The 55605-nt window shown below is 67.8% G+C and carries 59 protein-coding genes and 1 pseudogene (1 of these 60 cut by a window edge); 15 read left to right on the plus strand and 45 right to left on the minus strand.

Annotated features, from left to right (window positions below; genetic code table 11):
* Both nusA and rimP read right to left on the minus strand, forming a co-directional pair.
* Positions 1-595, minus strand: the 5' portion of a protein-coding gene (nusA, locus tag BHE97_RS14800; RefSeq protein WP_087624803.1) for a transcription termination factor NusA. It extends 446 nt beyond the left edge of the window; 595 of the gene's 1041 nt are visible here — the first part of the coding sequence; it begins with the start codon at positions 593-595; its stop codon lies off the left edge, out of view.
* A complete protein-coding gene (rimP, locus tag BHE97_RS14805; RefSeq protein WP_087624804.1) occupies positions 595-1044 on the minus strand; it encodes a ribosome maturation factor RimP in 450 nt (149 codons plus the stop codon). The genes nusA and rimP overlap by 1 nt, the downstream gene beginning before the upstream one ends.
* Positions 1045-1287: 243 nt before the next feature.
* On the opposite strand from rimP, the gene BHE97_RS14810 reads away from it, so the two are divergent.
* Positions 1288-1710, plus strand: coding sequence for a hypothetical protein (locus BHE97_RS14810; protein WP_140400179.1), 423 nt, complete (start codon positions 1288-1290; stop codon positions 1708-1710).
* Positions 1710-2117: a DUF4439 domain-containing protein gene (locus tag BHE97_RS14815; RefSeq protein ID WP_087624806.1), complete on the plus strand. Its 408-nt coding sequence runs from the start codon at positions 1710-1712 to the stop codon at positions 2115-2117. The genes BHE97_RS14810 and BHE97_RS14815 overlap by 1 nt, the downstream gene beginning before the upstream one ends.
* Before the next feature lie 88 nt (positions 2118-2205).
* Here BHE97_RS14815 and BHE97_RS14820 read toward each other — a convergent pair whose 3' ends face one another.
* From BHE97_RS14820 to BHE97_RS14855, 8 genes are all read right to left on the minus strand, one after another.
* Positions 2206-3939, minus strand: a complete 1734-nt coding sequence (locus tag BHE97_RS14820; protein ID WP_201791469.1) for a proline--tRNA ligase — start codon at positions 3937-3939, stop codon at positions 2206-2208.
* 69 nt (positions 3940-4008) lie between these two features.
* A complete protein-coding gene (locus BHE97_RS14825; RefSeq protein WP_087624808.1) occupies positions 4009-4368 on the minus strand; it encodes a MauE/DoxX family redox-associated membrane protein in 360 nt (119 codons plus the stop codon).
* Positions 4369-4393: 25 nt separating this feature from the next.
* Positions 4394-5245 (minus strand): DUF4081 domain-containing GNAT family N-acetyltransferase, encoded by an 852-nt coding sequence (locus tag BHE97_RS14830; RefSeq protein ID WP_087624809.1) that lies wholly within the window; start codon positions 5243-5245, stop codon positions 4394-4396.
* A 30-nt stretch (positions 5246-5275) separates the two neighbouring features.
* Positions 5276-6433 (minus strand): flavodoxin-dependent (E)-4-hydroxy-3-methylbut-2-enyl-diphosphate synthase, encoded by a 1158-nt coding sequence (gene ispG / locus BHE97_RS14835; RefSeq protein ID WP_087624810.1) that lies wholly within the window; start codon positions 6431-6433, stop codon positions 5276-5278.
* A complete protein-coding gene (locus BHE97_RS14840; protein ID WP_087624811.1) occupies positions 6430-7725 on the minus strand; it encodes a site-2 protease family protein in 1296 nt (431 codons plus the stop codon). Before BHE97_RS14840 ends, ispG begins: the two co-directional genes overlap by 4 nt.
* Positions 7722-8930 carry a 1-deoxy-D-xylulose-5-phosphate reductoisomerase gene (gene dxr, locus BHE97_RS14845; protein ID WP_087624870.1) on the minus strand — a complete coding sequence of 403 codons (1209 nt, stop codon included), beginning with the start codon at positions 8928-8930 and terminating at the stop codon, positions 7722-7724. Before dxr ends, BHE97_RS14840 begins: the two co-directional genes overlap by 4 nt.
* A 39-nt stretch (positions 8931-8969) precedes the next feature.
* Entirely contained in the window at positions 8970-9761 is a 792-nt protein-coding gene (locus BHE97_RS14850) for a hypothetical protein (protein ID WP_087624812.1), read from the minus strand.
* A complete protein-coding gene (locus BHE97_RS14855) occupies positions 9758-10672 on the minus strand; it encodes an ATP-binding cassette domain-containing protein (protein WP_087624813.1) in 915 nt (304 codons plus the stop codon). Before BHE97_RS14855 ends, BHE97_RS14850 begins: the two co-directional genes overlap by 4 nt.
* Positions 10673-10779: 107 nt before the next feature.
* Here BHE97_RS14855 and BHE97_RS14860 point away from each other — a divergent pair, with 107 nt between their 5' ends.
* Positions 10780-11946, plus strand: a complete 1167-nt coding sequence (locus BHE97_RS14860; protein ID WP_236757715.1) for a histidine kinase — start codon at positions 10780-10782, stop codon at positions 11944-11946.
* Positions 11946-12608: a response regulator transcription factor gene (locus BHE97_RS14865; RefSeq protein ID WP_087624871.1), complete on the plus strand. Its 663-nt coding sequence runs from the start codon at positions 11946-11948 to the stop codon at positions 12606-12608. Before BHE97_RS14860 ends, BHE97_RS14865 begins: the two co-directional genes overlap by 1 nt.
* 139 nt (positions 12609-12747) lie before the next feature.
* Here the strand turns inward: BHE97_RS14865 and BHE97_RS14870 are convergent, their stop codons facing one another.
* The 12 genes and pseudogenes from BHE97_RS14870 to rpsB all read right to left on the minus strand — a co-directional run bounded on the left by BHE97_RS14870 (position 12748) and on the right by rpsB (position 25450).
* Complete coding sequence (locus tag BHE97_RS14870) at positions 12748-13197, minus strand: AMP-binding protein (RefSeq protein ID WP_087624815.1); 450 nt, start codon at positions 13195-13197, stop codon at positions 12748-12750.
* A complete protein-coding gene (locus tag BHE97_RS14875; protein WP_236757716.1) occupies positions 13197-13922 on the minus strand; it encodes an enoyl-CoA hydratase in 726 nt (241 codons plus the stop codon). Before BHE97_RS14875 ends, BHE97_RS14870 begins: the two co-directional genes overlap by 1 nt.
* 81 nt (positions 13923-14003) lie before the next feature.
* Positions 14004-15131 carry a 23S rRNA (adenine(2503)-C(2))-methyltransferase RlmN gene (gene rlmN, locus BHE97_RS14880; protein WP_087624816.1) on the minus strand — a complete coding sequence of 376 codons (1128 nt, stop codon included), beginning with the start codon at positions 15129-15131 and terminating at the stop codon, positions 14004-14006.
* 136 nt (positions 15132-15267) lie between these two features.
* A complete protein-coding gene (locus BHE97_RS14885) occupies positions 15268-16302 on the minus strand; it encodes a putative zinc-binding metallopeptidase (RefSeq protein WP_087624817.1) in 1035 nt (344 codons plus the stop codon).
* 48 nt (positions 16303-16350) lie between these two features.
* Positions 16351-17223, minus strand: coding sequence for a transglutaminase family protein (locus BHE97_RS14890; protein ID WP_170931443.1), 873 nt, complete (start codon positions 17221-17223; stop codon positions 16351-16353).
* Positions 17220-19676 carry a circularly permuted type 2 ATP-grasp protein gene (locus BHE97_RS14895; RefSeq protein WP_087624818.1) on the minus strand — a complete coding sequence of 819 codons (2457 nt, stop codon included), beginning with the start codon at positions 19674-19676 and terminating at the stop codon, positions 17220-17222. The genes BHE97_RS14890 and BHE97_RS14895 overlap by 4 nt, the downstream gene beginning before the upstream one ends.
* Before the next feature lie 63 nt (positions 19677-19739).
* Complete coding sequence (locus tag BHE97_RS14900; protein WP_201791462.1) at positions 19740-20579, minus strand: phosphatidate cytidylyltransferase; 840 nt, start codon at positions 20577-20579, stop codon at positions 19740-19742.
* Entirely contained in the window at positions 20569-21123 is a 555-nt protein-coding gene (gene frr, locus BHE97_RS14905) for a ribosome recycling factor (RefSeq protein ID WP_170931446.1), read from the minus strand. Before frr ends, BHE97_RS14900 begins: the two co-directional genes overlap by 11 nt.
* A gap of 33 nt (positions 21124-21156) precedes the next feature.
* Positions 21157-21864, minus strand: coding sequence for a UMP kinase (pyrH, locus tag BHE97_RS14910; RefSeq protein ID WP_087624821.1), 708 nt, complete (start codon positions 21862-21864; stop codon positions 21157-21159).
* A gap of 53 nt (positions 21865-21917) precedes the next feature.
* Positions 21918-23468: pseudogene (locus tag BHE97_RS20770) on the minus strand (DASS family sodium-coupled anion symporter).
* Positions 23469-23727: 259 nt separating this feature from the next.
* Positions 23728-24543, minus strand: coding sequence for a translation elongation factor Ts (tsf, locus tag BHE97_RS14920; protein WP_087624822.1), 816 nt, complete (start codon positions 24541-24543; stop codon positions 23728-23730).
* 37 nt (positions 24544-24580) lie between these two features.
* Positions 24581-25450, minus strand: a complete 870-nt coding sequence (rpsB, locus tag BHE97_RS14925; RefSeq protein WP_087624823.1) for a 30S ribosomal protein S2 — start codon at positions 25448-25450, stop codon at positions 24581-24583.
* A gap of 288 nt (positions 25451-25738) precedes the next feature.
* Here rpsB and BHE97_RS14930 point away from each other — a divergent pair, with 288 nt between their 5' ends.
* The gene (locus BHE97_RS14930) at positions 25739-26608 is read left to right on the plus strand and encodes a peptidoglycan DD-metalloendopeptidase family protein (RefSeq protein ID WP_087624824.1); all 870 of its coding nucleotides are present in this window, start codon (positions 25739-25741) and stop codon (positions 26606-26608) included.
* Positions 26609-26726: 118 nt separating this feature from the next.
* On the opposite strand, the gene BHE97_RS14935 is transcribed toward BHE97_RS14930, so the two are convergent.
* From BHE97_RS14935 to modA, 7 genes are all read right to left on the minus strand, one after another.
* Positions 26727-27638, minus strand: coding sequence for a tyrosine recombinase XerC (locus BHE97_RS14935; RefSeq protein WP_087624825.1), 912 nt, complete (start codon positions 27636-27638; stop codon positions 26727-26729).
* Positions 27639-27646: 8 nt separating this feature from the next.
* On the minus strand, positions 27647-27898 hold the full coding sequence (locus tag BHE97_RS14940; RefSeq protein WP_087624826.1) for a MoaD/ThiS family protein: 252 nt from the start codon (positions 27896-27898) through the stop codon (positions 27647-27649).
* 1 nt (position 27899) lies between these two features.
* Complete coding sequence (gene moaA / locus BHE97_RS14945; protein ID WP_087624827.1) at positions 27900-28934, minus strand: GTP 3',8-cyclase MoaA; 1035 nt, start codon at positions 28932-28934, stop codon at positions 27900-27902.
* 43 nt (positions 28935-28977) lie between these two features.
* The gene (locus BHE97_RS14950) at positions 28978-29376 is read right to left on the minus strand and encodes a TOBE domain-containing protein (protein WP_087624828.1); all 399 of its coding nucleotides are present in this window, start codon (positions 29374-29376) and stop codon (positions 28978-28980) included.
* A gap of 104 nt (positions 29377-29480) precedes the next feature.
* Positions 29481-30560 (minus strand): ATP-binding cassette domain-containing protein, encoded by a 1080-nt coding sequence (locus BHE97_RS14955; protein ID WP_236757717.1) that lies wholly within the window; start codon positions 30558-30560, stop codon positions 29481-29483.
* The gene (locus tag BHE97_RS14960) at positions 30557-31345 is read right to left on the minus strand and encodes an ABC transporter permease (protein WP_236757718.1); all 789 of its coding nucleotides are present in this window, start codon (positions 31343-31345) and stop codon (positions 30557-30559) included. Before BHE97_RS14960 ends, BHE97_RS14955 begins: the two co-directional genes overlap by 4 nt.
* Position 31346: 1 nt before the next feature.
* Positions 31347-32129 carry a molybdate ABC transporter substrate-binding protein gene (modA, locus tag BHE97_RS14965; protein WP_087624829.1) on the minus strand — a complete coding sequence of 261 codons (783 nt, stop codon included), beginning with the start codon at positions 32127-32129 and terminating at the stop codon, positions 31347-31349.
* 269 nt (positions 32130-32398) lie between these two features.
* Between modA and glp the strand changes: the two genes are divergently transcribed.
* Genes glp through BHE97_RS14985 form a run of 4 tightly spaced genes read left to right on the plus strand, consistent with a single transcriptional unit; the run spans position 32399 to position 34971 of the window.
* A complete protein-coding gene (glp, locus tag BHE97_RS20460) occupies positions 32399-33598 on the plus strand; it encodes a gephyrin-like molybdotransferase Glp (RefSeq protein ID WP_087624830.1) in 1200 nt (399 codons plus the stop codon).
* The gene (gene moaC / locus BHE97_RS14975) at positions 33577-34059 is read left to right on the plus strand and encodes a cyclic pyranopterin monophosphate synthase MoaC (RefSeq protein ID WP_201791472.1); all 483 of its coding nucleotides are present in this window, start codon (positions 33577-33579) and stop codon (positions 34057-34059) included. Before glp ends, moaC begins: the two co-directional genes overlap by 22 nt.
* Complete coding sequence (locus BHE97_RS14980; RefSeq protein WP_087624831.1) at positions 34052-34561, plus strand: MogA/MoaB family molybdenum cofactor biosynthesis protein; 510 nt, start codon at positions 34052-34054, stop codon at positions 34559-34561. The genes moaC and BHE97_RS14980 overlap by 8 nt, the downstream gene beginning before the upstream one ends.
* Positions 34558-34971 carry a molybdenum cofactor biosynthesis protein MoaE gene (locus BHE97_RS14985; protein WP_087624832.1) on the plus strand — a complete coding sequence of 138 codons (414 nt, stop codon included), beginning with the start codon at positions 34558-34560 and terminating at the stop codon, positions 34969-34971. Before BHE97_RS14980 ends, BHE97_RS14985 begins: the two co-directional genes overlap by 4 nt.
* On the opposite strand, the gene BHE97_RS14990 is transcribed toward BHE97_RS14985, so the two are convergent.
* Positions 34958-36373, minus strand: coding sequence for an amidohydrolase family protein (locus BHE97_RS14990; RefSeq protein WP_087624833.1), 1416 nt, complete (start codon positions 36371-36373; stop codon positions 34958-34960). The two genes, BHE97_RS14985 and BHE97_RS14990, sit on opposite strands and share 14 nt — an antisense overlap.
* A gap of 273 nt (positions 36374-36646) precedes the next feature.
* Here BHE97_RS14990 and BHE97_RS14995 point away from each other — a divergent pair, with 273 nt between their 5' ends.
* Genes BHE97_RS14995 through BHE97_RS15010 form a run of 4 tightly spaced genes read left to right on the plus strand, consistent with a single transcriptional unit; the run spans position 36647 to position 40191 of the window.
* On the plus strand, positions 36647-37717 hold the full coding sequence (locus BHE97_RS14995) for an ABC transporter substrate-binding protein (protein ID WP_087624834.1): 1071 nt from the start codon (positions 36647-36649) through the stop codon (positions 37715-37717).
* 6 nt (positions 37718-37723) lie between these two features.
* Positions 37724-38545: an ABC transporter ATP-binding protein gene (locus tag BHE97_RS15000; protein ID WP_087624835.1), complete on the plus strand. Its 822-nt coding sequence runs from the start codon at positions 37724-37726 to the stop codon at positions 38543-38545.
* Between the two features lie 3 nt (positions 38546-38548).
* Entirely contained in the window at positions 38549-39355 is an 807-nt protein-coding gene (locus tag BHE97_RS15005; protein ID WP_087624836.1) for an ABC transporter permease subunit, read from the plus strand.
* Entirely contained in the window at positions 39352-40191 is an 840-nt protein-coding gene (locus tag BHE97_RS15010; protein ID WP_087624837.1) for an ABC transporter permease subunit, read from the plus strand. The genes BHE97_RS15005 and BHE97_RS15010 overlap by 4 nt, the downstream gene beginning before the upstream one ends.
* 13 nt (positions 40192-40204) lie before the next feature.
* Here the strand turns inward: BHE97_RS15010 and BHE97_RS15015 are convergent, their stop codons facing one another.
* Positions 40205-40807, minus strand: a complete 603-nt coding sequence (locus tag BHE97_RS15015; protein WP_201791465.1) for a helix-turn-helix domain-containing protein — start codon at positions 40805-40807, stop codon at positions 40205-40207.
* A 33-nt stretch (positions 40808-40840) separates the two neighbouring features.
* On the opposite strand from BHE97_RS15015, the gene BHE97_RS15020 reads away from it, so the two are divergent.
* On the plus strand, positions 40841-41911 hold the full coding sequence (locus BHE97_RS15020) for an adenosine deaminase (protein ID WP_087624838.1): 1071 nt from the start codon (positions 40841-40843) through the stop codon (positions 41909-41911).
* Positions 41908-42951 carry a 2-oxoglutarate and iron-dependent oxygenase domain-containing protein gene (locus BHE97_RS15025; protein ID WP_087624839.1) on the plus strand — a complete coding sequence of 348 codons (1044 nt, stop codon included), beginning with the start codon at positions 41908-41910 and terminating at the stop codon, positions 42949-42951. Before BHE97_RS15020 ends, BHE97_RS15025 begins: the two co-directional genes overlap by 4 nt.
* A gap of 67 nt (positions 42952-43018) precedes the next feature.
* On the opposite strand, the gene BHE97_RS15030 is transcribed toward BHE97_RS15025, so the two are convergent.
* From BHE97_RS15030 to rpsP, 14 genes are all read right to left on the minus strand, one after another.
* Positions 43019-45724: a molybdopterin-dependent oxidoreductase gene (locus tag BHE97_RS15030; RefSeq protein ID WP_087624840.1), complete on the minus strand. Its 2706-nt coding sequence runs from the start codon at positions 45722-45724 to the stop codon at positions 43019-43021.
* The gene (locus BHE97_RS15035; protein ID WP_087624877.1) at positions 45721-46524 is read right to left on the minus strand and encodes an FAD binding domain-containing protein; all 804 of its coding nucleotides are present in this window, start codon (positions 46522-46524) and stop codon (positions 45721-45723) included. The genes BHE97_RS15030 and BHE97_RS15035 overlap by 4 nt, the downstream gene beginning before the upstream one ends.
* Before the next feature lie 50 nt (positions 46525-46574).
* Entirely contained in the window at positions 46575-47723 is a 1149-nt protein-coding gene (gene dprA / locus BHE97_RS15040) for a DNA-processing protein DprA (protein ID WP_170931444.1), read from the minus strand.
* 1 nt (position 47724) lies between these two features.
* Positions 47725-49305, minus strand: coding sequence for a YifB family Mg chelatase-like AAA ATPase (locus tag BHE97_RS15045; RefSeq protein WP_087624842.1), 1581 nt, complete (start codon positions 49303-49305; stop codon positions 47725-47727).
* Entirely contained in the window at positions 49305-49667 is a 363-nt protein-coding gene (locus BHE97_RS15050; protein ID WP_087624843.1) for a YraN family protein, read from the minus strand. The genes BHE97_RS15045 and BHE97_RS15050 overlap by 1 nt, the downstream gene beginning before the upstream one ends.
* Before the next feature lie 226 nt (positions 49668-49893).
* Positions 49894-50205, minus strand: coding sequence for a DUF2469 domain-containing protein (locus tag BHE97_RS15055; RefSeq protein WP_087624844.1), 312 nt, complete (start codon positions 50203-50205; stop codon positions 49894-49896).
* Positions 50206-50238: 33 nt separating this feature from the next.
* Positions 50239-50895 carry a ribonuclease HII gene (locus BHE97_RS15060; RefSeq protein WP_087624845.1) on the minus strand — a complete coding sequence of 219 codons (657 nt, stop codon included), beginning with the start codon at positions 50893-50895 and terminating at the stop codon, positions 50239-50241.
* Positions 50892-51548, minus strand: coding sequence for a signal peptidase I (lepB, locus tag BHE97_RS15065; RefSeq protein ID WP_236757719.1), 657 nt, complete (start codon positions 51546-51548; stop codon positions 50892-50894). Before lepB ends, BHE97_RS15060 begins: the two co-directional genes overlap by 4 nt.
* A gap of 102 nt (positions 51549-51650) precedes the next feature.
* Positions 51651-52001 carry a 50S ribosomal protein L19 gene (rplS, locus tag BHE97_RS15070; protein ID WP_087624846.1) on the minus strand — a complete coding sequence of 117 codons (351 nt, stop codon included), beginning with the start codon at positions 51999-52001 and terminating at the stop codon, positions 51651-51653.
* Between the two features lie 248 nt (positions 52002-52249).
* The gene (locus tag BHE97_RS15075; RefSeq protein WP_087624847.1) at positions 52250-53470 is read right to left on the minus strand and encodes an ammonium transporter; all 1221 of its coding nucleotides are present in this window, start codon (positions 53468-53470) and stop codon (positions 52250-52252) included.
* A gap of 170 nt (positions 53471-53640) precedes the next feature.
* Positions 53641-54321 (minus strand): tRNA (guanosine(37)-N1)-methyltransferase TrmD, encoded by a 681-nt coding sequence (gene trmD / locus BHE97_RS15080; RefSeq protein WP_087624848.1) that lies wholly within the window; start codon positions 54319-54321, stop codon positions 53641-53643.
* Positions 54322-54326: 5 nt separating this feature from the next.
* Positions 54327-54857 (minus strand): ribosome maturation factor RimM, encoded by a 531-nt coding sequence (gene rimM, locus BHE97_RS15085; protein ID WP_087624849.1) that lies wholly within the window; start codon positions 54855-54857, stop codon positions 54327-54329.
* Positions 54858-54864: 7 nt separating this feature from the next.
* Complete coding sequence (locus BHE97_RS15090; RefSeq protein ID WP_087624850.1) at positions 54865-55116, minus strand: RNA-binding protein; 252 nt, start codon at positions 55114-55116, stop codon at positions 54865-54867.
* Positions 55117-55118: 2 nt separating this feature from the next.
* Positions 55119-55544, minus strand: coding sequence for a 30S ribosomal protein S16 (gene rpsP, locus BHE97_RS15095; protein ID WP_087624851.1), 426 nt, complete (start codon positions 55542-55544; stop codon positions 55119-55121).
* Between the last annotated feature and the right edge of the window lie 61 nt (positions 55545-55605).

The raw sequence follows: 55605 nt of genomic DNA on the forward strand, positions 1-55605 counted from the left end.
GCGCGAACAGCAGCTTGACGAGATTGGGGTGGGTACGGGAGACCTTGACCCGAGGGCCGCGAGGCGAGCGTTCGACCTCGTACACATAGGCCTTGATCCGCTCACCGTGGGAGTAACGCTCCTCGGGGACGCGTTCGGTGGCGGGCATGACCGCCTCGACGGACCCGAGGTCGATCATCACGTCACCGGGACGGCGCCCCTGCTGGATGACACCGGACACGACATCGCCCACGCGGCCGGAGAACTCGCCGTAGGTCGCCTCGTCCTCCAGATCGCGGAGCCGCTGCATGATGAGCTGACGCGCGACGGTGGCGGCGAACCGACCGAAATCCTCGGGGGTGTGGTCGAACTCCTCGCTGAACCGCTGCACGGGAGCATCGCCCTCACCGTCCGAGGGCGCGTCGGCGAGCCGTTCCTTGGCCCACACCGTGACATGGCCGCTGGTGCGATCGAGTTCCACGCGGGCGTGATGGTGGGCATCGGCGGTCTTGTGGTAGGCCGAGAGGAGCGCGGTCTCGATGGCCTCGACCACGACGTCGAGCGAGATCCCCTTCTCACGCTCCAGCAGCCGCAGGGCGCTCATGTCGATGTCCATCAGACGTCCTTCCGATTGAGTTCGATCTCGATGACGGCGCGCTCGATGTCGCCGTAAGCGTAACGAGTGGGTACACCGCCGCGCAGCAGATCGACGCCGTCCTCATCGCTGTCGCCGATGCGGGCGGTGACCTTCGTGCCATCGGCCATGGTCACGTGGACGAGCCTGTCGTGGTTGCGTCGCCAGTGCCGGGGAGCGGTCAGCGGACGGTCGGCGCCGCGCGAGGTCACCTCGAGCGTGTAAGGGGTCTCCCCCATGGCATCGCTGGCATCCAGCACCGCCGAGACCGCCCGCGTGGCCTGGGTGATGGCATCGATACCGACGCCGCCGTCACGATCCACGGCGATCACCAGGCGCCGGTGCTTGGCCTGGCCGATGATCTCGACGGACTCCAGGTCCAGTCCGAGGTCAACGACCACGGGGGCGATGATGCTCTCGAGATCACTCATGCCGTCACCGCCTCAAGAAAACGCACGATAGGCCGGCGACAGCATGAGATGCCATCCATCGATCGCTCGCTCATACCGTCACCGCCAGGCGGTGGTTCCGGGCAGTGGGTCCGGAGGCGTCGCCTCGGTCGATCGACTCGCTTCGCTCGGTCATGACGGAGACGCCCCTATTCAGTTCGATGGCCACGACGGTCGTACGTGGCACCATCGTAGCGGTCCCGGACGGTCCACTAGGCTGCGACCGTGACCAGCCGACGTGTGCTCTTGGCAGGCGGAATCGCCGCCGGTGCCGTCGTGGCCCTCGGCGCCACCGGCCGCCTCGACGATGTCGTGCGCGGTGTGGGTGTGAAGCCCCGTCCGCGACCGGTCGACGCTGACATCAGCCTCGTTCGCGCCGTTCTCTCCGATCAGCAGCGGGTGCTCGCGATCGCCAGGGGAACCGCCGGCGCCGAGGACATCGCCGAGGTATTGGAACAGCACATCGCCCAGCTCGGAGGCACACCGACGACCACCGCCGAGAATGGCACGCTCTCCGCCGCGCTCAGCGAGGCGGCCGACCATCGCGCCGGCGACGCGCTCGCGGCCACCTCGCCCGATGTCGTGCGGGTGCTGGCCTCGATGGCCGCGGGTCTCGACCAGCTCTCCGCGACCTGGGAGGGCGCCTGATGAACGAGTCGGAGGCCCTGCGCTGGCGGATCTGGCTGGAGCTGGAACTGGAGGCGGTCTGGCTCTACCCGGTGATCGGCGCGCGATTCGATGCGCTCCACGCGGCCGCCACCGCAGCGCACGAGGAGCACAGCGATCTTCGCGATGCCCTCGTGTCGGTGCTGGCCGATGCCGATATCGAGCCCCCGGGTCCGCTCGTCAGCTACGAGGTCGGTGATCTCGACTCGGTCGAGGATGCCCAGGACGTCGCCGCGGGTCTCGAACAACGGCTGTGCGCATCGATCGCCGCTCTGACCGGTGAGGTCGACGGCGAGGAGCGTGAGCGCGTGGTGCGCGAGCTGCGCGCCACGGCCGTGCGGGCCGCCTCCTGGGGCGCGGCCCCCCAGCCCTTCCCTGGCCTCGGCTGAAGCTACCTCCCTCACCACTTTTGCCGGGTTGTGGCCCTCAACGCCCCGTTTCGAGGGCCACAACCCGGCGAAAATCGGACCCGGAGGGTCAGGTGAGGGTGGTGACGAGGTCGGCCAGCGGGACGTCTCGACGGTCGCCGGTCGCACGGTCCTTGACCTCGACGACACCGTCGGCCAGACCCTTGCCCACGACGACGATGGTGGGGATGCCGATCAGCTCGGCATCCTTGAACTTCACCCCCGGCGACACCTTGGGGCGATCGTCGTAGAGGACTTCGACGCCCGCGGCCTCCAACTGCGCCACCAGATCATCGGCCGCCTCGAACTGGGCAGGATCCTTGCCGGCGACGACCAGATGCACGTCGAAGGGCGCGATGGCCGCGGGCCAGACGATCCCCTTGTCGTCGTACGAGTTCTCTATCACGGCCGCCACTGCCCGCGAGACGCCGAAGCCGTATGACCCCATCGCCACCGTGACCAGCTTGCCGTTCTCGTCGAGCACCTTCAGGCCCAGCGCCTCGGCGTACTTGCGGCCGAGCTGGAAGACGTGGCCCATCTCGATGCCACGCGCGAGCTCCAGCGGCCCGCTGCCGTCGGGAGCGGGATCGCCGGCCCTGACCTCGGCCGCCTCGATCGTGCCGTCGGCGGTGAAGTCGCGACCGGCCACCAGATCGATGACGTGAGAGCCGGGGGTGTCCGCGCCCGTGACCCAGCGGGTCCCCTGGACGACCCGGGGGTCGACGAGGTACCGGATGCCCGTCGCGTTCTCGGAGCCGAGGACACCCGGCCCGATGTAGCCCTTGACGAGATCCGGGTAGCGCTCGAAGTCGGCCTCGCCGAAGGGCTCGACATCGGCCGGCGCGACCTGGGTCTCCAGTCGCTTCGTGTCGACCTCGCGATCGCCGGGGATGCCGATCGCGAGCGGCTCGGAGGTGCCGTCGGGATACCGCAGCATGACCAGCACGTTCTTGAGCGTGTCGGCGGCCGTCCAGGCGCGGTCATCGCGCGGGAAGCGCTCGTTCAGGTGATCGACGAGGGTCTCGATGGTCGGGGTGTCGGGCGTCTGCTCGGCATGGGCGGCCGGCACGCCGTCGTAGGGCTGCGGGTCGGGAGCGACCGTCGTGACCGCCTCGACATTGGCCGCATAGCCGCCCGGTGAGCGCACGAAGGTGTCCTCCCCTGTGTCCGCGACGACGAGGAACTCCTCGCTCGCCGAACCGCCCATCGCGCCGGAGTCGGCCTGCACGACGGCATAGTCGAAGCCGAGCCGGTCGAAGATCCGCACATAGGCCGCGCGATGCGCCTGGTAGGAGCGCTCCAGGCCCGCGTCATCGATGTCGAAGGAGTACGAGTCCTTCATGATGAACTCGCGCCCGCGCAGGATGCCAGCCCGCGGGCGCGCCTCATCACGGTACTTGGTCTGGATCTGATAGAGGCTCAGCGGCAGGTCCTTGTAGGAGGAGTACAGGTCCTTGACCAGGAGCGTGAACATCTCCTCGTGGGTCGGGCCGAGGAGCATGTCGGTGCCCCGGCGGTCCTGCAGACGGAACAGATTGGGTCCGTACTCGGTCCAGCGGTTGGACGCCTCATAGGGCTCGCGAGGCAGGAGCGCCGGGAAGCGGACCTCCTGGGCTCCGATCGCCTCCATCTCCTCGCGCACGATGGCCTCGACCTTCGCGAGCACGCGCAGGCCTAGCGGGAGCCAGGAGTAGATCCCCGGAGCGACACGGCGCACGTAGCCGGCGCGGACGAGCAGCTTGTGGCTCGGGACCTCGGCATCGGCGGGGTCGTCGCGGAGCGTGCGGACGAAGAGCCGTGACATTCGCATGGCACGAGGGTATCGACCACGCTGCCCGATCCCCCGACCGCATCGCGCCGTGGCGGTGAGGACTCAGCTCCGCGCGCGGAGTGCTGCGCGGATGAGCGGCCACTGCAAGGGGAGCCGTGCGACCGTCCCGATCTTGAACGCGGTGGAGGCCCGCGGGCTGCGGAGGACATCGACGACCATCTGCACGTTCGCGGGGAAGACCGCCGCCAGCAGGCCGGCCGCCGCGAGTCCGCCGAACCGGCGCGTCGGTGGCAGGGCCAGCAGCCCCGCGCACACCAGCTCCGCGACTCCCGATGCGTACACCAGCTCGGTCTTCGCGGGCAGCACCTCGGGCACGATCCGCGCGAAGGGCTCCGGCTTCACGAAGTGCAGGACCCCTGCCCCGGCCAACAGGGCGGCGAGACCCATTGTGTCCTTGCGCATGCTCGTTCCTCTCACATCAGGACGGTTACATCAGGACGGTGGCGAAGGTCGACACCTGGCGGAACCCGACCCGCTCGTAGAGCCGCCTGGCAGGCGTGTTGTAGCCGTTGACGTAGAGCGTGACCGCTGGAGCGAAGCCCCGCCGCACGCGGTAGACCACGCCCGCGAGCGCACGCTCGGACAGGCCCTCGCCGCGACGACGCGGCGTGACCCACACCCCCTGCAACTGGCATGCCGCATGGGTATGCGCGCCGACCTCGGTCTTGAAGATCACCTCATCGTCCTCGACGATCGCGTACGCGCATCCCTCCGCGATCAGCTGAGCGACCCGCGCCCGATAGCCTCCGCGATCGCCGATCGTCGGGTCTACTCCGACCTCTTCGGTGAACATCGCCACGCTGGCGGGGAAGAGCACGTCCAGTTCGTCAACCGCCACCGGTCTTACCCGATCGTCAGGTGCGATCGGGCTGTCACCATCGAGGACGAGGAAGGGCTGATCGAGGCGCTCGGAACGTGCCTCACCCCAGGTCGGCCGCAAACGCCGCCACAACGGCACGATGACCTCGGCCGGTCCCACGAGGGAACGCGAACGCGCGTCGCGCCGGACCAACCGCTCGGCGAAGGCCTCCACCGCCTCCTCCGTAGCCTCGACCGGCACGATATTGGCCCCTACATGACAGGCGGACACGAGACGCTCGCGCTCGAAATACCCCCAGATCTGCGCTCCCAGCCAGCGCTGGTCGATGCCGGCGGAGGCGACCCGGTGGCGGACGAAGACGTTGGCCCAGGGATCGCGGTCCAGCAGCCCGAGCAGGTCGGGAAGATCGTGACGCGCCAGAGAACGGACGTAGGACGCGCCCGCGGCCACCTCGGTCATGGCTCGGAGCCTAGCCCATGGCGCCCGGCGTCAGCTGACCGTGACGGAGGCCGCGGCGCCATCCTCGGGCTCCATGCCCTCTGCGATCCGCATGGCCTCTTCGATGAGGGTCTCCACGATCTTGCTCTCCGGCACGGTCTTGATGACCTCGCCCTTGACGAAGATCTGCCCCTTGCCGTTACCCGAGGCGACGCCGAGATCGGCCTCGCGCGCCTCCCCCGGCCCGTTGACGACACATCCCATGACGGCCACGCGAAGCGGCACCTCGAGCCCGTCGAGACCGGCCGTGACCTCGTCGGCGAGCTTGTACACATCCACCTGAGCGCGACCGCACGAGGGGCACGACACGATCTCGAGCCGGCGGGGACGCAGGTTGAGGGACTCCAGGATCTGCAGGCCGACCTTGACCTCCTCCACCGGAGGCGCGGACAGCGAGACGCGGATGGTGTCGCCAATGCCCTTGCTGAGCAGCGCTCCGAAGGCCGTCGCGCTCTTGATCGTGCCCTGGAAGGCCGGCCCGGCCTCGGTGACGCCGAGGTGCAGCGGCCAATCGCCCCGTTCGGCCAGCAGCTCGTAGGCCTTGACCATGACGACCGGGTCATTGTGCTTGACCGAGATCTTGAAGTCGTGGAAGTCGTGCTCCTCGAAGAGCGAGGCCTCCCACACCGCGGATTCGACGAGCGCCTCCGGTGTCGCCTTGCCGTACTTCTCCAGCAGCCGCTTGTCGAGCGAGCCGGCGTTCACTCCGATGCGCAACGACACGCCTGCATCCGAGGCGGCCTTGGCGATGGACCCGACCTGGTCGTCGAACTTACGGATATTGCCCGGGTTGACCCGCACGGCGGCGCACCCGGCGTCGATCGCTGCGAAGACGTACTTGGGCTGGAAGTGGATATCGGCGATGACCGGGATCTGTGACTTGCGGGCGATCGCGGGGAGCGCCTCGGCATCGTCTTGGCTCGGGCACGCCACACGGACGATGTCGCAGCCGGCCGCCGTGAGCTCGGCGATCTGCTGCAGCGTCGAGTTGACATCCGAGGTGAGCGTGGTGGTCATCGACTGCACCGAGACGGGGGCATCGCCACCCACCTCGACCGCCCCGACATTGATCTTGCGCGAGGCGCGGCGAGGGGCCAGGACGGGCGCGGGCGCCTCGGGCATGCCCAGAGAGACGGGGGTGCTCGTCATGACAGCCTCACCGGATTGACGATGTCAGCGAAGATCAGGACCACACCCATGATGATAAGGAGCGAGCCAACCGCGTAGGCGACGGGCAGCATCTTGGCGACATCGACATACCCCGGATCCGGGCGTCCTCGGAGCCGTGCCCAACCCCTGCGGACAGCCTCCCACAGCGCCCCGGCGATGTGCCCGCCGTCCAGCGGGAGCAGCGGGATCAGGTTGAACAGCCAGAGGAAGAGGTTGAGCCCCGCCAGCAGCATGATGAGCCGCTGAGCGGCGACCGCGAGCGTCGGCTGGTCGGTGGTGACGAGTTCTCCAGCGACGCGACTGGCTCCGACGATGCTGATGGGTGTGTCCTGGCCGCGCTCGGCCCCGAAGGCCGCTTGCACCACATCGACCATGCGCACCGGCAGGTGGAGTACAGCACGTGCCGTCAGACCGATGACGCGTCCGGTCTCCTCGACGACATAGCCCGGCCCCTGTCGCTCGACCGTCTGCAGCGGGACCACCCCGAGGAAGCCGACATCCTCGACCTTGCTCGGGTCGTCGAGCGCGGCGCGGGCCAGCACCGATGTCCGCACCTCGACCGTCCTCTCAGCGCCGTCTCGGACGAAACCGATCCGTGCCTGCTGATCGCCGTTGTCGCGGATGCTGGAGCTCAACTCGTCCCACGACGTGATCGGCTCGCCGTTGAACGAGGTGATCTCGTCCCCCGGCTCGAAGCCGGCCAGCTTGGCGGGGGTGACCGGGTCCTGGTCGGTACACGCGCGACCGGCCTCGGCGTCCGTGATGGCGCAGTCGGAGACCTGCGCCACCGTGGTGGTGGGAACGGCCACACCGAAACCCATGAAGGAGATCGAGAACAGCACCACGGCGATCAGCAGATTGACCGTCGGCCCGCCCGCCATCACGATGACCTTCTGCCACCAGGGCCGGCGATAGAAGAGCCGATCCTGGTCCTCAGCCGTGACGGTCTCGTACTCCAGCTCCCGCGCGTCGCGGGCCAGCTGGGTGAACAGGCCCGTATTGGACGTGCGGGCATGCTCGGGATCACCCTTCTCGGGCGGCAGCATGCCGACGAGCTTGACATAGCCGCCGAGCGGGATGGCCTTGAGCCCGTATTCGGTCTCACCACGCCGGAAGGACCAGACGGTCCGGCCGAAGCCGACGAAGAACTGGGTGACCTTCACGCCGAACTTCTTGGCAGGCCACATGTGACCCAGCTCGTGCAGGGCGATGGAGGCAGCTACTCCGAGGAGGAACACCACCACGCCGAGCGTGAAGATCACTGCTGTCATCGCCGTCGCTCCACCAGGTCCGTCGCCCGTTCACGGGCCGCCGTGTCGGCAGCGAGCACGCGCTCGAGCGTCACATCGTCGTGGGCCGTGTCCGGATCGGACAGATGCTCCTCGAGCACCTCGCCCACAGTGTCAACGATGCCGAGGAAGTCCAAGTGCCCGCCGACGAAGGCATCGACGCAGACCTCATTGGCCGCGTTGAGGACCGCCGGCGCGGTACGACCGAATTCGCCCGCCCGCCGAGCCAGCTTGACCGCGGGGAAGGCCTCCTCGTCGAGCGGGAAGAAGTCCCACGAGACTGGTCGCGTCCAGTCGCACGGTGCGGCGGCCCCGGGCAGGCGCTCTGGCCAGGCGAGACCGAGCGCGATCGGCAGACGCATGTCCGGCGGGGAGGCCTGCACCATCGTCGATCCATCGACGAACTCGACCATGGAGTGGACCACCGAGGACGGATGCACCACGACATCGATACGGTCGAAGCCGATATCGAAGAGCAGGTGCGCCTCGATGACCTCGAGTCCCTTGTTGACCAGTGTCGCGGAATTGATCGTGATGACGGGGCCCATATCCCACGTGGGGTGGGCCATCGCCTGCTCGGGAGTCACTTCGGCCAGCTCGGCACGGCTGAGCCCCCGGAAGGGTCCACCGCTGGCCGTCACCAGCAGACGCCGGACATCATCGATCCGCTCTCCACGCAGCGCCTGGGCGAGAGCGGAGTGCTCGGAATCGACCGGTACGAGCTGGGCCGGCGCGGCGAGGTCCTTGACCAGCGGACCGCCGATGATGAGGGATTCCTTGTTGGCGAGCGCGAGCGTGCGTCCGGCGTCCAGGGCCGCGAGGGTGGGTCGCAGGCCCACCGCACCGGTCATGCCGTTCAGGACGATCTCGCAGTCGACACGGGCTGCCTCGGTGGCGGCGTCCGGGCCGACGAGCAACCGTGGGATCCGCAGATCCCCCGATGACCAGCCACGGCGCTGGGCCTCGGCGTAGAGCGCGAGCTGCACGTCCTCGGCCGCACTCCCCCGCGCGACGCTGACCAGTGGCACGTCGAAGGCGAGCGCCTGCCGCGCCAGCAGTGCCGGATCGCTGCCCCCCGCCGCGAGCGCGACGACCTCGAAGCGATCGCGATTCTCAGCGATCACCTCGAGGGCTTGGGTGCCGATGGAGCCGGTAGAGCCGAGAAGGGCGACACGCGTTCGACGCATGCCGCCCATTCTCGCACCAAGGTGTTTCTCTACTCCCGACTACTTGACCTCGGTGCGCAGCCACCTCCAGATGCCGAAGGCGAGCGGGACACCCACCCACAGGAGGGACGAGGTAACCAGCTGAGCCCATTCCTCACCGGACATGCCACCCGAGTCGAGCAACGGCTCCTGGGCCGAAGCGAAGTCGATCCACGGGACGATGTCCTTGAACCAGTCCAGGAATGCTCCCGCGACGTTGAGCACCGTCGGCACCACGAACATGTAGACGAAGTAGGTCACGATCGCAGCCGGGGAGTTCATCAGCAGCAGCGCGATGCCAAAGCCCAGCAGGGTCGCGATCGCATTGCCGATGAAGATGTTGCGCAGCATCTGAGCGCTGAGATTCCAGTCCACCTCGATACCGCGCAGGCCGCCCGCGAGGGCCGTGCCGAGCACCGCGATCACCACCGAGACGATCAGGACGCCGAGGACCACGAGCGCGGAGGCGACCAGCTTGGCCAGCACCACTCGCCCGCGACGCGGCTCCAGGCTGAAGGTGACGAGGGCCGTCCGCTGTCCCCACTCCTGCGTGACCAACAGGATCGGGATGATGGGCACGAAGATGCCGAGCAGTGAGTTCTGCACGAGGGCCATGTCGTTGAGGTCCTGGGCCGCCCCCGCCGGGACCAGGAAGGTCTGGATCAACATTGCCGCGAAGGCCAGGATGAGGATCGAGATCGTGAACCAGCGTCCGGCGCGGGTGTCGAAGGACTTGCGGAGCTCGACGAAGCTCAGGCGGGTGAAGGGGATACCGGGGCGTTGCGTGTCGATGGTGACGGCTGACTGCGTCATGACTGGACTCCCGTCGTGGGCTGCTCACGCTGCGTGTCGGACGTGAGCGAGAGGAACATGTCTTCGAGGCCGGCTCCGTCGGCGCGACGGAGCTCGGCGAGTGCCACCTGAGCGGCGGCCGCGGCGCGTCCGACCTCGTCGGCGGAGGCCTCGGTCTGCAGTCCGTCCTCACGAACGACGACCGCGATCCCGGCGGCGTCGAGGGCCGAACGCAGCTGCTCGGTGTGCTCCGGCACGGCCTTGACGTAGGTGCCGGCCGCGTGCAGGAGCTCCTCCTTGGTGCCCTCGGCGACGATCCGGCCACGGCCGATCACGATGAGCTCGTCGGCGATGATCTCGACCTCATGCAGGAGATGCGAGGAGAGGAGCACGGTGCCGCCACGATCGGCGTAGGTGCGCAGCAGCGTGCGCATCCAGTGGATGCCGGCCGGGTCCAGGCCATTGGCGGGCTCGTCGAGGATGAGGATCTTGGGATCCCCGAGAAGCGCATGGGCGATGCCGAGTCGCTGCCGCATGCCGAGGGAGTAGTCGCGTAGCCGTCGCTTGGACTCCGAGGCGCTGAGGCTCACCAGCTCCAGCATCTCGTCCACCCGGGACGCGGGCAGGCCCATCGTGCGCGCACCGACGGTCAGGACCTCGCGTCCGGTACGTCCCCCGTGCTGGGCCGAGGCGTCGAGCAGCACGCCCACCTGGGTTCCCGGGTTGGGGATGTCGTGATAGCGGACGCCGCCGATCGTCGTACTCCCCGAGTCGGCGGGCGTCAGCCCGGCGATGATGCGCATCGTCGTGGACTTGCCGGCCCCGTTCGGTCCGAGGAATCCGGTGACCTGCCCGGGCCGGCACACGAAGGAGACATCGTCCACGGCGCGGTACTGCCCGTAGGTCTTCGTCAGGTTCTCAACCGTGATCATGGCTCCATCCTCGCCGACTCGATCCCATGGCACATCGCACCAACGGTCTACGACTTCTGGCCGAGAGTCGTAGATGGTCCAGACGATCGGAGTCGTAGGCTGAGATGGTGCCTCCAGGACCCGCTCACGCTCCGCTGACGCTGTGGGGTGAGACCTGGCGCTACCTGCTGGCGATCGCTCTGAGCGCCCTCCTCGTGGCGGGATCCTTCGTCGATCCCGAGGTGCCGTCATCGGCAGTGCCGCTGCCCCTCGATGTGGCCGCCGGAGTCGTCTCCCTGGTGCTCTTGCACTGGCGCCGCCGGTTCCCGGTCACCATCGCGGTGCTGATAACCCTCGCCTCGATGGTCTTTCTCAGCATGACCGGGCCGTCGATGCTCGCGCTGGTCTCTGTGGCGACGCGGCGCCGCTGGCGCGAGATCATCCCCGTCGGCCTCAGCACGATCGTCGCCGGCATGGTCGTCAGCGCGACCACGGGGGCCGGTGACTCGCGTTCGGACCTCTTGGTGGACCTTGCTCTGAACACCGCGTTCACCGCCCTGGCCATCGCGTGGGGCATGTACATCGGTTCGCGCCGCGAGCTGCTCCGCACCCTGGTCGAACGTGCCGAGACGGCCGAAGCGGAGCAGACCGCACGCATCGCGCAGGCCCGGACCGCCGAGCGTGCGCGAATCGCCCGGGAGATGCACGATGTCCTGGCGCATCGCATCTCGATGGTCTCGCTGCACGCCGGGGCGCTCGCCTTCCGCGATGACCTCCCGCCGGCCGACGTACGGCGCAGCGCGGAGATCATCCAGGCCAGCTCGCACCAAGCACTCATCGAACTGCGTCAGGTCCTGGGCGTCCTCCGCGATGACACCACCGATGACGTTTCCGACCGGCCACAGCCGGCCGCCCGCGATGTCCCGGCGCTGCTCTCCGAGGCGCGCAAGAGCGGTATGCACGTCAGCGCCCGGATCGAGGTCGAGCTCGAGGACGTCCCCGATGCGATCGGACGTGCCGCCTACCGGGTCATCCAGGAGTCCCTGACCAATGCCAGCAAGCACGCGCCCGACACGGCCGTGCGCGTGGCGATCTCGCCCTCGGCGGACGGAGGACTGTCCGTCGTGGTCGCCAATCCGCTGCACATCGGCACCACCCGTGCGGGGCCACCCGGTGCCGGACTCGGGTTGATCGGCCTCGGCGAACGTGTCCGACTCGTCGGCGGCACCCTGCGGCACTCGATCACCGACCATCAGCACTTCGAGGTCGTCGCCCAGCTACCGTGGCGGTCATGATGTCCGGGGATGAGGACGCGCAGGCACCGATCCGCGTGTTGTTGGTCGATGACGATCCCCTCGTGCGCACCGGGTTGTCGATGGTGCTGGGTGGTGCTCCCGATATCGAGGTGATCGGCGAGGCCGGTGATGGCAGCGAGGCACTGCGACGGGCAGAGGGGGCCGATGTCGTTCTGATGGACATCCGGATGCCCGTCATGGACGGTCTCGCCGCCACCGAGCGGCTGCTGGCTCGTTCGGAGCCTCCGCGTGTCGTCGTCCTGACGACCTTCGACGCTGATGAGCATGTGGTCCGCGCCCTTGCGGCGGGAGCGAGCGGGTTCCTGCTCAAGGACACGCCACCACCACGCATCGTCGACGCCGTCCGGATGGTCGCCGCCGGTGAGCCGATCCTCTCCCCCAGCGTCACCGGTCAGCTCATCCGGCACGTCGCGTCCAATGGGCTCAGCGCACCCGAGCGCGCCGCGGTCGAGGCTTTGACCGACCGCGAGCGCGAGGTGGCGCTCGCGGTGGCACGGGGAGCCTCGAATGCCGATATCGCCAAGGAACTGTTCATGAGCGTCGCGACCGTGAAGGTGCACCTCGGCCATGTGTTCGCCAAGCTCGGGGTCAGCAACCGGGTACAGGTCGCGATCCGCATGCACGACGCCGGCCTCAGCTGACCCGGTCCGCTCCGGGCGGTGAGCTGTCAGTCCTCCGTCGAGCCGTGACGGAGGATGTGTACAGGTGGTCGCTATAGCAACCACGAAGGCATATTCTTCCGCCGGCCGATCGGCGCGCGCCGATCGGAGACGGAGCGGCTCAGGTGACGTGGCGGCCGGACAGGAGCGGCTCCAGCAGATCGCCGTAGTGCCCCAGCAGCCGATCGGCGTAGCCCTCGGCATCGCGCGCGGGAGCGGTGGCGGGGTCGACGCGGCCCGCCCGGAGCACGAGATCGTAGTCGAAGCTCTCGTCCGGCGTGATGACAGAGAGCGGTTCGCCGGCGATCCGATACCGGGCCTCGGTTTCGGGCTCCGCACCGAGGCGCGCGAGTGCGAGCACGGAGACCACCCGCGGCCGCGGGTCCGCTACCGCGATCTCCAATGGGGTGCCGGAGACGACACCCAGCTCACGCAGCCCGCCGGCGAGCGAGGCCGACTCGTGGAGCAACTCCGCATAGGACAAGGTCCCCTCCGTGGTGAGGAGCGCGGGCTCGTCTGCCCGTCCGTCCACCACGTGGCGGTCGAGCGCCCGGAAAGCGAGACTGTACATCAGCGCCCCTGGAAGACGGGGGCGCGCTTCTCGGTACGGGCGAGCGCCGCCTCACGGACGTCCTCGCTGGCCCAGACTCGAGCGAACTCGGTCTCGATGCGCTCGTCGTCCGCGCGCGAGCCGTTGAGGACGAGCTTGTTGTAGGCGACGGTCAGCGGTGCCAGCTCGGCGATCTCCTGCGCCCACGCGATCGCGTCGTCGAGGGTGCCCATGCGATCGGCGAGACCGCAGGACAGCGCCTCATCCCGCTCGATCGTCTCTGCGGCGAGCATCATCCGGCGGGCCGGCCCCATGCCCGCCAGCTTGCCCAGGGTGCGGATCGTCCACGCGTCGACCGCCATGCCGTTCTTCGCCGTCGGCACGGCGAAACGGGCCTTCTCATCGGCGACCCGCAGGTCGCACGCGATGGCGAGCTGGGTGCCCGCGCCGATCGCGGGACCGTTGACGGCGGCGATGATCGGAACCGGCAGGCGTGTCAGTCCGTGCAGCATCGCGTAGAGAGCGTCGATGAATTCGTCCCCGTAGACCCCGGTGAGATCGGCCCCGGCGCAGAAGGCGGTGCCGTCGCCGGTGACCACCAGCACACGGGCCCCGTCCTCGACCGCAGCCCGGGCAGCGGCGTCGATCTCTCGGCACAGGTCGAGGTTGAGCGCATTGCGCCGCCCCGACCTCATGAGCGTCAGTACCGTGACGCGCCCATGCGTCGTCACCTCGATCATCGTCATGTGCACACGGTAGCGAGCGCCGGTCTCGTCGACGGCGAGGGCCTCAGCCAGGGCGGCCGGCCGAGCGGTCGAGTCGATGTCTCAGGCGTCGGCGGCGGCGAGCTGGCCGCAGGCACCGTCGATATCGGAGCCGCGAGTGTCGCGCACCGTGGTGGGGATGCCTCTGGCGACCAGACGGCGCACGAACTCGCGCTCGTCCTCGGGGCGCGAAGCGGTCCACTTCGAGCCCGGCGTGGGATTCAACGGAATGAGGTTGACGTGGACCCAGCCCCAGTCGCCATAGGAGTTGAGGACATCGGCAAGCATGTCGGCCCGCCACGCCTGGTCGTTGATGTCGCGCATCATCGCGTACTCGATGGAGACCCGACGCTTGGTGACCTTGGCGTATTCCCACGCCGCCTCGACGACCTCGGCGACCGAGAACCGCGTGTTGATCGGGACGAGCTCGTTGCGCAGCTCGTCATCGGGTGCGTGCAAGGAGAGCGCGAGCGTGACCGGGATGCCCTCTGTGGCCAACTGCTTCATCCGTGGCACCAGACCGACCGTGCTGACGGTGATATTGCGTGCCGAGAGCCCGAGTCCGTCGGGGGCAGGAGCGACCATACGACGCACCGCGCCGATGACCGCCTTGTAGTTGGCCATCGGCTCACCCATACCCATGAAGACGACATTGGACAGCCGCCCCGGTCCTCCCGGCACGAGACCCTTCGCCATGGCCGCGGCCCCGTCGACGACCTGATCGATGATCTCGGCCGTGCTCATATTGCGCTGCAGGCCGCCCTGGCCCGTGGCACAGAACGGACACGCCATACCGCATCCGGCCTGGCTCGATACGCAGATGGTGGCGCGGTCCGGGTAGCGCATCAGCACCGACTCGACCAGTGAGCCGTCGAACAGCCTCCAGAGGGTCTTGCGGGTCGTGCCGCCATCAGCCTCCATCACGCGGACCTGGTCGAGCAGATCCGGTAACAGTGCCCCGGCGATCCGGTCGCGGCTGGCAGCCGGAAGATCAGTCATCTGGGCCGGATCACGTTCGAGCCGCGCGAAGTAGTGGTGGGCAACCTGCTTGACGCGGAAAACCGGCTCCCCCAGGTCCGCCGCGGCAGCCTTGCGTTCGGTGGCATCGAGGTCGGCGAGGTGGCGGGGCGGCTTGCCCCGGCCCTTCGGCGGCGTCAGCACGAGCGGCAGCGCACGGGTCGGCTCGGTCATGTCCCCAGTGTCCCAGACGGGGCCAGATGCCGACGAATCGTCGATCCCCGGACGTCTCTCGGGCGGTAGACCATCAACCTCTCCCCGTCCTGGCGGTACCTCATCACCCCCCCGCGGCGGCGATGACGTTCACTCGCTACCGCTGCCCGCGCGGCGAGGTTGACCGGCTACCCGCGGTCGCGCGCTGACGACCGATGAGCGAGGCCACGAATTCCAGCTTGTCGAGCACGGCCGGAGCGAGAACGAAGGGATACAACGGCTCCTTGCCCATCGATTGGTTGATCTGGTTGAGGGCGGTGCTGAGCGGGATCCAGATCCCGGTCACGAGATCGCGGAAGACGGTGAACGCCGTCGGGTCCGCGGTGATGAGGCCGTAGGCGCTGGCCGTGTCGACCGAGTCGGTGATATGCAGCACGTGCGCGAAGGTCTCGGCGAAGTCCTCGAAGGGATGCATCGTCGCGTAGGCGCTGATGTAGCGCTCGGGCCAGTCCTCCGGCGGCCCCTGCGCATAGTGGCGATCGATCTCGGCCTGGTAGTCCGCGCCCTCGTCGCCGAACAACTCGCGATAGCGGGCACGCAGCCGGTCATCGTCTACCAGGATGGGCTCATAGTAGTGGCCGACCTCGTGCCGGAAGTGTCCCAGCATCGTGCGGTACGGCTCATCGAGCTGTACCCGCAGCCGCTCACGATAGGCGTCGTTCCCCTCCGCCAGGTCGATCGTGATGACGCCGTCCGCGTGGCCGATCGTGACATCCTCGTTCGTGCTCGAGAGAAGGTCGAAAGCCAACCCGTTCTCGGGGTCCTCCTGGCGAGGGACGATCGGCAGTCCGAGCTCGTCGAGCTCTACGATGAGCCGCCGCTTGGCCTGCTCGGCGATGCCGAAGGCGCTGAGCCCCACGAGATCGGCGTCATTGGGTCGGGTGCGTGTCAGAGAGCAGCTGAAGCACAGACCGTCCGGGGTCCCTGTGAGCCACGTGCAACCCGAAAGCTCCAGGTTGGCGCAGCGGGTCCACCGCAGGCCCGATGCATCGGTATAGATGTCATCATCTGCGCTGAGCGGGACGATGGCACGCTCAACCCGCGAGAAGCCGAGCCGGCTGCCGCAGGTGACGCAGACGGAGTTTTCGAAGTAGAGGGCGCTGTCGCAGACTCGACAGGTGAAGGCACGCACAGACCCAGTCTGGTGGGGCGTGGCGCGCTCCGCACGCCACGGAACCGCTCAGACCGCCTGCACGTCCACGTACACGGTCAGCTCCGAGGAGGACGCCGTCGTGAACACCGTCCCTTTGACGGGAGGGACATCACCGTAGTCTCGCCCCCAGGCCACGGTGACATAGCGGTCGTCGACGCGGGTGTCATTGGTGGGATCGACCGCCAGCCAGTCATCATCCCCCAGCCACACGGCCGCCCAGGCGTGCGATGCGTCCGCGCCGACGAGGCGCTCGCGGCCCGGCGGCGGCGTCGTGGCAAGGTAGCCGCTCACATATCGCGCCGCCAATCCATGTGACCGCAGGCAGGAGAGGAGCAGGTGCGTGAAGTCCTGGCACACGCCCGCTCGCGCGGCGAACACCTCGTCGACCGTCGAGGTCACCGAGGTCACGCCGGGCCGGTAGGCGAAGTCCGCGTGGACGCGATGGACGAGCTCGGCCACCGCCTCACCTATCGACCGCCCCGGCGACAACGAGACCGCGGCGTACTCGCGCGCCGAGTCAGGATGCTCGACGAGCGGCGATTCGAGGGCGAAATCGGCGGCGAGCCAGGCCCCCGGCTCCGCGCTGCCGAGCGGACGGCAGGTCTCCCAGGAGCGGTCGAGCATGGCGCGAGGGGGTTCCGCCGCCTCCACCTCGACCACGCTGTCCGCATCGACCACGAGCTCGGTGTGCGGCACGGTGACGTGGAAGTACCGGACCTCGTTGCCGTAATAGTCCGAGGAGACCCCGAGGTCCTCGGGCTCGGGCACGACCGTCACCGCCGCCTCGGTGACCTCCTGGCCGGGCGTCCGGCGCGGCATGACCCATGCCAGCCCGTAACTGCCGGTCACGGGGGCGTCGTACGCATAGGACGTCCGATGCCGCACCTGATACCGGGTCACGGCTCGATCACCAACGGAAGCTCGATCGGGCGCTGCCACGGACCGGACGCCAGGTGGACGTTCTCGACGGCCTCCGACAGCGACCGCAGCTGGCTCTGCACCGTGAGCAGGAGTTCGCGCAGTCGCGGTCGGTACTCCCCCTCGATCACCACGAGGTAAGCCAGATCGGCATCGCTCAGCAGAGCCAGCAGATCGTCGACCAAACGCTCGGGCCGAGTCGAGCCCGAGGATGCAGGCAGCGCCGTTAGATGCTGCTGCATCCGTTCGACACAGAACCGCAGGGAACGGGGGTTTCCCGCGTCGAGCACCAGCAGATCGACCACATTGGCCACTCGGACATATCCGCGATAGCGGCGCCGGTGGGTCACCGCGCTCTCACTCACCTGAAGCACCGCATCGAGCACCTCACGATCGACCTCGGGTCCCCGACGACGCCCCAGCGTCGGTTCCAGCAGATGCGTCAGCTGCGACGCCCGTTCGATCGAGCGGCCGAGCTCATGGAGCCGCCACGCGGCATCACGCACCATGTTCTCGCTCACCCCGTTCAATGCGAGCGCACCGGTCAGCATCGTCTCGGCGTCCTCCCCCCGATACGTGTCGCTCGTCCGCTCGCGTGAGGAGCCGAGGGCGCGGGCGAGCGCGCCGGTCACCCGGAAGAGATCGGGTGACACCTGGTCGCGCAGGCTCTGCGCGAGGAGGGTCAGCTGCTCGACCGACTGGGACACAGAGCCCGGTCGGTCCGCATCGCTGAGCGCGGCGCGCAGATCATCGGTCTCGGAAGCGGTGTCGGGTATCGACACGAGTCCGCGCAGGGTCGTGCGCAGCACCGCGAGCGCCGCGCCTCCCGGCGAGCCGGGACGGTGATGGAAGTCGAGCGCCAGTGTGTGACAGAGCAGCCAGAGCCGCAAGGTGTCCTCGATGCGGACGATGTAGCGGCCCATCCAGTACATGTCCCCTCGCGCCCGCGGCGGCAGGGTCGGCGGCGTACGGAGCGCGGTGACGGACATGAGCTCGGACAATCCCTGGTCGGGGTCCGCCGGATCCTGTTTCACGATCCAGACGTCCTTGCTCACCTGTTGCTCTCCGACCGTGCTGCGCGCGGTCACCAGACCACCGGCCATCGGCCGGTAGGAGGCACCGTGCCGCATCGTGAAGGTCCGCCACCGCACCGTATGCGGCGTGAGCCGATCGCCCTCAAGGGCCGGCATGGACGAGGCCCGCCGGGACTCCTGTCCGACCCAGCGCCACGGCTCGGTCTCGATGCGATGGCGTAGGTCTTCGGCGCTCGAAGGGACACCCCGCCCGTCGAGCGATGTCATGCGCAACTCGTCGATCCGGTCGATGAGCACGTCGCGACCGCCCGGAGCGCCGCCCCAGTAGGTCCGGGCCGATGAGAGACGCAGGGGCTCGCCGAGCAGCTCCTCGCACAGGCTCGGCAGGAAGGGCATCAGGCCGGGGTTCTCGGCGACCCCGGCCCCCAGCGAGTTCACGATGCGGACATTGCCGCGACGAACCGCCTCAGACAACCCGGGAACCCCCAGCCGGGAGTCTCCCCGCAACTCGAGGGGGTCGCTCCAGGCCGCGTCGACACGACGCACCACCACGTCGACACGTTGCAGACCGTCAAGCGAGCGCAACCACAGGCATCCCGACGACACCGTCAGGTCGGCGGCCTCCACGAGCGGGAATCCCATGCTCGCCGCGATCGAGGCCTGATCATAGACCGTCTCCGACATCGGCCCCGGCGACAGCACCACTGCGTGCGGTGACTCGACCCCATCAGGGGCAGCCTGCAGGATGGCCGAGCGCAGCGTTTGGAAGAAGGGCGTGAGCCGATGCACAGCGGCCTCGCGGTGCAACCGGGGAAGGACCCGTGAGAGCACCCGCCGGTTCTCCATCGCGAAACCGATGCCCGACGGCGCCTGCACACGATCCGCCGTCACCAGCCATTCGCCCGTCTCGTCCCTCGACAGGTCGGCCGCCGCCAACGTCACCGGCGCCAGGTCCTCCTGTCCCGGACGGGCCAGCGACCGCACGAAGCCGCGATGCGCGAAGACGACCTCCGGGGGCAGCAGACCGCGGCTCAGGATCGTGCGATCGGTGTACAGATCCGAGACGATCACGTTCAGCAGCTCCGCGCGCTGCGCGAGACCCTTCTCCAGGTCCGCCCACTCGGCGGCCTCGATCACCAGGGGGACCGGATCGAGCCTCCAGCGGCGCTGCCGCTGTCCCGGCGGAGCGTAGACGACGCCGTCATCGGAGAGCATGCGCTCGATCTCGGCATTGACGCGCGGCAGATCGACGAGATCCGGTTCATAGCCGGCGAGCAGACGCCGCCAGGCGTCGCGGGGCGCACCGTCCTCCGCTACCACCTCGTCGTAACCGCTCGCCGTCGGGTCGAGAGCCAGCGGCAATTCACGGCGCGCGGCAGCGTAGTCGCGGAGGCCGCTCATGCGGCGCATCCGTCGCCGGCCCAGTGCGCGCCGTCCACCCGAGTCATCTGCTCGCAGCGGCTCTCAGGACACCGGCACGAGCAGGTAGAGCACCAGATAGGCCACCGGTGCGACGGCGATCAGGGAGTCGAGACGGTCCATCAGACCACCGTGTCCCGGCAGGATATCGCCCATGTCCTTGATCCCGATATCGCGTTTGATCAGCGACTCGCACAGATCGCCCACGGTCGCCATCACGACCGCTGCCGCGCCGAGCAGCACGCCGACCCAGACCTCGCCGTCGAGACCGTAGACCACCACCAGGGTCGACAGCACGACGCCGGCGATCATCGAGCCGGCGAAGCCCTCCCAGGACTTCTTCGGGGAGATGGTGGGCGCCATCGGATGCTTGCCGAACAGCACGCCGGCCGCGTAGCCACCGATATCGGAGGCGATCGTGGCGACGACGAAGGCGACGATGCGCCAGGCACCGTCCGGATTGTCCAGCATGCGCACGACGAAGGAGCCCATGAGGAAGAGATAGGCGAGACAGAAGACTCCCGCCGTGCTGTCGCGCACGAATCCGTCGGCACCGCGCGGCAGCCGGACCACCAAGGTCGCCAGGACTGAGAGGGCCATGACGGCCGCGGCGGTCTCCATGTCGTCGAAGTAGGCGACCCCGAGCATGCCCAGCCCACCGACGAGCACCGGCAGCACGGGCACGGTGATGTGCGCAGCACGCAGCGCCTTGCTCAGCTCGAGGAGGGCCACGGTGAGGGCGAGCGCGACGACGAGGACGAACAGGTCCTTGACGAAGAACAGCGATGCCACGACGACGGCGCCGAGGCTGACCCCGACGCCGATTGCCGCTGGCAGATTGCGCCCAGCCCGACTGGGCTTGGGCTGAGGAGAATCAGACGTCAAGGAGCTCTGCTTCCTTGGCCTTGAGGGCCTCGTCGATCTGATCGACGTACTTCTTGGTCAGGCCATCGAGACGCTTCTCCGCGCCGGTGTTGTCGTCCTTGCTGATATCGGAGTCCTTCTCGGCCTTGTCGAGGGCCTGCTTGGCCCCCCGGCGCACAGCGCGCACCGCCACACGCCCCTCCTCGGCCTTGGACTTGGCGAGCTTGATGTACTCCTTGCGCCGCTCCTCGGTGAGCTCGGGCAGCGTCACCCGGAGCACCTTGCCGTCGTCGGTGGGATTCACGCCCAGATCGGAGTCACGGATCGCCTTCTCGATGGCGCTCTTGGCCCCCTGGTCGTAGGGGCTGATGATGACGGTGCGCGCCTCGGGCACCTGGAAACCGGCGAGCTGCTGCAACGGCGTGGGCGTGCCGTAGTAGTCGGCGGTGATCTGCGAGAACATCGCCGGATGGGCGCGCCCGGTGCGGATCGCGGCGAACTCCTCGCGCGTGTGCTCGACGGCCTTGGTCATCTTGGACTCGGCGTCGCGCAGGGTCTGGTCGATCACGTCATTGCTCCTTGGTCGGTCCGGCGGGGATCAGGCCGCGTGGACGAGTGTTCCGATCTTCTCACCGCGCAGGGCTCGCGCGATGGTGCCCTCGCCGTGCATGCCGAAGACCAGCATCGGCAGACGGTTCTCCATGCACAGGGCGAAGGCGGCCGCGTCGACGACCTTGAGGCTGCGCTGAAGCGCCTCGTCGAAGGTGACGTGGTCGAACTTGCGGGCCTCGGGGGTGGTGCGGGGATCGGCATCGTAGACACCGTCGACGCCGTTCTTGCTCATCAACACCGCGTCTGCCTTGATCTCGAGGGCACGCTGAGCCGAGACGGTGTCGGTGGAGAAGTACGGCATACCGGCACCGGCGCCGAAGATGACGACCCGCCCCTTCTCCAAGTGCCGGATCGCACGGCGCGGAATGTACGGCTCGGCCACCTGCGCCATGTGGATGGCGCTCTGCACGCGCGTCTCGACACCGGTCTTCTCGATGAAGTCCTGCAAGGCGAGGGCGTTCATGACGGTGCCGAGCATGCCGATGTAGTCGGCACGCGACCGTTCCATGCCTCGCTGGCTGAGCTCGGCGCCGCGGAAGAAGTTGCCGCCGCCGACCACGATCGCGACCTCGATGCCGTCGGCCACGGCCTCGGCCACCTGTCCGGCGATTCCACCGACGACATCGGGGTCGATACCGATGCCTCCGCCGCCGAAGGCCTCACCGGAGAGCTTGAGGAGAACGCGTCGCGACATGATGACGAGCCTATCGGATGGTTGCACGTGGGCGGTGGCCCAGCGTCCTCGAGCTAGTACGCGATACCGAAGATCCACACCGCCAGCGTCATGGTCGTCAGCGTGATCGCCACGATGCCGAACATGTTCAGCCAGAAGCCGCCCTTGATCATCTGCCCGATCGTCACGTAGCCCGATCCGAAGGCGATCGCATTGGGTGGTGTCGCGACCGGCAACATGAAGGCACAGGTCGCGGCGATCGCCACTGGGACGGTCAGCAGCAACGGATCGAGGCCGAGGCCGACCGCGACCCCACCGGCGAGAGGCAGGAAGGTCGCCGCCGTCGCCGTATTGCTGGTCAGCTCCGTCAGCGCCAGCACTCCCGCTGCCACGATGAGCACCACGAGCACGACCGGCACGGCGCCGAGACCACCGGCCTGCTCGCCGATCCACTCGGTGAGGCCGCTGTCGGTGAACTGGGCGGACAGCGCCAGGCCGCCGCCGAAGAGCAGCAACACGCCCCAGGGCAGGGTCACGGCGCTCTCCCAGTCCAGCAGGCGGACACCCCGCGCCGCACCGGCGGGCAGGATGAATAACAAGAGCGCGATCACCATCGCGACCCCCGCGTCATCGAGCGGCGGGTCATCGAGAACCAGCGGCAGGGCCACCCAGCCGATCGCGGCCAGGACGAAGATCGCCAGTACTCGCCACTCCCCCGACGACATCGGACCGAGCTTGTCCAATTCCTCGCTCAGCATCTCGTGGCCACCGGGTATCTCCTCAATCTCCGGCTTGAACAACACCTTCGTCAACAGCCATCAGCAGAACACCAGGAAGACCAGTGACAACGGGCCGCCGACCGCGAGCCATTGCGCGAAGCCGATCTGGACATCGTGATTGGCGTCCATATAGCCGACGAGCAGCGTGTTCGGCGGCGTGCTGATGATCGATCCCAACGAGCCGAGGGACGCGGCATAGGCGATGCCGAGCATCAGCGCGGTGCCGAAGTTCGAGCTCTTGACCTGCTCGGCGAGATCCTCGTCCTCGCTCTCGAGATTGGTGACCAGCACGAGGACCGAGATACCGATCGGCAGCATCATGACGGCCGTCGCGGTGTTCGAGACCCACAGACTGATGAAGGCCGTCGCGATCATGAAGCCCGCCACGACCATCGTCGGCTTGGTACCCATCGCTCGTACCGTCAGCAGCGCGAGCCGCCGGTGCAGATTCCAGCGCTGCATAGCCAGCGCGAGCATGAAGCCGCCCATGAACAGGAAGATGATGTTGTTCCCGTAGGACGCCCCCACATCGTCGACTCCGACATCGTCGATCGCAAGGGGGAACACGACCAGCGGCACGAGAGCGGTGGCCGGGATCGGGATGGCCTCCGTCATCCACCAGATGGCCATGAGCACGGCGGTGGCGGCGGTCATCCTCGCCGCGTGCGCCAGATCCTCCGACAGCACGAGATACATCAGGACGGCGGCGAGCACGCCGATGAGCAGCCCGCTCCACCTGATCGAGTTCTTCCGCTGGGAGACCGCCTCGTCACGCTCGCCGGGCGCGATCTCCTGCTCGGTGTCTTCCTGTTCGTCGTGGTCCGTCCGGCGCGCGCTGTCAGCCATAGCGTTCCCTCCCTGTGCTGGCGGTCACACCACCGTAGGAGGGATCGACGTCGCGCGCAGCGCTGGCGTCCTGCCCCGCGGTGAGACAGTGTCCATTCCAGACCAGCAGACGGACGCTCGCCACCCACCGCCCACGGCCGAGAACGGACGCCTACTCACCGCTCCCTACCGTCAACCAGGCCACGGTCTGTCTCGCGCGGGCCGGGAAATGCAGCGACCCCGCGGGATCACCCGCGGGGTCGCTGGACGAGACGTGGCGTCAGCCGCCGACCTCGATGTGCGCGAAGCGCTTGATGGCCACGCCGGCCTCGTCGAGGACCTGCTTGACCGACTTCTTGTTGTCGGTCACCGAAGGCTGATCGAGCAGCACGGTCTCCTTGAAGAAGCCGTTGACGCGACCCTCGATAATCTTGGGCAGCGCCTGCTCGGGCTTGCCCTCCTCGCGAGCGGTGGCCTCAGCGATCTCGCGCTCCTTCTCCACGATCTCGGACGGCACCTCCTCGCGGGTGAGATAGCGAGGACGCATCGCGGCGATCTGCATGGCGGCGCCGCGGGCGGCCTCCTCGCTGTCACCCTCGAACTCCACCAGCACGCCGACCGCCGGAGGCAGGTCAGTCGCACGGCGGTGCATGTACGTCGCGACATTGCCATCGAAGGCCGCCACGCGACCGAGCTCGATCTTCTCGCCGATGACGCCGGCGAGCGAGGTCACCGCCTCGTCGACGGTCTGTCCGTCATCGAGCTGCGTGCTCTTGAAAGCCTCCGCGTCGGCTGGCTTGGCCGCATCGGCCGCAGCGGCCAGACGCTCGGCCAGCTCGATGAACTGCTCGTTCTTGGCCACGAAGTCGGTCTCGGAGTTGAGCTCGACGATCGCAGCGCCGGAGTTCGCAACGAGACCGGCGGAGGCCTCACGCTCAGCACCTCGCTTGGCGGCCTTGGCAGCGCCGCTGATGCGCAGCAGCTCGACGGCCTTGTCATAGTCACCGTCGGCCTCGGTGAGGGCCTTCTTCGCGTCCATCATGCCCGCCCCGGTGGCGTCGCGGAGCTTCTTGACATCGGCAGCAGTGATTGCCATGGGTTTCTACCTCTGGATTCTGTCGTGAAAGGGGCGATCAGGACGCGGGCGACTCGTTGCCGGCCGGGGCGGGCGCCTCGGCGGCAGGAGCCTCAGCGGCGGGCGCCTCGGCTGCCTTGTCCTCGGTGCCCGAGGTGAGCAGCTCGCGCTCCCAGTCGGCCAACGGCTCCTCGGCACCGAGCTCCGAGCCCGGAGTCTCCTCGCCGGTCTTGGCGCCGCTGCGGGCCATCAGGCCATCGGCGGCGGCATCGGCGACGACACGCGTGAGCAGGCCGACCGAGCGGATGGCGTCATCATTGCCCGGGATCGGGTAGTCGACGTCATCGGGGTCGCAGTTGGTGTCCAGGATCGCGACGATCGGGATGTTCAGCTTGCGGGCCTCGTCGACCGCGAGGTGCTCCTTCTTGGTATCGACGATCCAGACCGCATTGGGCGTGCGGTGCATGTCGCGGATACCACCGAGGGTGCGCGAGAGCTTGTCGTACTCGCGCTTCATCTGCAGCAGTTCCTTCTTGGTGCGGTTGGAGCCCGCGACATCGTCGAAGTCGATCTCCTCGAGCTCCTTCATGCGCTGCAGGCGCGCGCTGATCGTCGAGAAGTTCGTGAGCATGCCGCCCAGCCAGCGCTGGTTGATGTAGGGCATGCCGACCCGCTTGGCCTGCTCCTCGATCGGCTCCTGCGCCTGACGCTTGGTGCCGACGAACAGAACCGTGCCGCCGCGCGCGACGGTGCTCTTGACGAACTCGTACGCGGCGTCGATGTAGGCGAGCGACTGCTGCAGGTCGATGATGTAGATGCCATTGCGCTCGGTGAAGATGAAGCGCTTCATCTTCGGGTTCCAGCGACGGGTCTGGTGTCCGAAGTGCACGCCGCTCTCGAGCAGCTGACGCATGGTGACGACGGCCATGGCCGTACTTCCTCTCTGCCTGGTTGACGGCACCACCGGTGGCGGTGCCCCTGGCGTCCGAACTGACGCAGGCCGCCCGCGAGGCGGGACCAGGTCTGCGACGGTGCATTCAGCGGTACGCGTCATGCACTTTCGGGCGCGCGAATTTCGCCTCGTTCGAGGCGATGGAGCAAGTCTAGCCGAGGCCGGTGCGGGAACGAAATCCACACCCTGCCGGGTTGTCCGACGCCGTCCACAGATCGCGATCGACATCTTCTCCTGAGGGCCACGTTCGGGTCGACTCGATCCATGACAGCCCTACTCCTCGCCACCGCTTTGCTCCTCCCCCACGGCCTCTCCACCGACGCGTCCTGGCTCTGGCCGGTCCAGACGCGCTCCATCGAGCGAGGGTTCGCGCCTCCGACGGACCCGTACGGACCAGGGCACCGCGGTGTCGATCTTCCCGGGCGGGCAGGTGAGACGGTCGTCGCCGTGGCCTCGGGAACGGTGACCTTCGCCGGCGATGTCGCGGGAGTCGCGACGGTCACAGTGGACCACGGCGTCGAGCGCTCGACCTATCAACCCGTGCGGGCGACGGTCGTCGTCGGCGACTCCGTGCAGGCTGGTCAGCCCCTCGGCTCGCTCCTCACCGGTCATCCGTCGTGCCGTATGACGTGCCTCAATCTGGGTCGGCTGCGCGGTGACGAGTATCTCGACCCGGCTGCCCTGCTCGGCACAGACAAGGTGCGGCTGATCTCCCCCGACGGTCCACCGCCGTCACCACCGTCCTGGGAGCCCGAGGGGATCGTCAACCTCCTCGGCGGACCGGTCACGTCGCCCTTCGGGATGCGCCGCCATCCGGTCACCGGCGAGGTCAAGCTCCACGATGGTGTCGACCTCGGAGCCGCCTGCGGCACGCCGGTTCCCGCCTTCCTGGCCGGGACAGTGACCTTCTCCGCCCCGCGTGGGGCGTACGGAGAACAGGTCGAGCTCGCCCACGATGACGGCCGAGTCACGTCGTACAGCCATCTGAGCAGGCGCGACGTGCGCACCGGCGACCGCGTCGAGAAGGGCAACATCATCGGACGGGTGGGCACCACCGGCATGTCCACTGGATGCCATCTGCACCTCATGCTTCTCATCGACGGAACTCCGGTCGATCCGCTCTCCGCCGGGTGACCCAGGGAACCCGTTGAGTGTGACGTTTGGACGGTGAAGTGCCCGATTTCACCGTCCAAACGTCACACTCAACGGGTTCCGCTTCGCACCTCGGTGGTCCCCCCTCAAGGTGACCGGCTCAGGCTCGGGGGTGAGATTGGCGGTAGGCGGCGCGCAGGCGTTCGTTGGTCACATGCGTGTAGATCTGCGTCGTGCCCAAGGAGGCGTGTCCGAGGATCTCCTGTACTGAACGCAGATCGGCACCCCCTTCGAGCAGATGTGTCGCCGCGGTGTGCCGGAGTCCGTGTGGCCCGAGATCGGGCACCCCCTCGACGGCGCCCAGACGACGGTGCACCACCTGCCGGACCGTGCGAGGGTCGATGCGGGCACCCCGTACTCCTAGGAACAGAGCCGGACCGCTCGCCGCGGTGGCGAGCGCGGTGCGGCCCTGGCTCAACCACCGTTCGAGTGCTTCGGCGGCCGGCACACCGTAGGGCACTGTCCGCTCCTTGCGCCCCTTGCCCAGTACGCGCAGTACTCGTCGCTCGCGATCGACATCGTCAACATCGGCACCGGCCAACTCGCCGACCCGGATTCCCGTGGCGTACAGCACCTCCACGATTGCGAGATCGCGCCATCCGACCGGGTCATCCGCGGGTACAGCCTCGATGACCGCACGGATGTCCTGCTGGCTGACGGCCACCGGCAACTCCCGGTGCGCCTTGGGAGACGCCAGCAGCACCCCCGCGTCTTGCTCGGCACGACCCGTCCGCACCAACCAGGCGGTGAACACCCGGACCGCCGTCGACCGACGTGCCAGCGTCGTCCGAGCCGCACCTCGTGTCTTGAGCGAGGCCAACCAGCTGCGCAGAGCGCGCAGGTCGAGACCGGCCGGGTCGGTGATCCGGAGGCGTTCGGCGTGGACCGCTAGCGAGCGCAGATCGGTCAGGTAGGCCCGGACCGAGTGTTCGGAGAGGTCGCGCTCCCGGCGTAGATGATGCTCGTATTCACCGAGCACTGCGCTCCAGCGCTCGCCGAGGTGCTCGCCCATGGCGGATCTCAGCCTCCAGCGAAGGGCGGGAGGAGATCGACGGTCTGCGCACCCTCGACGCGTCCTCCCGACGAGCGACGCTCGCCGTCCACGAGCACCGAGCATCCCTCAAGGACCCGTCGAGCCCCCGGGGCATATCCGCTCAGCGCCTCGATGATCGCACCGACGGTGGTGGGATCGTTCAGATCGAGCTCCTCGAGACCGAACTCGGCACGTCCCACCGAGTGACGCGCGGCGGCGAACAGGCGGATACGGGTCACCTCAACCGCCGATCTGGCTCATCGACCGCTCGGGGGCCTCGAAATGCTCGTCGATGCCGTGGCCGGCGGGCTTGCCCCACATGGCCTCGCGCCAGAGATCGGCGATCGCGTCGTCATCGGCTCCCTCACGGAGCGGACCCAGCAGATCAGTCTCGGTGCGCGCGAACAGGCAGTGGCGGATGGTGCCCTGCGAGGTCAGGCGCGTACGCCGGCAATCGGCGCAGAAGGGCTCACTGATCGAGGCGATGATGCCGATGGTCCCGCGAGTCGTTCCGTCCTCGCCCAGCACTTCGAATCGCTCGGCGGGCGCACCCTCGCGAGGGGCCGGGTGCGGACGCAGCCGATAGCCCGCCTCATCGAGGATCTCTCGGACGCGTGCCGCGGGCACGAAGGTGCGCGCATCCCACACCCGGTCGGCATCGAGGGGCATCTGCTCGATGAAGCGGAGCTCGAAGTCGCGGTCGAGACACCACTCGAGGAGTTGCGCGGCATCCTCGCCGTCATTGATACCGGGCATGAGCACCGCGTTGACCTTGATCGGCGAGAGTCCCGCCGCCTCCGCCGCATCGATGCCCTCCAGCACGCGGGGCAGCAGCGAACGCCGGCTGAGCAGCTCTGCATGGGTCGGATCCAAGGTGTCGAGGGAGACATTGATCCGCTGCAGGCCCGCGTCCGCGAGCGCCTGGGCTCTCGAGGCCAAGCCGACGGCATTGGTCGTCAGGCTCAGGTCGACATCGAGCTCGGACAGATCCCCGACGATCTCGATGAGATCGCGCCGCAGCAATGGCTCACCACCGGTCAGCCGGACGGAGCGTACGCCCAGATCGCGTACGGCGATGCTCGTGAGACGCGCGATCTCGGCGCGTGTCATCAACGATTCGTCGGGAGCGAGCGGCAGTCCCTCCGCCGGCATGCAATAGGTGCAGCGAAGATTACATCGCTCGGTGAGCGAGATGCGCAGGTCGTCGGCGACCCGACCGTGACGATCGGCCAGCGGACGTGCCACGGGAGTCGGCAGCATCACTGAGGCAGCCATGCGTCCAGTATGACCCAGGGCACCACGGCGCCCCGGACGGCACTCACCGCGCGTCGTCGCTGGTCTCGACGATGACCGTCGTGGCCTTGACGACCGCCACGGCCACGACGCCGGGCTCGAGTCCGAGTTCTCGCACCGATTCGGTGCTCATCAGCGAGACCACGCGGTGCGGTCCGCACTGCAACTCGACCTGCGACATCACTGTGTCGCTCACGACCTCGGTGACGATTCCCACGAGACGATTGCGCGCCGATCGCGCAACGCCGAGCCCGTCCGAAGGCACCACCGCATGCTCGCGCGCGTAGCGTCCGAGGCTCGCACCATCGACAGATGCCGGGGATCCGCCGCCGGATTCCAATGCCCCCGAGGACAGCAGCCGCCGCACCGTGTCGTCACTGACTCCGAGGAATCTCGCCGCCTCGGCCACGCGAATCTGCGTCATGGCCGCTCAGTCTAGTGTCCGCACCTCCGAGGAGCGGTGACGTACGCACCCCTCGCGGCGATCGAGACGTGCGTACGTCACCGCCCCGGAGGTGCGCCGAGGGATCAGGCCGGATAGGTCGTGACCTCGGTCGCCTTGACCACCGCGACGACCTCGGTCCCCGGAACCAAGCCCAGCTCGGCGAGAGCCGCAGCGGTGACCTCGGCGCTCAGTTCGGCGCCACCAGGGCCAGCGACATGCACCCGCACCGTCGCCCCGCGTGGCTCCAACTCGCGGACCCGCGCAGGGATCACATTGCGGGGGCTGCCGACCGGAGCTTCGAGGTAGAGCGCGACCGCGCGCGGCGCGAACGCCGCGATCGCCGGGTGTCCCGGGACCACCGCGGCGTGCGCGACGCCGTGCATCTCGACCCCCCCGGCCGACCGCACCCCGTCCGCGGTGGCCGTTCCCGTCCACAGGTTGACATCCGCGATCGACGCGCCGAAGGCGCTGCGGGGCTGCGCCAGCACCTCGGCGGTGGGCCCCTCTTCCGCCACCCCGCCGTCCTCCAGCACGACCACCCGGTCAGCCAGGAGCAGGGCGTCGAGCACATCGTGCGTGACGATGATCGACGTCCGGTCCGCCAAGACCCGCCGCAGCATCTGCCGCACCGGCGGCACCATCGTGACGTCCAGGGCCGCCATCGGCTCGTCGAGCAGCAGCAATCGCGGCTCGGCGGCGAGAGCCCGAGCCACCGATATGCGCTGGGCCTGACCCCCGGAGAGCTGCGCAGGCTTGCGACCGGCATACTCACGGGCGCCCACCTCGTCTAACCAGCGCAACGCGGCCTCACGTGCCGCGCGCCGCGGCACCCCTCGGCTGCGCGGCCCGAAGGCGACATTCTCGGTCACCGTCAGATGCGGGAAGAGCAGAGCATCCTGAGCCAGCAGCGCGATGCCGCGAGCGTGCGGTTGGCTCCACGACCCCCGGCCACCGGTGTCCAGATCGAAAAGGGTCTCGGTGCCGAGGCGTGCGCTGCCCCGGTCGGGACGAAGAGTCCCCGCGATCGTCGACAGCAGCGTGGACTTGCCGGCGCCATTGGGTCCGAGGACCGCGACGGTCTCCCCGGCTTCGATCTCGATCCGTAGTTCCACACCTCGATCACCGAGGGCGATCTCACACGTCAATGCCGGTGCGTCCGTCACATCTGCCCCCTCGACCCACGCACGAGCCCGATGACGAGCACTGCCACCACCACCAGGACCAGTGACAGTGCCACGGCGGCATCGGGATCGACCTCGCGCTGGAGGTAGATCTCCAAGGGCAGGGTACGTGTCACGCCCTGCAGGCTGCCGGCGAAGGTGATCGTGGCGCCGAACTCTCCCAGTGCCCGCGCGAAGGCGAGGATCGCGCCCGAGGCGAGACCCGGCAACACCAGCGGCAGCGTCACGCGCCGCAGGACAGTGGTCGGCTTGGCGCCCAGCGTCGCTGCGACGATGTCGTAACGCCGACCCGCTGTGCGCAGGGTGCCCTCGAGGCTGACAACGAGGAAGGGCAACGACACGAAGGTCTGGGCGATAACCACGGCCACGGTCGAGAAGGCGATCTGCAGGCCCACGACCTCCAGATGCTCGCCCAGCAGGCCCCTGCGCCCGAAGGTGTAGAGCAAGGCGATGCCGCCGACCACTGGCGGCAGCACCATCGGCAACAGGACGAGCGAACGCAGCACCGACTGTCCCGCGAAGCGGGTTCGTGCGAGCACCACGGCCATCGGCACGCCGAGGACGACGCACGCCACCGTGCTGATCGACGCCGTGACCAGACTCAACCTCAGGGCAGCCACCGACGACTCGGAGGTGATCAGGGAGATGAACTGCGACCAGTCGACACGGGCCATCAGCGCGAGCAGCGGGAGCAGCACGAAAGCCGCTCCCGCCGCCGCGGGGACATAAACCCAGGCCGGCAGGCCGGAGTACTGCGAAGATCTCACGTCACTCAGACTGCACGAAGCCCGCCTCGCCGAGCACCTCCCGGCCCGTCGGGCCCAGCACGAAGTCGACGAAGCGCTGTGCCATGTCTCCGTGCTCACTGCCGGCGAGGACCGCGATCGGATAGTCATTGACGGCGTCGGCAGCTTCCGGGAAGGAGATGCTCTCCACCGCGTCGCCCGCGCCCACCGCATCGGTGACGTACACCAGGCCGGCGTCGGCCTCCCCAGAGGTGACCTTGGCGAGCACATCGGTCACGGCGGACTCCTCGCTCGCGGGGCTCAAGGTGATTCCCGAGCTCTCCTCCACCTCCTTGGTCGCCGCTCCACACGGCACCTCCGGTGCGCAGATGACCAGCGTGATGTCCTCAGCGGCGAGATCCTCGAAACCCTCGATGCCCTTCGGGTTCCCCGGAGCGGTGACGATCTGGAGCGTATTGGCGGCGAACAGCGTGGGTTCACCCTCCACGAGGTCGTCGTCCGTGGCCTTCTGCATGTTCTTCTCATCGGCCGAGGCGAAGACATCCGCCGGCGACCCGTTCTGGATCTGAGCCACGAGATCGGAGGATCCCGCGAAGTTGAACTCGACCGAGACGCCTTCGTTCTCTGACTCGAATCTCTCACCCAGCTCGGTGAAGGTGCTGGTCAGCGATGCCGCCGCGAAGACCGTCAGTGTGACCTCCTCGCTGCCCGCCGCTGTCGAGTCACCGTCATCCCCATCGCCACCGCACGCGTTCAGCCCACCGATCAGCGCGAGCACGGCTGCCATACTCAGAATTCGTCTCATGGATGATGATTCTACTCATATGCGTTGTTTCAAGTTTAATATCCCCGCATTTACGCACACCGTCGTGGTGGCGGCTGAGAGGGTTCGTGGCGATGGGAGGAGCCATAGGCCTTCCCCGGTCCCGCGAGCGGTGCTCGTTCGCCCTCTTACCACTCGAATCGGGACGAATCTGCAGCACTCGCTGGCCCCATGCTCGCTTCGCGGCGCCCCATACCCGGCGGCATACCCACCGGCCGACCATCGGCCGAGACAGCCGGTAGCGTTCGAGCATGACCGTGAGCCTGGAGACACACCGCACTGAGGTCGAGCGGCTGCTCAACCTCGCCGACGAGAAGCGCCAGACCCGGTCATCGGTCTTGTGTCCCCTTTCCGAGGCGCTCGGGCGTCGACTGGTCCGCGATGTCCTCGCACCCGGGGACCTCCCGGCATTCGACAACTCCCAGATGGATGGATTCGCCGTTCGGAGCACAGATCTGCGCCCAGCGGAGACCGCGCCGGTGACGCTCCCGGTCTCCGCCCCGATCGCCGCCGGCGCCGCGGCCGTCTCCCTGGCGCCCGGCACCGCCGCCCCGATCATGACAGGGGCGCCGATTCCCGCAGGGGCCGATGCCGTGATCCCGATCGAGCGCACCCGGCCGGGCGATTTCTCCGCCCCGGACGTCACCTTCGACACGCCCGCGCCCCCAGGACAGTACGTCCGTCCCCGCGGAGACGACATTCGCGCGGGAGCGGTCCTCATGCCTGCCGGCACCTCGATCTCGGTGGCGGGCATCGGGGCCCTCACCGGGGCCGGCCTGACGTCGGTCGAGGTCGAGCCGCGGATGAGGATCGCGATCATCAGCACCGGCGATGAGATCGCCAACGGGCAGATCCCCGACTCGAACAGCGCCGCGCTCGCCGCCGCCTCTGCCGAGATCGGCACGCAGGTCGATCGCTTCATCTGCGCGGACTCCCCCGCTGAGTTCGCCGCCGTGCTCGATGGCCTGGACCATGATCTGGCGATCACCATCGGCGGGGTCAGCGCCGGCGCCTATGAGGTGGTGCGTCAGGTGCTCTCCCCCCTGCCTGACGCCTGGTTCGACCACATCCCGCTTCAACCCGGCGGTCCCCAAGGCCACGCCGTGCGCGATGGTCTGCCGATCCTGTGCCTGCCGGGAAATCCGGTCAGCTCCTTGCTGTCCTTCGAGTTGTTCATCCGCCCCGGACTCGCACGCCGATGCGGACAGGTCGCTCCCGACCGCCCCAGCGGCACGGCGCCCCTCGCCGAACCTCTGACCTCGATTCCCGGCAAGCTCCAGGTGCGGCGCGGGACCCTCGACGAACACGGACAAGTGCAGGTGATCGGCGGTGCGGGCTCGCACCTGCTGGCCGCCTATGCCGTCGCCACCCACCTGATCTTCCTGCCCGCCGAGATCGAGGAGTTAGCCGCCGGCGATACAGTGACGTGGTGGAGGATCGCAGCGCTCTGAGCCATTACCGCGAGGATGGCTCAGCCCATATGGTCGATGTCTCGGCCAAGCAGCCGACCACCCGCACCGCAGTGGCCGAAGCCCGTTTCGTGACGCGCCCCGACGTGGTCGAACAGATCACCGACGGCCGTCTCCCCAAGGGTGAGGCACTCGCCACCGCCCGGATCGCCGGCGTGCTCGCCGCCAAGCAGACGCCCATGCTGATCCCGCTCTGCCATCCCTTGCCCCTGTCGAAGATCGAGATCGACCTCCTTCCCGAGACCGATGCGGTCGTGATCCGCGCCACCGTTCGCACCACGGCTCCGACGGGAGTCGAGATGGAGGCGATGACGGCCGTGAGCGTCGCGGGGTTGACCCTCTACGACATGGTCAAGGCCGTCGACCGTGCCGCCTCGCTCGAAGGCATCCGCGTGATCTCGAAACAGGGCGGGACACACGACTGGGAGGCTGGGGATGCCTGACCCCGAGGCTCGCGTCGTCGTCGCCTCGACGAGTGCCGCACGCGGCGAGGCTGAGGACCACACCGGTCCGATGATCGCCGCCTGGTTGCGCGAACGAGGTCTGTCTTGCGCCGATCCCGTAGTAGTCCCCGACGGCTCCCCGGTCGAGGCCGCATTGCGCGATGCCATGAGCGAGGGCGTGGCCGTGGTGCTCACGACCGGCGGTACCGGCATCGCCTCGGACGATCTGACCCCCGAGGCCACCGCCGCCGTACTGGATCGGGAGCTGCCCGGAGTCGTCGAGGCGATGCGCGCCCGCGGTCTCGAAGCGACCCCATTCGCCGCGCTGTCCCGTGGACGGGCGGGGGTCGCGGGGCGGACCTTCATAGCGAACTTGCCTGGTTCCCCTGGAGGGGTCCGCGACGGGCTGGGGGTCCTCGAGCCCTTGATGCATCACCTTCTGGCACAGCTGGGCCATCTCACCGATGACGACCCGCACCCACCCCGAGGAGAAGACCGATGAGCGTTCAGCTGGCCGATATCTGGGACGACGACCTCGAGCTGGACCAGCTCATCACCCTCGTCGGCACGCCCGGGCACGGCGCAGTGGCGACCTTCACGGGCTGCGTGCGCGATCACGACGGTGGACGGACGGTGACCCGCCTGGTCTACGAGGCGCATCCAGAGGCGGTTGCCCTCCTGCACGCCTCGGCGGCACGGATCGCGGAGCGCGGTGTCGTCGTGGCCGTCCTGCACCGGACGGGAAGCCTGGCGATCGGCGATGCGGCGATCGCCGCGGCGGTATCGGCCCCGCACCGAGGCGAGGCCTTCGCCGCGATCGCCGACCTCGTCGACGATGTCAAGTCGACCGTTCCGATCTGGAAGCACCAGTTCTATGCCGACGGATCGGACGACTGGGTCAACTCCCCCTGACCACGCGTCCCCGCACGACGACACCCCGGATCGCCGATTCCCGCAGGCCCATGAGCAGGGTGAACAGCAGCTGCCGGTGGGCCCGGTCCTCCTCATCGGCGCGCACGCCGAACTCGATCGCGCCGGCCAGGGCCTCAGTGGGTTCGATGAGCAGGAGGTCCGCCTCCTTGCCGATATCGAAGTTTCCGGTCAGCCGCTCCTGATCGAGCGCCCGCGCCCCAGCCAGCGTGGCGGCGAAGAGCAGCTCCCCCGGCGTGAGCGCGACCGACGCGCCCGCGGGCTCGGAGAGGTGCACGCCGTAGGCCGATGCGAGCACCCGGGACATCAGCCATTCATCGCCTGCCCCCACGTCCGTACCCATCGCCACGGTGACCCCCGATGCGGTGGTCCGTCGCCACGGCATCGTGCCGGATCCGAGGAACTGCTGCGATACCGGGCAATGAGCGATCGACGCGCCAGCATCGGCGAGGCGGCGCAGTTCCACATCGGCGCAGTGCACGGCGTGGGCCATGATCGTGCGCCGCCCCAGCAGCGAATCGCCACCGCGCCTGCTTCCCGGCAGGAACAACCCGTCATAGGTGTCAAGATAGTGCTCCACCCCATAGGCTGCCCGCACCGCGGCACACTCACCGTCCCCCGGTCGATCGTTCTCGCTCAGATGCGTATGCACGTACACGCCACGGTCGCGATGGCCGGTGAACAGCTCACCGAGACCCGCCAGGGTGCGCGGTGTGGTGGAGAGACTGAACCGGGGCACGATGGCGGTCTGGATCATCGCCTCGTGAGCGGGACGCTGCTCCGGATCGGTGCCGTGCCAGCGGTCGATCTCGGCCGCCACCAGACTGAGGGCCTCCTCCTCGTCGGTGAGCAGCATCGAGGCTGAAGGAGGCCCGAGTACCTGCACCCCGCGCCCGCTCACAGTCCGCAGCCCGGCGGCCAATGACTGCTCGTACAAGGCATCCTGCGCGTGCGGGAAGGCCGAGCCGAAGACCATCGCCGAGGTCGTTCCCACCGCGAGGCGCCGGGCCGTGAAGTCCGCCGCCGCCTGTCGAGCGAAGGCCTCGTCCTTGAAGCGTGCCTCCGCGGGGAAGATGCACGAGTCGAGCCACTCGAGTAACTGGCCGCCGCCGTACGCATCGGTGCTGTAGACCTGCGGGTAATGCACGTGAGTGTCGACGAATCCCGGCAGGAGGAAGGCCGCGCGGGCCACCGGGCGTTCGATGACATGACGAGGCGCCCGCCCCCACGGCCCGACCCATTCGATACGTCCCTGCCGGTCGACCGCGATCGCGCCATCGCGCTCGCTGACCACGTGTGCATCGACCGCGGCGCTGTGCGGGCTTCCCGCGATATGGAACAGGTGCCCCCGGTAGGTGCGATGACGATCCTGCACGGTGTCCATGGCCACCCCTCTCCGGCTGTCGGGCACCCCACTGTAGGACCATTCGACATCACGGTACGGAGCAGAATCAGCCACGCCACAAGAATTAGCGCGGATGTAACGCGGCCCGGGCTCGGCGCTTCGCCTGCGACGGCGACCCTCGGAGGATGCCGGGACCGCAACATGCTCGCCGAAACCGTAACCACCGCGAAATCACCCGGCACTCGAAGCGCAACGCGGGATCTGGAAGCTGTCCTTCCGTAGACACATCGTGACCTTCTCCAGGGAGTGCATATGACCAATCGGACCGCTCAAGGTCGAGCCGCCCGCGGACGCCTCGCCGCACTCGGCATCACCGCAGCGCTCGTTCTCACCGCCTGCGGCGGTGGCAGCGACGACACCTCCGAGGGTGGGGACAGCGACCTCGGAGATGTCACGGTGCAGTTGTCCTGGGTCAAGAACGCCGAATTCGCGGGCGAGTTCTTCGCCGAGGAGAACGGCTACTTCGCCGATGCCGGCCTGGGGACCGTGACACTGGTTCCCGGTCCGGGCGCGACAGAGAATCTCGTCGCCTCCGGGGAAGCCGACTTCGGTACGGCCAATGCTGTCTCGACCGGACAGGTGATCGCCGAGGAAGGCGCGCCTCTGAAGATCGTCGGCAGCAAGTTCCAGCGCAACCCCTTCACCATCCTGTCGCTGACGGACGGCGCCGATATCGCGACCCCCGAGGACCTCGTCGGCAAGACCATCGGCGTCCAGCCCGGTGGTAATGAGGCCCTGTTCTCCGCGCTCCTCGAGGTCAACGACATCGATGAGGCCGATGTCGAGACGGTCCCGGTCGAATATGACCCGTCACCCCTGGTCGACGGCGAGGTGGACGGATTCTTCGCCTATGTCACCAATGAGTCCATCACCGTGGAGGAGCTCGGCCACGAGGTCACCAATCTGCTGCTCAATGACAACGGTCTTCCCTTCGTGGCAGAGGCCATCATCGCCACCGATGAGACCATCAGCGAGCGCCCGGAGGTCGTCAAGGCCTATCTGGAGGCATCGATCCGGGGATGGCAGGACGCCCTGGCCGATCCCGACGAAGGGGCTCGCCTGGCCGTCGAGGTCTACGGCAAGGATCTGGACCTCGACATGACCAAGGAAGCCCGCCAGGCCGAGATCCAGAATGAACTCGTGCTCACCGATGATGTCGAGCAGAACGGGCTGTTCACCATCACCGATCAGCTGATGAACGAGAGCATCGACAGCCTCGCACGCGCCGGCATCGAGGTCACCGTGGACGACCTGTTCGACCTGTCTCTCCTCGAGGAGCTCCTTGAAGAGCAGCCCGAGCTACGTTCGATAACCGCCTCCTGATCGACGATGCCCGGTCCAGCACAGCACGCCGTCGCCGGCCGAGTCGACTCGGTCGGCGACGGCGTCCACATCAAGAATCTGAACAAGTCGTTCTCCCTGGGCCGAGGTCAGACGTTGACCGCCCTGCAGGATGTCACGCTCATGACCGACAAGGGCAGCTTCCTGTCGCTGCTGGGACCGTCGGGATGCGGCAAGTCCACGATCCTGCGGATCCTGGCCGGACTCGAAGGACCCACCAGCGGCACAGCCCTGGTCGAGGGTCAATCACCGCTGGAACTCCGACGCGGACATCAGCTCGGCATCGCGTTCCAGGACTCGGCCTTGTTGCCGTGGCGCAGCGTGATGGCCAATATCCGCCTGCCCTTCGAGGTCTCCGGGGTCGCGGTGGACGACTCACTGGTCGACGAGCTGATCGAACTGGTCGGCCTCACGGGGTTCGAGAAGGCCAAACCCGGTCAACTGTCCGGTGGGATGCGCCAACGGGTCTCGATCGCGCGCGCCCTCGCCGTACAACCCTCGGTCCTGCTCCTCGATGAGCCCTTCGGGGCACTCGACGACATGACACGACAGCGCCTGAATCTGGAATTGCTGCGCATCTGGACCGAGAAGCCGGCGACGACATTGATGGTGACGCATGGCATCTCCGAGGCGATCTTCCTGTCCGATCAGGTGGCCGTCATGAGCGCACGGCCCGGTCGCGTCGCGGAGATCATCGATGTCGACCTTCCACGTCCGCGCACCCCGGAGATGATGCGCACACCGCGCTTCCACGAGTTGCACGACCGGGCCTCCGAACTGTTGTTCGGCGGCCCCGGCGCGGAGCACTGACCTATGGCGACCTTCGGTGCCATCGTGCCGTCATCGCGCTGGACATCAGCAGGACTCGGTGTGATCGGACTCGCGTCGGTCATCGCACTGTGGTGGATCGCAGCCGCCACCGTTCTCTCCGACGCCCGCATCCCGACCCCTCCCGGGGTCGTGTCGACGATTGTCGATGACGGAGTGGGCTTCTACTGGCGGCACTTCTCCGTCACGATCAACGAGGCCTCCCTCGGTTTCCTCTACGGGAACGTGGCCGCACTGGTCTTGGCCTCGGTGGTACTCGTGCTGCCCTTCACCGAACAGCTCATCACACAGATCGCCGTCGTGACCTACTGCATCCCGATCGTCGCCATCGCCCCGGTGGTCTCGCTCGTCGTGGGCATCCCCTCCCCCGGCGAGCCCTCCGGCACCGCGATCGCCCTCGCCGTCCTGTCGGTGTTCTTCACCACCGTCGTCGGGACACTCCTAGGACTGCGATCGGCCGACCGAGCGAGCCTCGACGTGGTCACCGTCTATGGGGGCACCCGGTTGACGCAACTGCGCAAGGTACGTCTCATCGCCGCGCTGCCCGCCATCTTGAGCGCGCTGCAGATCGCGGCTCCCGCGGCCTTCCTCGGCGCGATCCTCGGCGAGTACATCGGCAGCGTCGAGCGGGGCGTCGGACCCGCGCTCATCGTGGCCCAACAGAATGTCAACGTCGAACGCGCGTGGGCGATCGGCCTGCTGTGCGCATTGGTCGCCGGGCTGGCCTATGCCGTGTTCGGCCTCCTGGCGCGCCTCGCCGCCCCCTGGTCGAAAGGAGCAGCGGCACGATGAGCGCCCCCGTGATCCACCGGACATCGGCTGGTCAGCGCAGCTGGTCCACCATCATCGCGCTGCTCCGTGGGGTAGGCAGCCTCATGCTGATCATCGCCATCATCGGCGTCCTCTGGGTCGGGTTGCTCCAGGTCTTCGACGTCTCCGACTATGTGGGCAAGAATCCGGCCGATGTGTGGGAGTACCTGTTCACCACGCCGGAGGCCGCCGAGCACCGCGCCGATATCGCCAGCCTGTTGGCGGTGACCCTGAGAGACGCGGCCGTCGGCTTCGTCGCCGGCCTGCTCGCAGCGAGTGCGTTGGCGACGGCCGTCGTGACCAGTCGAGTCGTCGAAGCCGGTGTCATGCCGATCGCCTTGATCCTGCGGTCCGTGCCACTCATCGCCCTGGCACCGATCATCATCCTGCTGGTCGGGCGCGGAGTGGGCGTCGTGGCCACCATGGGCGGCATCGTCGTGCTGTTCCCGGCCCTCGTGACGATCGTCTTCGGCTTGCGTTCGGTCACCGATCAGATGCGCGATGTCGTCTTCGTCTACGGTGGTTCGAATCTCGACGTCCTCCTCAAGGTCGCGATCCCGTCGGCGCTGCCCGCGGTGTTCTCCGCCATCCGCATCTCGGTGCCCGGGGCCTTCACCGGCGCGCTACTGGCCGAGTGGCTCGCCACGGGTGAAGGCATCGGCTACGCCGTGGTCTCCGCGGCGAACCGTTCGCAGAACACCCGCGTGTGGGCCCTGGTAGTGGTCGTCACGATCGCCTCGCTACTGCTGTACATGGTGGCGCAGCTCGTGGAGCGGATCGTCCTCGACCGTTTCGCGATGGCCGCAGGGACTGCCTGAACCGTCACGGTCGCTAGGACGCCGGGACCTCGTCGACGCTGGACAGGACGAGGTGGACCGGATCCCCACCGACCACGCTCCACCGCTCGCGCGTGCCCGCACCGAACATGATGAAGTCGCGTGGGCCGAGCTCTACCGAGTCGCCGCACTCGATCTCGATATGGAGCCGTCCCGTGATCACGTACACACCTGTGTCATTGCGCGCCTCGAACCACTCGCTGACCCACTCGTCAGCCCCGATGCGGTACTCGACCATGTGCAGCGAGGACGCCTCGTCCAGCACCAGGACCCGTCCCTCAGCGGCATCGGGACGATCCACGACCGGCAGACGGCGCCCTTCGTGGGCACGTACGACGCGCGACCCACGAGTTTGCGGAGGCGGCAGCAGGTCGCCGGGGGCGATCTGCAGTACCGAGGCCAAGCGGTACGTCGTCACCATCGACGGTGCGCTCACCCCGCGTTCGACCTGGCTCAAGAAGGGCTGGCTGACACCGGCCGCGGCGGCGAGCGCCCGCATCGATAACCCACGACTCTCGCGCAGTGCGCGCAGGCGAGCGCCGATGAGCACGGTGACTCTACGGTCCTCGTCATCGGCTGCGATCAGATCGTCGCTCACCTGTTACCTCCACGAAACCGAGCAAGCCGCACAATGATAACTGTGACTTATCAGGTAGCGGCCTCTGGGCAGCCACAGCCTAACCCACGACACCGGGTGCTCCGGGCTGTGCCCAAAGTCAGCCTGCACTGTCACCTGTTGGGAAGCGTGCGCGCCCAGACCGTCGTCGAGCTCGCGGGAAAGCACGACATATCGCTCGACGGCCGCAGCGCCGAGAACCTCTACGACCACGCGAGCTATGAGGACCTCGGCGAGTTCCTGCGGGTCCTGGATGTCGTCGGCTCGGTGGTGCGAGATCTCGATGACCTCCACCGCATCACCTACGAGTCCTTGATCGACGCCGCCGACCACCAAGTGCTCTACCGGGAGATCCAGATCAGCCCCCCAGGCCACGGCGGAGTGCCCTACCGCCGCTTGTTGGACGGCATCACCGCGGGTATGCGCGATGCGCGCACCGACGCCGGTATCGACAGCCGCATCGTGGTGGGGCTGAACCGCGAGCAATCGGTCGCTGCCGCCGATGCGCTCCTCGATGACATCATCGAACAACGCATCGACGAGGTCGTGGGCATCGGGCTCGACTATGCCGAAGCCCTCGGACCACCTGAGCCCTTCGCTCCGGTATTCCAGCGCGCCGCTTCAGCGGGCTTACAACGGACAGCACATAGCGAGACCGGCCCGCCACGACACATCGAGATCCTGCTCGATGAGCTCGGATGCAGCCGTATCGATCACGGCTACCACGTCGTCGACAACGACCGGATCACGCGTCGTTGCGCCGAGGAGGGCGTCCCCTTCATCTGCACCCCGGTGAGCTCCGATATCGGACGATACTCCGGGAGCGGCGACGGCAGCCACCGGCGCATCGCCCAGATGGTCAATGCCGGACTCGCCATCGCGATCGATTCCGATGACCCCCCGATGTTCGGCACCGACCCCACCCGGGATCTCATCGCGCTGAGCGATGCCCTCGGATACGGGCTCGAGCAGTTCGAGCGATTCACCCACACCGCCGTCGATGCCACCTGGCTCGATGACACCGACCGCGCCGCCCTGCGACAGCACGTAGAACGGCAATTCACCGCACTGAAGGAGATCCCATGACCGACTTCGCCGTACCCGTGGTCGACATCTCGGCCTATGTCGATGACGGAACCGCTGAGGACCGACAGGCCGCCGCGCGGGCCTTCGACCACGCCGCTCGCACGATCGGCTTCATCCAGATCATCGGACACGGGGTGCCCACCGCCACGACCGATGCCTTCGCCGATGCCCTCGATGCCTTCTTCGGGCTGCCGCTCGAGGCCAAGAAGGAGTACCGCACCCCGCCGGAGATCAATCGCGGCTATGCACCACCCAAGACCGAGTCGCTCAGTCTGAGCCTCGGGCTGGCCCCCTCGAACCGCATGCACGACTTCTTCGAGGCCTTCAACATCGGGGCCGCGGTGAGCGACTACCCGGGGGTCGATCTGCCCGAAGCCGACTACCCCGAGAACATCTGGCCGGACCAGGTACCGCGCTTCCGGGAGGCCGTCAGCGCGTACTTCGATGAAGCCGCTCGTGTCGCTCGCACCCTTACGCGCATGTTCGCCGACGCGCTGGGCCTGCCCGCCGACTTCTTCGCCGGTTACACCGACCACTCGCTCGACGTGCTGCGGATGAACAACTACGCTTTACCGCCCGGCGAGGTCACCCTGGACGGTGATCTCACCGGGATGGGGGCGCATACCGACTACGGAATCGTGACGGTCCTGTGGGCCGACCAGGTCGCCGGTCTGCAAGTCGTCGGTCCCGACGGCCAGTGGCACGATGTCATGCCCGCCGACGGGGCGCTGCTGGTCAACCTCGGCGATCTGATGGCCCGCTGGACCAATGAGCAGTGGCTGAGCACCGTGCACCGCGTGAAGCCGCCCATCGTCGATGGCACCATCCGCCGGCGGCGCAGCGCCGCCTTCTTCCACGACGGGGACGTTGACGCGACGATCTCGACCATCGAGTCCTGCCTAGGTGAGGGCGGCAGCCTCTACGAGCCCATCACGATCGGCGAGCACATCGCCGCGAAACTCGCCGGTTCGCGCGCAGGCGTCGCGAACAGGTCGGCTGCGCGCGAAGCCAGCCGTGTGCTCGGCGCCGACGGGAGCTGATCGCGACGGCTCCGCCCGAGGTCCCGACCTGCCGAGTCAAGGGCCCCGGGCGGAGCCGCGAACTCCCTCAGCCCTGCGCGATCGCTCGCCAGATGCGGTCGCGGCTGAACGGGGCCTCATAGAGCCGTCTGCCGATCGCTCGGCTGATCGCATTACCCACCGCTGCGACGACCGGGTTGAAGGGCGACTCGCTCATCGACTTGGCCCCATAGGGACCGAGATCGTCGCTCGTGTCAGCGAACATCACCTCCGTCATCGGGATATCGGCGAGCTGTGGCACCCGATACTCGCGGAAGGCTGGATTGGTGACATGCCCGTCCTCGAGGAGGATCTCCTCGAGGAGCGCCGCGCCGTACCCCTGGGCCACTCCCCCTTCGATCTGTCCACGACATTGCTCGGGATTGATGACGGTTCCAGCATCGGCCGCATGCACCGAACGCACGATGCGGACCTCACCGGTGGTCGTGTCGACCGCGACACGCACGGCATGCACGTTGAAGGCCACTGATCGCTGCTCGCCGCGCTCCTCACCGGTGGCCGTGAGCACGCCGTCCTCGACACGCTCCGAGCGTTCTAACAAGGCCGCGAAATCGACGATCCGATCCTCGAGGAGGACACCGTCCCGGACCAGCTCGCCACCCGGTGCCAGTGAGAGCAGCTCGGCACGTAACGACATCGCGGCAGCGTGCAGGGCTTTGCCGGCCACAGTGATCCCCGCCGAGGCGAAGGCCCCGGTGTCGTATGTGGCGCTGTCGGTATCCGATGCGTCCAGCACGATGCGCGAGGGATCGGTGTTCAGAGCCTGGGCGAGGATCTGGGTATGGGTGGTATGCGAACCGTTGCCGAACTCGGCGGTCCCCACACCCGCCCGATAGGTCCCTTCGGTGTCCACGCTGACGGACACCTGTGCGATGTGACCGAAGGGCGCCATCGTCGCGATCATGGCCGCGGCCATCCCCTCGCCCACGCGCCAGTGCAAACCCTCCGGTACACGATCACCGCCGTCCGCGAGGGCGTGTTGCGCCAGGTCCAGACACTGGTCGAGACCGTAGCTCCCATAGATCAGATCGGGATCGGGCAGGGGCCGTCCGGTGAGCAAAGGATCGCCTTGGCGCACAGCGTTGATGCGCCGTAGCTCGAAGGGATCGATGTGCAGACGATCCGCCAGCTCGTCGAGTGCCGATTCCACCGCCGTGATGACCTGGCCCAGGCCGTACCCGCGGAACGCCCCCGATGGTGGGTTATTGGTGTAAACCGCCTCGCCGCGGATCCTTTTGGCGTCGGCACGGTACAGGCTCACCGACTCGGCACAACTGTGGAAGAGCACTCCTCTCGCATGGTTGCCGTACGCCCCGGTGTCGCTGAGCACATCGAGATCGATGGCGGCGAGCGATCCGTCGGCATGCGCTGCGAGCCGCACCGTCACCTCGAAGGGGTGACGGTGGCTGGTCCGGAGGAACTCCTCGTACCGGCTCATCTCATAGGCGACCGGTCGTCCTAGACGCAAGACGGCCGCGGCGACGAGATCCTCGGTGAACATCTCCTGTTTGCCGCCGAATCCCCCACCCACTCGCGCGGCGAAGACGCGGACCTTCTCGGGTGGCAGCTCGAAGATGCGGCACAGCGCATCACGGGTCAGGAAGGGGACCTGCGTGCTGGAACGGATCACCAACCGGCCGGTGTCATCGATCCACCCGATGCTTCCATGTGTCTCGAGCTGCGCGTGACTCTGCCGTTGGGAGCGCCACGTTCCCTCCACGACGTGCGGCGCTGCGGCGAAAGCCTCGTCGAGGTCACCGTGCTCGTCCTCGAAGGAGAGGACCACATTCCGGCCCGCATGGTCGACCCGGTCATGTGGCGTACGGCCTTCGTGAAGAAGCGGCGCACCCTCCAGACGTGCCTTGTGCGGGTCGACGACATGCGGCAATGTCTCGTACTCGACAGTGATGAGCTCACCCGCCCGATGGGCCGTCATCGCGTCCTCGGCGACGACGGCGGCGACTCGCTGGCCGACGAAACGCACCGTCGCGTCAAGCAAGACCGTGTCATCGGGGTCATCGGTCGGGTGCTCATGGCGCGCCGATGAGTAGACCACGCCGGGGGCATCGTGGTGCGTGAGCACGAGGTGCACTCCGGGATACGCCTCGGCTGCCGACGTGTCGATCGACCTGATCCGAGCATGCGGGTGTGGGCTGCCCACGACGGCGAGGTGCAGGGTTCCCGCGGGTAGATCGTCGAAGGTGTAGGGCTCGCGGCCGGTCACGATGCGCTGAGCCGCGGGCGGAACGACCGATTCGCCCACTCCGCGCCCTGTGCAGGGGGCAGCATGCTGCGGCCCGAGCGCCTTCTCGATCGACTCGCGCACGGAACGATAGCCCGTACAACGGCAGAGATTGCCCTTCAGCTTCCGCGGCAGATCGTCGACATCGCCGGCATCGAGGGCCGCCGCGGTCACGATCATGCCCGCGGTGCAGAAACCACATTGAAAGCCGAAGTTATCGACGAACGACTGTTGCACGCGATGGAGTGCGTCCGGCTCCCCCAAACCGCTGACCGTGACGACATCCACGCCCTCGGCCCGCATCGCCGGAAACAGGCAGGTGTGGACCGGATGACCGTCGACCAGCACCGAGCACGCGCCGCAGTCGCCGGAGTCGCACCCCTTCTTCACGTCGCTATGCCCGCTCTCGCGTAAGAGAGTACGCAGGCACTGTCCCGGTCTGGCCGGCAGCGACCTCGGCACACCGTTGATGTTCAGGGAGATCTCGCTCATGCCAACACCTCGCTGCGGGCCCGCGCAGCAAGTTCGACGCTCACCCCTCGGCGCCAGTCCGCGGGTCCGTGCGCATCGGTGAAGTAGCCGGTCAGTGCGTCGACATCTCCGCACAATTCGGCCTCGCTCGGCACCTGTGGATACCGCAACTGCCGTGGCGTGGTGGTGCCCGCCGTCACCGTCACCACGAACTCTCCATCGGTGTCATGGCGCGCGATCACCACCGAACCCGACCGCCCGAGTGTCGATAACGCTATCTTCTGCAGACTCGTACGTGATTCCAGCGTGCGTTGAGGGATCTCGAAGGAGCGGATGACCTCTCCTGGGCGCAGCGAGTTGGTGCCGTTGCCGGTCGGCAGATGTGCCACGGGGGTGACCCGATCGTCATCGGGCCCCCAGATCGTCGCTCGGGCGTCGAGGGCGCTCAGCAGACTGATCATCGCCCCTGCGGCGAGGGAACGCGCCACATTGCCACCCACCGTCGCCAGGTGCCAGATCTTCCACGATGCGAGCAGGGCATCGCAAGCCTGCTCGAGCAGCGGATGCGCCCGCCACGCATCATCGAGCCGCGGCAGCCGAGCCAGTTGTTCGATCGTGCACGTCGCCGCGATCTCCAGCCGGTCACCGAAGAACTGCCACGGACGCCAATCGAGCGTCATGACGTCGACCAAGCCCGTCACCTGCGGGTCGGGATCGGAGAACATCCAGGTGCCCCCGGCGATCAGGTGTTCTCCGGGAGCCAGCGACAGGTCTCGACGGTCACGAGCCGGACGGTAGCTCTCGACGGTGTACAGATCCACGACGTCTCCCTTCCACCGTCCCACTGAAGCTCATGGATGTTGCCGCCAGATCACGACGATGTGACCGTCCCGTCCCCCACACCCGACACACCCGAACACACCCATCTGGAGTGCTCCTCGTGCGCGCGTCCGGCGCGTTCGAGACGTCGCAGAGCGCGCAGCACGTGCATCGTGCCGATGCGCAAGCCTCGCGCGAGATCGGCAACCGAGCTCGGTGTACCGGTCAGTTCCTGCAGCACCGACTCCGCGAGCGGATCGCTCACAGGGAGTTCCCCATGCGGCGTCGCCCCACTCAGACCGATCAGCTCAGCAAGCACATCGCTGGTGCTGCCGACGAGCACGGCCTTACCTGAGCGAATCGCCTCGTGCGTTCCTTGTGACTGCCCCGATGTGATCGGCCCGGGGACCGCCATCGTGCTACGTCCCAATCGGTCGGCCCAGTGCAGGGTGTTCAGCGAACCGCTGCGCCGTGCCGCCTCCACCACGACGAGTCCGTCGCACAGAGCAGCGATGACGCGGTTGCGTGCCAGGAAGCGTGAGCGCGCGGCCGATGCGCCCGGCGGATACTCCGAGACCACCACCCCGCGCTCAGCGATCCGGCCGAGCAGGGAAGCATGGGCACGCGGATAGTCCAGATCGGCCCCGCAGGCGAGCACGGCGATACCGGGATCCCCCACCAGGAGGCCGCCGCGATGGGCGGAGGCGTCGATACCGAAGGCTGCGCCGCTGACGATGGCGAATCCGGCATCGGCGGCCACCGCGGCGATATCGGCCGCCGCCTCAGCCCCATAGGTCGTGCAGTCGCGGGCACCGACCACGGCGAGTGCGTGATCGCTCAGCAGCCGGAGATCCCCGGCTCCTCGGCACCAGAGCCCGAGGGGCGCGCCGGCGGCGCCCGAGGTCCCCTCGGCGTGCTGCAGATCGTCCACCTGCGCCGGCCATTCCTCGTCCTCGGGCGTGATCCATCGCAGCCCTGCCTCGCGACCGGCACGCTCGATCGAGGGACGGTCACGCTCGGCCCTCCGTAGGCCCTTGACCCAGGTCTCCGGCCACTGCTCAGGGCCGGACCGGAGCCGCTCCAGCAGCCCTATGGCACCGCCCTCGGCATCCAGCACCGGCGGCAGCCGCGGGTCGCCCGGCTCCACGGCCAAGGACAGCAGCAACCGTGCCCCGCGCATGGATTCGTCCACGTCGGCCATATCAGGCCGCCTGCAGACGCTCGCGCAACGCGCCGCCGATGGGTGTGCCCCGCCGCAGAGCCAGGGCCGTGCTGACGTCCTCGTCATCCGGCTGACCATGGCCGACCAGATCAGCCACGGTCCATGCCACACGCAATACCCGGTCGACCGCCCGAGCACTGAGCTTGCCGCCCTGGAACTGCTGCTCGAGCACCATCCTGGCCGGTGGAGTCGGTGGCAGCTCCTTACGGATCACGACTCCCGCGATCTCGCTGTTGAGCCGGGCACCGTGCGGCTCCAGACGCAGCCGCTGGCGTTCACGGGCCTCGCCGACATCCTCCGCCCACTGCGCGCTCGTGCGCCGGCACGCGAGACTCTCGGCGAGCTGGGGACGAGTCGGCGCTCGGAGCACCCTGTGCAGGTCGATCCGGTCGCGCACCGGTCCGCTGATCTTGTCGCCGTAGCGACGGCGCTGGACAGGGGTGCACTCGCATCGTTCGACGACCGAGCCGCTGTGCCCGCACGGACAGGGATTGGCGGCCAGCACCAGCTGGAAGCGTGCAGGGAACACCGCGGTCTGCGCGGCACGCGAGACGACCACCGTGCCGCTCTCCAAAGGCTGCCGGAGAGCATCGATGACATTGATCGCGAACTCCGGAGCCTCATCCAAGAACAGAATCCCTCGGTGCGCGAGACTCATCGCCCCGGGACGAATCTGCCGGCTCCCACCACCGACGATCGACGCGGCGCTGGCCGAGTGATGCGGGTCGACGAAGGGCGGGCGGCTCAGCAGCGGGGCGTCCGAGGGCAGCACCCCGGCGACCGAGTGGACCGCGCTGACATCGAGCGAGGCGGTCAGATCGAGGTCCGGGAGCAAGGCCGGCAGTCGTTGAGCGAGCATCGTCTTGCCGATGCCAGGTGGCCCGGTCATCGCCAGATGGTGGCCTCCTGCCGCCGCTATCACGGTGGCGAGTCGCGCGTCGTCCTGTCCGGCGACATCCGCCAGGTCCAGCTGGTCGACTCGCCGGCTCGACCATCCCGCCTCCTGGGTGGTCTCCAGTGGCTCGACCGGCGGGTCGTCCACCGGGGGCTCCTCACCGGTGAGCGAGGCGATCACATGACGCAATGAGCGGACGCCGACCACCTCGACGCCGGGGACGAGACCTGCCTCGGCCGCATTGGCCTCCGGCACGACGACCCTCGAGACTCCCGCCTCGGCCGCCGCCAGGACCGCCGGCAACACCCCGCGGATCGCACGGACACGCCCGTCCAGCGCCAGCTCACCGAGGAAGACGGTGTCGGCGCATCCCTCGGTGGGGACGAGACGCTTGGCCATGAAGACGGCCACGGCGATCGCCAGGTCGTAGTGGGAGCCGTTCTTGGGCAGGGAGGACGGCGCGAGGTTGATGGTGACGCGGTGCTCGGGCCAGCCCGTGCCGGAGTTGACCACTGCGGAACGCACTCGGTCCCGTGCCTCACTGACCGTCGCGTCTCCCAGTCCCACGATAACCGTGCCGGGCATACCCGAGGAGACGTCGACCTCGACCTCGATGGGACGCCCACGCAAGCCGTCGAGAGCGACCGACCGTGTCGCGCCAGCCATCAGGCGACTCCCGCCACGCGCTCGATACGCGGTGCTCCCCGCGCCGGGACCACCACCGCCACCACGTCGATCCGCACCGCCGGCGGGTGCAACCCGCTGACCTCGAGCCAGTGTGCCGCGAGCCGCCGCAGTGTGGCCGCCTTACGGGGGCCCACCGCCTCCAGCGGGGTGCCGTAACCGTCTCCCGATCTGGTCTTGACCTCGCAGATCACCAGCGTGTCGCCATCGCGCGCGACGATATCGATCTCACCGAAGCGCGAGGTCCAGTTGCGATCGAGCACCACCATGCCCGACTCGCGAAGGAAGTCGTGGGCGAGTCGCTCGCCGTAGGCGCCGAGGGCCTTGTTCCGTGCGTAGGTCATGCAGCGATCGTCCGACCGTCGCCTGCGCTGGACCAGGGCCGCCGAGCGATCTGTGGACGGCCGAATGCCGTCGCGCTTCTGTGGATAACCGGTTCTCCATGCACCCGCCCGGCGGTGGCCGGTGCGTCAGCGTCCATCGCCGCCGGCCGATGGACGCTGCTGTACCGCCACCCACCACAGAACGGACGCTAACTCACCCCTGGGAGGAAGGAGAACACCGAAACCGCTAGTCGCTCTCCGGCAGTTTGAAGTCCGAGTCCTGGAGCTCCTCGACGTTGACATCCTTGAAGGTCAGCACCTTGACGTTCTTGGCGAATCGGGCGGGCCGGTAGATGTCCCACACCCACGCATCGGCCATCGTCACCTCGAAATAGGCGTCGCCGGTCTCCGAACGGACCTTCACATCGACCGCATTGCACAGGTAGAAACGCCGGTCGGTCTCGACGACGTACTTGAAGATCCGCACCACATCGCGATACTCGCGATACAGCGCGAGCTCCATCTCGGTCTCATAGCGTTCGAGATCCTCAGCGCTCATATCCTCGCCTCCGTCCGGACCGAGTGCGCTCCCTCATGGCTGCCCTCCTGCCGCGGTCATCACCGCTTGGACGTTGACATATGTCATCCGATGCTCCGCGCACGGCCCGTGCTCGCGCAAGGCCTGCTCGTGCCGCGCGGTCGAGTATCCCTTATGTACCGCGAAGTCGTACTGCGGGTATGTCTCGTGCAGGTCCACCATGATCCGGTCGCGCGTCACCTTGGCGATGATCGAGGCCGCCGCGATGGATGCCGACACCCGGTCACCCTTCCAGACGGCGAGTCCGGGCGTGCCCAGGCCGTCGACACTGAACCCATCGGTGAGCACATAGGCGGGAACGATCTCGAGCCGGGCGAGAGCGCGGCGCAGAGCCGCCACATTGGCGCGGTGCAACCCCAGTCGGTCGCACTCGCCGGGCTCGATCACGACGACCGACCATGCGCGCGCTCGCTGGGTGATGAGATCGAAACAGGCATCGCGGCGCTTCGGAGTCAGCAGCTTGGAGTCGGCCAGCCCGTCGATCGGCTTGCCGAGCACGGCCGCAGCGGCCACCAGCGGCCCCGCACAGGCTCCCCTGCCCGCCTCGTCGACACCCGCGATAGGTGCCAGGCCACGGCGACTCAACGCTCGCTCATAGCCGTAGAGGCCTGCATCGCGGCGGATCGTGGGGCCTGAGAGGAGTGTGGTCACGGCGCCTTCTCGAAGGCATCCGTACCGTCGATGAAACCGAAGCGGCTGAACGGCCAGACCCGTAACCAGGCCTTACCGACGACATCGTCCTCACGGATGAATCCACCGCCGGGATCGCCGAGGTGGTAGCGCGAATCGGAGGAGTTACCGCGATTGTCACCCTGCACCCACAGATAGCCGTCCGGCACCTCCACCTCGAACGTACGGTCGGCATTCGCCTCGGCATCGGCGAGATACGGCTCGTCGATCGACTCTCCGTTGACCTGGAGCCGGCCTTCCTCATCGCAGCAGGAGACGGTATCGCCTCCCACCCCCACGACACGCTTGATGAGATGACCGCCGGAGGGGTAGAGGCCGATGACCTCGAGCGAGCGCTGCACGATATTGCCCGGACCCGAGGACTCGGCGGAACCGAGCCAACCCCCCGGATCGTCGAAGACGATGATATCCCCGCGCTGGGGATCACCGGTCCAGTAGGAGACCTTCTGGACGAGCAGCTTGTCGTCGATCTGCATCTCCGGCTCCATCGAGGCAGAGGGGATGTAGAACGCCTGGACGAAGAAGGTCTTGACGATGACGGCCAGCACGACTGCCGTCACGATCAGCAGGATCGACTCCTGCCATACGGGCAGCTGGCGCTTCTCGGTCGTCACTCGATGAAGCGTACCGGGCGCCCAGACAGCACCGGTGGGGGCGCGCTGGAACGCGAAACGACCCCGCCGTGGCGGGGTCGTCTCGGGCGGGGAGCGCGAAGATCAGTCCTCGCGCTTCTCCTTGATCTTGGCAGCCTTGCCGCGCAGATTGCGCAGGTAGTACAGCTTGGCGCGACGGACGTCACCGCGCGTCGCGACCTCGATCTTGTCGATGACCGGGGAGTGCAGCGGGAACGTACGCTCCACACCGACGCCGAAGCTCACCTTGCGAACCGTGAAGGTCCGGCCGATGCCCGAGCCCTGCACCTTGATGCAGACGCCCTGGAACACCTGAACACGCGAGCGGTTGCCCTCGACGATGTTGACGTGGACCTTGAGCGTGTCGCCGGCGCGGAACACGGGGATATCGCTGCGCAGTTGGCTGGCAGCGATCTGATCGACGACATTGGTCATGACTGCTCCTCATCGATGCCACAGGTCACCGACGGACTCGATGAACGATATGGGACGGTGCTGCAAGCGACGGGTCTCCCCTGTGGCAGAGGCGTCGGCACCGAGGGTCCATTCTGCCACAGCAGCCGATGCTCCCGGTAATCGGGCGTGCCGGCCCTCGCGGCGAAGCGATGATGCGTCGCGGTCGCTCCGGCGACCACGACGCATCATCGTTCTTCTACCCACAGCGTATGCGGGTGATCTAGGGGTCAGTCGAACTTGTATCCCTCGCCGTGCAGGGCGAGATCGATACCGGCGATCTCGTCCTCCTCCTTGGCGCGGAAGCCGACCATCGCGTCGATCAGCTTGCCGAGGGCGTAGGCGATGACGAAGGAGTACACCGCCACCGCGACCGCCGGGACGAGCTGGGTCAGGAGCTGATCGATATTCCCACCGGTGAACAGACCCGTGTCGGTCGCGAAGAAGCCGAGATACAGGCAGCCGATGAATCCCGCCACGAGGTGAAGACCCACGACGTCGAGCGAGTCATCGAACCCGAACTTGAACTTCAGGTCGATCGCGAAGCAGCACACCGCCCCGGCCACGAGACCGAGCACGATCGACCACCAGGGGGTCAGGTTCGCGCAGGCTGGGGTGATCGCCACCAGGCCGGCCACGACACCGGACGCCGCGCCCACCGCGGTGGCCTTGCCGTCCTTGAAGTGTTCGATGACCAGGAAGCCGATGATGCCTGCGGCAGGTGCGGCGATGGTGTTGAGGAAGATCAGCGCCCCCGTCGCGTCGTCGCCAGCTGCGCCGGCGTTGAAGCCGAACCAGCCGAACCAAAGGATAGCCGCGCCGATCAGCACGAGGGGCACATTGTGCGGAGCGGATTCTTCCTTGGTGAAGCCGATCCGACGCTGCCCGAGGACGAGGGCCAACGCCAGGGCCGCGGCACCGGCACTGATGTGGACGACCGTTCCGCCCGCCCAGTCCAGGACCTCGGTCTCACCGAAGCCGAACGTGCCGATCCAACCGGTGAGGTTCCCGTCGGCGTCCAGTCCCCACACCCAGCCCTGCGACGGGAAGTACACCAAAGTCGCCCACAGTCCGGCGAAGAGCATCCAGGGGAAGAAGCGCGCTCGGTCGGCGACGGCACCGGAGATCAGCGCCGTCGTGATCACCGCGAAGGTGGCTCCGAAGGCCACGCCAGCCAGGCTCGCCGGGTCATTGGCAGCCATGTCGCTCAACGCGAAGTCCGAGAACGGGTTGGCGAGGACACCGTCAATGAGGTCATCTCCATTGGAGCCCATGTTGAATCCGTAGAGGATCCACAGCACGAAGACCAGGCCCATCGCACCGAAGCTGAGCATCATCATCGAGACGACACTCTTCGCCTTGACCAGCCCGCCGTAGAAGAACGCCAATCCGGGGGTCATGAACAGAACAAGCGCTGCGGTGATCAGCAGCCAGATCGTTCCGGGTTCCATATCAACCTCTTTGCGTGTCGGTGAAGGTACAGCCTCGACACGGCGGCGTTGCCGTGACTGGCACTGCACCGATGCTCATCGCACGCGGTTACGAACTCCCACCGCGGCTGTTTCGTCGCGGTAACACGGGACGCGGTGAGGTTAAATCTGCGTGGCGCGTCCGGATCGCGTCACGAGGGATCGAGATCCGGTCGGCGCGCTCGCGTGCGCTCGACGGCCTGCGCATGGCGCCAGCGCGCCACATTGCCGTGATGGCCCGAAAGCAGCACCTCCGGCACGTCGCGACCGCGCCAGCTGGCTGGCTTGGTGTAGACGGGGTACTCCAGCATACCGTCGGTGTGGGACTCCTCGGCCAGGGACTCGGGGTTGCCCATGAAGCCCGGGATCAGCCGCACGACGGCCTCGGTGATGGCCAGTGCGGCGACCTCTCCCCCGTTCAGCACGAAGTCGCCGAGGGAGAGCTCCGCGAGCTGCCAGCGATCGTCGATCTCGTCGATGACGCGCTGATCGATGCCCTCGTAGCGGCCGCAGCAGAAGACCAGATGGGGTTCGGTGCTCAAGGCGGCGGCACGGGCTTGATCGAAGACCTCTCCGGAGGGGGTCGGGACGATGACCACGCTCTCGTCGGCGCAGACCGCGTCCAAGGCCTCACCCCACGGTTCGGGGCGCATGACCATGCCCGCACCGCCACCATACGGAGTGTCGTCGACCGTTCGGTGACGATCGTGGGTCCAGTGCCGCAGGTCGTGGACCTGGACATCCAGCAAGCCTCTCTCCTGTGCGCGCCCGGGCAGCGACAGCGCGAGGGGATCGAGATACTCGGGGAAGATCGTGATGATGTCGATGCGCACGCGGGTCAGGACCCTTCGGGACCCGAGACCTCGGCCGCATCGGGGTCGAGCAGACCGGGGATATCGGCGACCACCACGCGACCGCGGTCGAGATCGACCTCGGGAACCAGCGCCGCGACGAACGGCACCAGGATCTCACGCCCGGACGCATCGATCGCCAGGGTGTCGTGAGCCGGCAGATGCACGATATCGGTCACGATGCCGATGGACGTCCCCGCCTCGGTGACGGCCTGCAGTCCAATGAGCTGGCGATCGTAGAAGGCGTCCTCCTCCTCGGGCACCTCGTCGGGGTCGATCCTGGCCTCGAGCACGGAACCACGCAATGCCTCGGCCGCCGTGCGGTCGGCGACCTCCTGGAACTTCACGATGAAGCGACCCGAATGCGGCCGCGCAGAGGCGACCGTCAAGGTCCCGTCCCCGCACATGACCGACGAGCCCGGAGCGAAACGTCGCTCGGGCTCGTCGGTGCGGACGTCGACAGTGACATCGCCGCGCACGCCGTGCGCTCGGCCGATCCGGCCGATGACGACCAGCATGGCCGGGTCAGCGCTGGCGGTCGACGTCGACGAAGTCGATCCGCGCGCCACCGGACCCGGCGATGGCCGAGCTGACGGTGCGGATCGCTGTGGCGGTGCGTCCCCCGCGGCCGATCACCTTGCCGAGATCGTCGGGGTGGACCCGGACCTCGTACAGGTCACCGCGCCGGGTCTGCTTGGCGCGGACCGTGACGTCGTCGGGATGCTCGACGATGCTGGCGACGAGGTGCTCGACGACCTCCCGCAGGGGCGCACCCATGATCACTCGGCCTCGGGGGCCGGGGTCTCGTCGGCCGGAGCCTCGGCCGCCGGTTCAGCAGCCTTGGGCTTGCTCTTGCCCGTCGTGGCACCCTTCTTGGGCTCGCTGTGAAGCTCCTTCAGGGCCGCGTCGAAGAGCTCGGCCTTGTTCGGCTTGGGCTCGGGCTGCTTCAGCGTCGCCTGACCGCCGATATCACCGGTGAGCTTGAGGATCGCCGCGACGGCGTCCGTCGGCTGCGCGCCGACACCGAGCCAGTACTGAGCACGCTCGGAGTCGACGTGGATCGTCGAGGGCTCGGTCTTGGGGTTGTACGTGCCGATCTCCTCGATCACGCGACCGTCGCGCTTGGTGCGCGCGTCGGCGATGACGATGCGGTAGAACGGCGTGCGGATCTTGCCCATCCGCTTGAGGCGAATCTTGACTGCCACTGGTGTGGTGTCTCCTTGTGATCTGAGCTGTCGGTGACGACGCCACGGCATGTGGGGCAGG

The sequence above is a fragment of the Aeromicrobium sp. PE09-221 genome (assembly GCF_002174305.1).
Lineage (GTDB): Bacteria > Actinomycetota > Actinomycetes > Propionibacteriales > Nocardioidaceae > Aeromicrobium.

Excerpts from the sequence above, each read along its gene's own strand:
- BHE97_RS15090 (WP_087624850.1), bottom strand. The coding sequence starts at position 55,116 with ATGGGTGCGCCCCTGCGGGAGGTCGTCGAGCACCTCGTCGCCAGCATC.
- BHE97_RS14820 (WP_201791469.1), bottom strand. The coding sequence starts at position 3,939 with ATGTCACGGCTCTTCGTCCGCACGCTCCGCGACGACCCCGCCGATGCC.
- BHE97_RS14995 (WP_087624834.1), top strand. The coding sequence starts at position 36,647 with ATGACCAATCGGACCGCTCAAGGTCGAGCCGCCCGCGGACGCCTCGCC.
- BHE97_RS14930 (WP_087624824.1), top strand. The coding sequence starts at position 25,739 with ATGACAGCCCTACTCCTCGCCACCGCTTTGCTCCTCCCCCACGGCCTC.
- BHE97_RS15000 (WP_087624835.1), top strand. The coding sequence starts at position 37,724 with ATGCCCGGTCCAGCACAGCACGCCGTCGCCGGCCGAGTCGACTCGGTC.
- modA (WP_087624829.1), bottom strand. The coding sequence starts at position 32,129 with ATGAGACGAATTCTGAGTATGGCAGCCGTGCTCGCGCTGATCGGTGGG.
- BHE97_RS14830 (WP_087624809.1), bottom strand. The coding sequence starts at position 5,245 with ATGACCGAGGTGGCCGCGGGCGCGTCCTACGTCCGTTCTCTGGCGCGT.
- BHE97_RS15045 (WP_087624842.1), bottom strand. The coding sequence starts at position 49,305 with ATGGCTGGCGCGACACGGTCGGTCGCTCTCGACGGCTTGCGTGGGCGT.
- BHE97_RS14825 (WP_087624808.1), bottom strand. The coding sequence starts at position 4,368 with ATGCGCAAGGACACAATGGGTCTCGCCGCCCTGTTGGCCGGGGCAGGG.
- BHE97_RS15050 (WP_087624843.1), bottom strand. The coding sequence starts at position 49,667 with ATGACCTACGCACGGAACAAGGCCCTCGGCGCCTACGGCGAGCGACTC.
- tsf (WP_087624822.1), bottom strand. The coding sequence starts at position 24,543 with ATGGCAATCACTGCTGCCGATGTCAAGAAGCTCCGCGACGCCACCGGG.
- BHE97_RS15010 (WP_087624837.1), top strand. The coding sequence starts at position 39,352 with ATGAGCGCCCCCGTGATCCACCGGACATCGGCTGGTCAGCGCAGCTGG.
- BHE97_RS14870 (WP_087624815.1), bottom strand. The coding sequence starts at position 13,197 with ATGTACAGTCTCGCTTTCCGGGCGCTCGACCGCCACGTGGTGGACGGA.
- rplS (WP_087624846.1), bottom strand. The coding sequence starts at position 52,001 with ATGACCAATGTCGTCGATCAGATCGCTGCCAGCCAACTGCGCAGCGAT.
- BHE97_RS14935 (WP_087624825.1), bottom strand. The coding sequence starts at position 27,638 with ATGGGCGAGCACCTCGGCGAGCGCTGGAGCGCAGTGCTCGGTGAATAC.
- ispG (WP_087624810.1), bottom strand. The coding sequence starts at position 6,433 with ATGACGAGCACCCCCGTCTCTCTGGGCATGCCCGAGGCGCCCGCGCCC.
- BHE97_RS14990 (WP_087624833.1), bottom strand. The coding sequence starts at position 36,373 with ATGGACACCGTGCAGGATCGTCATCGCACCTACCGGGGGCACCTGTTC.
- moaA (WP_087624827.1), bottom strand. The coding sequence starts at position 28,934 with ATGGCTGCCTCAGTGATGCTGCCGACTCCCGTGGCACGTCCGCTGGCC.
- rimM (WP_087624849.1), bottom strand. The coding sequence starts at position 54,857 with ATGCTGGTCGTCATCGGCCGGATCGGCCGAGCGCACGGCGTGCGCGGC.
- rlmN (WP_087624816.1), bottom strand. The coding sequence starts at position 15,131 with ATGACCGAGCCGACCCGTGCGCTGCCGCTCGTGCTGACGCCGCCGAAG.
- BHE97_RS14980 (WP_087624831.1), top strand. The coding sequence starts at position 34,052 with ATGCCTGACCCCGAGGCTCGCGTCGTCGTCGCCTCGACGAGTGCCGCA.
- BHE97_RS14865 (WP_087624871.1), top strand. The coding sequence starts at position 11,946 with ATGTCCGGGGATGAGGACGCGCAGGCACCGATCCGCGTGTTGTTGGTC.
- BHE97_RS14875 (WP_236757716.1), bottom strand. The coding sequence starts at position 13,922 with ATGACGATGATCGAGGTGACGACGCATGGGCGCGTCACGGTACTGACG.
- BHE97_RS14895 (WP_087624818.1), bottom strand. The coding sequence starts at position 19,676 with ATGAGCGGCCTCCGCGACTACGCTGCCGCGCGCCGTGAATTGCCGCTG.
- pyrH (WP_087624821.1), bottom strand. The coding sequence starts at position 21,864 with ATGTCGCGACGCGTTCTCCTCAAGCTCTCCGGTGAGGCCTTCGGCGGC.
- BHE97_RS15030 (WP_087624840.1), bottom strand. The coding sequence starts at position 45,724 with ATGAGCGAGATCTCCCTGAACATCAACGGTGTGCCGAGGTCGCTGCCG.
- BHE97_RS15075 (WP_087624847.1), bottom strand. The coding sequence starts at position 53,470 with ATGGAACCCGGAACGATCTGGCTGCTGATCACCGCAGCGCTTGTTCTG.
- BHE97_RS15025 (WP_087624839.1), top strand. The coding sequence starts at position 41,908 with ATGACCGACTTCGCCGTACCCGTGGTCGACATCTCGGCCTATGTCGAT.
- dxr (WP_087624870.1), bottom strand. The coding sequence starts at position 8,930 with ATGCGTCGAACGCGTGTCGCCCTTCTCGGCTCTACCGGCTCCATCGGC.
- BHE97_RS15005 (WP_087624836.1), top strand. The coding sequence starts at position 38,549 with ATGGCGACCTTCGGTGCCATCGTGCCGTCATCGCGCTGGACATCAGCA.
- glp (WP_087624830.1), top strand. The coding sequence starts at position 32,399 with ATGACCGTGAGCCTGGAGACACACCGCACTGAGGTCGAGCGGCTGCTC.
- BHE97_RS14950 (WP_087624828.1), bottom strand. The coding sequence starts at position 29,376 with ATGACGCAGATTCGCGTGGCCGAGGCGGCGAGATTCCTCGGAGTCAGT.
- BHE97_RS14840 (WP_087624811.1), bottom strand. The coding sequence starts at position 7,725 with ATGACAGCAGTGATCTTCACGCTCGGCGTGGTGGTGTTCCTCCTCGGA.
- BHE97_RS14815 (WP_087624806.1), top strand. The coding sequence starts at position 1,710 with ATGAACGAGTCGGAGGCCCTGCGCTGGCGGATCTGGCTGGAGCTGGAA.
- rpsB (WP_087624823.1), bottom strand. The coding sequence starts at position 25,450 with ATGGCCGTCGTCACCATGCGTCAGCTGCTCGAGAGCGGCGTGCACTTC.
- BHE97_RS14985 (WP_087624832.1), top strand. The coding sequence starts at position 34,558 with ATGAGCGTTCAGCTGGCCGATATCTGGGACGACGACCTCGAGCTGGAC.
- BHE97_RS15020 (WP_087624838.1), top strand. The coding sequence starts at position 40,841 with ATGATAACTGTGACTTATCAGGTAGCGGCCTCTGGGCAGCCACAGCCT.
- dprA (WP_170931444.1), bottom strand. The coding sequence starts at position 47,723 with ATGGCCGACGTGGACGAATCCATGCGCGGGGCACGGTTGCTGCTGTCC.
- rimP (WP_087624804.1), bottom strand. The coding sequence starts at position 1,044 with ATGAGTGATCTCGAGAGCATCATCGCCCCCGTGGTCGTTGACCTCGGA.
- BHE97_RS15055 (WP_087624844.1), bottom strand. The coding sequence starts at position 50,205 with ATGAGCGCTGAGGATCTCGAACGCTATGAGACCGAGATGGAGCTCGCG.
- BHE97_RS14855 (WP_087624813.1), bottom strand. The coding sequence starts at position 10,672 with ATGATCACGGTTGAGAACCTGACGAAGACCTACGGGCAGTACCGCGCC.
- BHE97_RS14850 (WP_087624812.1), bottom strand. The coding sequence starts at position 9,761 with ATGACGCAGTCAGCCGTCACCATCGACACGCAACGCCCCGGTATCCCC.